Raw genomic sequence first — 57,671 nt, 5'->3', positions numbered from 1 at the left:
ATTTGTTAAATATTTCAATAGTAGGGTAAATGTTATCTTCAAATATCACTTCACCCTCGCCGATGAGTATCAAGCCAAGGTGGGCTAATTGCACCAGATCGCCGCTGGCGCCTACGCCACCATGCTCATATATACACGGACAAATATCTAAATTGATCAATTCTTTCAGCAGCTCAACAACCTCATTATGTACACCGGAGTATGCTTGCATAAAGCTATTCAGGCGGGCAATCATCAATGCTTTTGATAATTGTGCCGGCATTAGTTTACCACTGCCGGATGAATGGCTGCGGATTAAGTTATATTGAAGCTGTAATATATTCTCTTCGGTTACCTTGTATTGCGCCATTGGCCCAAAACCGGTATTGATACCGTAAATTAATTTATTGGACGAGAACTGTTTAAGAAATTCAAAGTTGGTGTTAACCTTTTGTAAGGCAGCTTCATCTAAAGCCACCTTCTTTTGTTTAAATATTAGTTCCGAGAAATCGTGTAGGGAAAGTGTATTTTGTCCAACAAGTATCATGGGCAGATCAGAAGTTCTATCAAAGGTGAATATTAATCAGCTAAAGTATAAAATATATACAAAAACAGACTAATGTAAACAGTAATATCCGCCGGTTTAAGCTCTTTTATCTATAAATTTAATTGGCTTACGGCTTGCCTCGCTGAATTGTATTTTTTGGATCTCCTCAACCGTAACATATTTAATGTGCGGACTTACCCTAAGCCTTGCTTGCAGATAGGCCCTTATCCGGTGGTCGCACTCTTCATTATCTTCTGCCGGTACCAAATAAAGCAATACCTGGTCAAGCCCAATTTCATTTGAGTATACCTCAATCACAAAATCAAGAATTTCTTCGCGCTCATTTAGCAGATCAAATAATGCAGGCGGATAAAGTGTGGTGCCTTTAAATTTAATCATTTGTTTTTTACGGCCTATGATAGATGATAAGCGCAAACTTGTTCGGCCACATTCGCAGGGCTCGTCAAAAAACATACAGATATCGCCGGTTTTATAGCGGAGAAGCGGCATCCCCTCAACACCCAATGTGGTAATGGTAACCTCGCCGGGGGTGTATGGCGCAACGGGCTGGTTGTTTTCATCAAGCAGTTCAACTATCAGTAATTCCGGTTGATAATGCCCGCCTTTACCTTGCGCGCACTCTGTAAACGCGGTTTGCATTTCGGTACTGGCATAGGTGGAGAACAGTTGAATATCCCACGCCTCTGTGATCTTTTTACCTAAAATATTCAAGCTAAAATCTGTATTGCGGATATTCTCGCCTATACAAATAGCTTTTTTAACAGATGTTTGGTTGATATCTATACCGGTTTCTTTTGCAAATTGTATCAGCTTTAATATAAAAGACGGAACAGCAACAATTGCGGTGGGCTTTAGCCGCTTTATAGTTTCCCATTGCAAGGCAGGTACCCCGGGGCCTAAACGTACCATACCGGCCCCCAGCTTACGTATACCCGAGTAATAGGCAATACCAGCCATAAACTGCCTGTCGAGGGTGAGCATCAACTGGTAAATATCATGTTTGGTACCTTCGGCACATAAAAAGGAATTATACTCATTGTAGGCAAGTCGGTTCAGGTCATTTTCAGTCAGTGCAATAGTTACCGGGCTGCCTAATGTACCCGAGGTTGACATGTATTCAATAACATCTACAGCAGGTATACATAAAAAATCATCATTTTGCCGCTGCAGGTCGTCTTTAGTAGTAACAGGTATCAGGGAAAGATCAGCAACGGACTTTATCTCGTTAATATTTACCTGGTGTTTGCTGAAAAGTTCTTTATAAAAAGGAGAATGTTTGGAAAGGTAAACCAGCAGTTCTTTTAATTTTTTCTCCTGTATCACCTCTATATCGCCTGCTTTATCTCTAATAAACTCCATTATTTTTCAATTATTACTACTGCCGACGCTACTGATTTTAGATGTGTTAAAGAAACTAAAATATTGCCGAAATGCATAGCACCGATGATGTTCGCCGTCTCGCCGGAAAATGATAATCCGGGCTTGCCGTTTTCAGTATGTGTTACTTCAACCTCATTAAAAGATGTCCCTTCCAGCCACCCGGTCCCCAGTGCCTTAAAAAAAGCTTCTTTGGCAGCAAACCGGGCAGCGTAATATTCAAATTTGTTTTTCTTTTGCTCACAATAAGCAATTTCGTTATTTGAAAATATCAACTCCCTGAAACCGCCGTCCTTACCAATTTTTTCCGCGATCCGCTCAACCTCTATCATATCAATACCAAGCCCTATAACCATAATGTAAGCTTATTGTTTAGCTTTAACCCACTCCCAAATTTAACAAAAAAGCCATGCGGGGCATTATAAATGTATTACTTGTTTGAGGGTGAGCTATATTCAAAACATCCTAATGGCTCAATTGTAACGTATATCAGTTATTATGGTTAAACAGCAATTATTCTTAGTCGCGTTTTTGAGTATTACATTTACCGCTATGGCACAATCGGTTAAACCTGTAAAGTTTAAAGATCTTGTGTTTGACAACATCACCAAGACAAAAGATCTGAGCTATAGCGACAATTCGGCAAATAAAGAAAAATCACATTTGTTTGATCTATATCAACCGGCGGGCGACAGTTCTACAGGCAGGCCCATGATCATTTGGATGCACGGCGGCGGTTTTAAATTCGGTTCAAAAAACGCAACAGGCATTGAACTATGGAGCGAAACTTTTGCTAAACGCGGATATGTATGCGCAGCTATTAACTATAGTTTAAGCAAGAATAACCCCATTTTCCATTTTGATGAACTATTAAAAAGCACCTATTACGCCGTACAGGATGCACGGGCAGCGGTAACTTATTTTCAAAAGAATTACAAGTTGTATAATATTGATCCTGATAAGATCATTCTGGCGGGTAACTCTGCAGGTGGCATGATTGCTTTACAGGCAGCTTATAGCAGTAATGCCGAACTCTCAAAACTGGCTGGTTTGCCTGATACCGTAACCGGAGCCAAATCAACCCAGATCCTTAAAGTAGCGGGCGTTATAAATTATTGGGGAGGTATATTCGATTTAAACTGGTTAAAGAACAGCCATGTACCCATAGTTACTATACATGGCGGCAGTGATGGTATAGTACCACTAACCCATAAAGATGCACCATTGTACGGGAGCCTGTCAATTCATGAAAGGGCTGATGAGCTGAAGATCCCTAACGGCTTCAAGATATTTGACGGTTACTCACACGAATTGCAGAAGCACTTTAACCCCATATTTGGAGTAAGCGGTAAAACAAAAGAACGCTGGTTACAGGCAGGCCAATACACGGCTAACTTTTTGTACGCCACTGTACTTAAGTAATGTTTAAAGTTATTTAAGATAGGTCATGATATCTTTAAGCTCAAACTCGGGACTCGCTGCAAATAGCTGTTTGAGCATGTACATATGCGTAGCACCGTATATGACCAATATCCGGTCGTTTTTACTGGTAACTATGCGTTGCACATTTGAATAAATGCGAACATTCCGGTTAAAATAACGGGTAATAAAACCATCGGCTCCTATAGGTTCGGCATTGGTACCCCGCTTGGTAGTAACAAGCCAGCGGCCTATTGATTTAGCCTGCTTTGGGGGCGAATTTAAATATTCCAGATATTTATTCAGGGGAAGAAAGAAGGCCAGTGAATCCTGATGGCTTTTTTCTGCATCGTATGCTTTATCCCAATATGTAAATGACGAATCGGCCTGGTCTTTGTATTTTTCAAAAGTAAGTATAGAATCTGCTTTACTTAGTTTAAAGCGGAAAGCCTGCGCATTTACCGCATATAGTTTTTCAAGTTGCAGCATCTTTGCCAGGCGAAAACCCAGTTGAATGGTTTCATCTGCAGGTTTAAAATATTTACCGGTAAGCGGTTTACCAGCACAATATTCATGATATAAAGAATCATAATATTGCTGCAGGTTGGGCGAAACTTCAATGGCAATTTTGGTAGGTTTAAATGCCGCCAGTTTTTTAGTCAGGTTTTTTATTTGCTGTTGCCTCCCGGCAGATAACATATCTAAGCTCAAGTTAGCAGGTGTAGTGTTTGCATCAACCTGTTCACCTGCAAAATGAAATATGCCTAATAGTAGTACCTGTGGCTTAGGTTTATCTTGTTCAAAAATTTCTTGTTGCCGCTTGTCCGCCCTCCCAATTGACATTTTTTGAGCTAAGGCCACATCTGAAATAAATACAATAAGCAAAAAAAGGGAAAGGTTCTTTATAAGCATATAGGCGTTAATTAAACAAAACACAGTTAGCAGGCTTAAACCGAAAAGCCCAATATGCCCTATAAGACACTCCACGAATTAAGATGTGACACTTTAGTAAGTGAATTTCAACTTTATAGAAGAGGTTTACAGTTAATACCCTCCCTATTTGGTTAATAAGAGAGAACATACTTAAACATTATCTAACTTTTTGAGTTATAGTAACACATAACTAAATAATAACTAACTTACCAATATGAAAGCGATACGAATTTACGTGATTGCGGCATGTATAATAGCCAGCACCACATTTGCGGATGCAACACTGGTAATTGCCGAACCTGTTGCAGCACCTTTTCAAAGCCTGCCAAAACCGCCGCCACCGCCACCCGATCCTTTACATTTATTTAGTAAAAAACGCACCACACACCGGCGTGTAACCAAGCGTAAACGCAGTACTTTGCGCATAAAACTACCGCCGCATCCGCCTGCTCCACCGCGCCCAAAACTTCCTTAATATAATATAACAAAGGCCTGCAATATTGATTTGCAGGCCTTTGTTTATGCTCCCTTCCTGTGAAGCCTTACTTAAATTAATGTTTCTAAAATGCGTACACCGCGGCGATCAAAAATTGAGATGCCTGTTTAGTGGCACCGCCATTATTTTTGATGAACTGGCTGGTTGAACCATTATCCAACCTTGCTTCAGGTATTAGCGTCAATGGACCAGCCTTTACGTTTGCTGTTAAAGTAAATGCTGTAATAGATTCGCCCGCAGGTGGGCCGGCAGTGGTGAAACCGCCATTTTTTGTTTTGAAATACTCGCCTCTTAAACCTAACACTACATCTTTTGAAACGGCTAGTTGCGGATATAACGCCATGCCTTCGAACCCGCCTTTTATTGCGTCAGGAGCTGAGAATGTTGCACCGTTTAAGCCTAGTTTAAAGGCATCGGTAATTTGATAAGCAGTTGTCAGGTCTACAATAGTGCCGGATGTTTTGCCGCTTAACAAGTTTATATAAGCTGTCCAGCCTTTTATTGGGTTTACAAATAGTTGCGCGCCGAATGTGGATACGTCCCTTGCAGACTGATAATTGTTCCAGGTGTCATTAAAAATACCCGCCATCAGGCTTACCTTACCCGTAAATGCATAGGTGGCTTTTAAACCCGCATTTTGGAACGGCCCATTTGTGAACAGGTACGAGGTTGAATAGTTAAAATTACCAACCGGAGATATAACTTCATAACCCACAAAGGTGGCCATGTAACCGGCAGTCAGGTTTAACTTATCTGTGACATCATACCCCATGTACAAGATTTGAATATGGAACGACTGACCGTTGGTGCCATTATTAGGAATTGACTGCCCTTCGCCACGCGGACCAAAAGAGAGTTCGCCCACAAATGAGGCTTTGCTTACCTTCTTTTTCATAGCCAGATCTATCATGCCTATAGAAAATGAGTTTTGATCTGTAGCAAAACTGGTAGGTATGTTTGAGCCGCCTGCAGCATTCCTGAATTTTGAAAAATCGTATTTGTAATAAGCATCTACCGACCCGGATATAATTAAAGGGTTTTCGGTGGATTTGGTAGTATCCTGCGCTTTGGCAGATATTGCAGCTAAAAATATTGCTGATGATATAAGGAGTTTTTTCATTTTTTGGGTTGATTATATACTGATAAGGTCATCCCGAATTTATTTCGGGATCTCATGCAATGCTTTCTACCTTGCTTGAGGGATGCTGAAACAAGTTCAGCATGACACTTTTTTTGTTAACCACAGAAAACACAAAGCCTTTGAGTTTTAATTCTCTGTGGTTTTCTCTCTGTGTTCTCTGTGGTTTATCTATTATTTTTTTAATGCGTCTAAGGCTACATTCAATTTTAATACGTTCACTTTTGCCGGTCCAAACATGCTTAAAAGCGGTGCTTCGGTATGTGCTGTAACTAAGTCGGTAACTTGCTGTACAGGTAGTTTGCGGTTATCGGCAATACGTTTGATCTGCATTTTGGCCGCAGACGGTGAAATATCCGGATCGAGGCCACTGCCTGATGCGGTTACCATTTCGGCAGGGATATCGGCACGTTTCAGATAGGGATGGTATTTAAGAAGGGTATCAATACGGCTGCTTACATCTTTCAGGTAATCCGGATTGCTTGGACCTTTGTTTGAGCCTGCAGACCCAGCCGCATTGTAGCCAACAGCCGATGGCCTGCCCCAAAAGTATTTTGGCTGGGTAAAGCTTTGGCCTATGTTGGCATAACCAACCACCTTGCCATTTACCACAATGGTTTCGCCATTGCCATGGCCTTTTGATAGTTTACCAGCAAGGGATATGGCTACCGGGTATATTACGCACAGTATTACGGTTAATACCAATGTAATACGTATGGATTTTATGATGTTAGATTTCATGATTATTATTAATTAGAAGAATAGGGAAATAAGAAGGTCAATTAATTTGATGCCTATAAATGGCGCGATAACACCGCCCAAACCATATATGAGCAGGTTGCGCCTTAGCAACGCGCTTGCACCAATTGGCTTGTATTCCACACCTTTTAGTGCCAGTGGTATCAGCATCGGAATAATGATCGCGTTAAATATCACTGCTGATAGAATAGCGCTTTCCGGGCTATGCAAACGCATTATATTAATACTCTGCAAGGCCGGAATAGAGGCTATAAACAGTGCCGGTACTATGGCAAAGTATTTAGCCACGTCGTTCGCTATAGAGAAGGTTGTAAGTGTACCCCGGGTAATCAATAATTGTTTACCTATCTCCACTATCTCAATCAGCTTGGTTGGGTCGTTATCCAAATCAACCATGTTACCGGCTTCTTTGGCAGCCTGGGTGCCGCTGTTCATGGCTACACCAACATCTGCCTGGGCAAGGGCCGGGGCATCGTTTGTTCCATCGCCCATCATGGCTACCAGGCGACCGTTTTGCTGCTCATGTTTAATGTAGTTCATTTTATCCTCGGGCTTAGCCTCGGCAATAAAATCATCAACACCAGCCTTTTCGGCAATAAACTTTGCGGTAAGGGGGTTATCTCCGGTTACCATTACGGTTTTGATACCCATTTTGCGCAGGCGCTCAAACCGTTCGGCAATGCCGGGTTTAATAATGTCCTGCAATTCAATCGTACCTAAAACCACTTCATTTTGTGAAACTACAAGCGGCGTCCCCCCGTTTGATGCAATGATCTTTACACGCTCTTCTACATCGGCAGAGAACTTATTGCCCGCGTTTACTGATAGGTTACGTATAGCATCAAAAGCACCCTTACGGATCCGTAAACCATCGGTAGTATTAATACCACTTGAGCGGGTTTCGGCCGTAAACTTGATGAACTCAGGTGCCTCACCCAAACCCTCTCCAAAGGAGAGGGCTTTATTTTTTTCAATCAGCTTGTGAAGTTCCCTGTCAACCCCCTCTCCTCTGGAGAGGGTCGGGGTGAGGCTAAGTTCAATAATTGATTTGCCTTCGGGTGTTTCATCGGAGAGTGAAGACAATACCGCGGCTTTTATCAAATCTTCGGGCAATACGCCGGGTGCCGGCCAAAACTGAGTGGCCTTACGGTTACCAATGGTAATGGTACCGGTTTTATCTAAAAGCAATACATCAATATCGCCTGCGGTTTCAACTGCTTTACCAGATTTGGTTATTACGTTGGCACGTAATGCCCTGTCCATCCCAGCAATACCAATGGCCGATAAAAGGCCACCGATAGTTGTGGGAATTAAACAAACGAAAAGTGATATTAACGCGGCTATGGTTATAGGTGTATTAGCGTAATCTGCAAAAGGTTTCAGTGTAACACAAACAATAATAAAGATCAGCGTAAAACTGGCCAGCAGGATAGTCAGTGCTATTTCGTTAGGTGTTTTCTGGCGTGATGCACCTTCCACCAATGCTATCATCTTATCCAGAAAGCTTTCGCCCGGCTCGGTAGTTACTTTAACTTTTATTTTGTCTGATAATACTTTTGTACCACCTGTAACGGATGATTTATCGCCGCCTGCTTCCCGGATAACCGGGGCCGATTCGCCTGTTATGGCAGATTCGTCAATGGTGGCCAAACCTTCAATGATCTCACCATCGGTAGGGATAGTATCGCCCGCCTCACAAACAAATACATCACCTTTTCTTAGCTCATTAGATGATTTGCTGACGATGGTTCCATCGCTTTGCAGAACGTTGGCGGGTGTTTCTTCACGGGTTTTACGCAAGCTATCGGCCTGTGCTTTACCACGTGCTTCGGCAATGGCCTCGGCAAAATTGGCAAACAACAGGGTTAGCAGCAGTACAATAAATATGATAAAGTTATATGCGAATGAACCCTGGCCGCTATGCAAAAAGCTGTAAACGCTCATGTAAAGCATAATGGCGGTACCTACTTCCACGGTAAACATTACCGGGTTACGCATCATTACTTTGGGGTTTAGTTTTGTGAACGACTCCTTCAGCGCGGTTTGCACCAAAGCAGGTTCGAATAATTTATTTGATTTTTTTGTCATGATATAGATTACTTAGGCATTGAAAAGAACTCTGCAATAGGGCCCAAAGCCAAAGCAGGGAAATAGGATAATGCATTCAAAACAAGTATTACAGCGAACGTCATCAGCCCAAAGGTTACGGTATCGGTCTTGAGCGTTCCGGCTGATTCAGGGATGTATTTCTTTTGAGCCAGCAAACCTGCAATAGCCACCGGGCCAATAATTGGCAGGAACCTGCCCAGTATCATTACAATACCTGTGCTTACATTCCAAAAGATATTATTATCGCCCAACCCTTCAAAGCCGGAGCCGTTGTTGGCGTTAGAGGAGGTCATTTCATACAGCATTTCTGAAAAGCCATGAAAACCGGGATTATTCAGCCATGCAGATGGTTTAACAGCCCAGTCGGCATTACCATGATTGGTAAATACATAGGCGGCTATTGCTGTACCCGCCATAATCAGAAACGGGCTTAACAGGGTAATTAAAGCGGCTATTTTTACTTCGCGGGCCTCTACCTTGTGACCTAAAAACTCCGGGGTCCGGCCAACCATTAAACCTGATATAAATACGGCGATGATGAGGTAGATAAAGTAATTTAATACACCTACACCGCAGCCACCGAAGAAACCGTTGATCATCATGCCCAACAGCTGCCATAAGCCGGTAAGGGCCATGGTACTGTCGTGCATGCCGTTAACCGAGCCGGTTGATACGATGGTGGTGAAGGTACTCCAAAAGGCTGTCGCGGTTGGCCCAATGCGTGCTTCTTTACCTTCCATAGCCCCGGTTGGCTGGGCTATGCCCATTTTAGCAATGGCAGAGTTACCGCCCGTTTCGCTGCCAATGCTTGGGATGAGTAATAGCAAAGCGCCAATCATCATTACCCCAAAAATTACCCAGCCCAGTTTTTTTCTGCGGATAAAATATCCGAAGCATAATACCATAGCTATTGGGATGATCATTTGAGAAACGATCTCAGTAATGTTAGTAAGGTAGTTGGGGTTTTCCAGCGGGTGTGCCGAGTTGGCACCAAACCAGCCGCCACCGTTTGTACCCAGGTGCTTAATAGCGATCATCTGTGCAGCGGGGCCGCGTGATACGTTTACGGTATCGCCTTGCAGGGAAATGAACTGATCTTTACCGGCGTAGCTGCTTGGTGTACCGTTAAAGGTTAATATTAAGGCAACTACTATAGATAAAGGCAACAATAAACGTGTTATAGCCTTCAAAAAGTAGTTCCAGAAGTTACCAATATCGTTTGTGGTTTTATCGCGGAAGGCTTTGAATAAACCTACAGCGCAGGCGATACCGGTTGCTGCACTCACAAAATGCAAAAACATGAATATGAAATGCTGTATCAAGTAGCTGGCACCGCTTTCGCCGCTGTAATGCTGCAGGTTACAGTTCACCACAAAGCTGATGATGGTGTTGAAAGCCAGATCGGCCGTCATGCCGGGGTTACCGTCGGGGTTTAGGGGCAGCTTATCCTGGTTCATCAGCACAAAAAAGCCGTAAACCAGCCAAAGCAGGTTAATGCACATCATGGCTTTTAAAAATTGTTTCCAATTCATCGGCTCGTTAGGATTGATGCCGGACAGCTTATAAATGCCGTTTTCCAAAGGCTTCATAAAATCTGTCCAAACCTTTTCGCCGGCAAACATCTTTGCCAGGTACTTGCCCAGCGGTATGCCAATTACGAGCATTAAGGCAAACGAGGCAATGATTCCAAATAGTTCTGTGTTCATTGTGTTAGATTAAAAATTTTCGGGTTTAAGCAGTACGTATACCATGTATAGGAAAACTGCAATGGAAATAATAAATAGTGCGATCATGATGATTAGATTTTTTCGAACCAGTCGATTGATTTAAAAATGAACCACCAGCTAATAAGCATGGCCAAAAAAAGAAGTAGTGTGATCATTGTGTTTGTATTTTGACCAGGAATAGCCAAAGGGCTGCCAACAAAACAGCTTTCTTTTTAACACACTGATAATGAGAGAAATCCTTTTAATCATAAATAATTACAAAAGCCCGCTAAACAAAAAACCCTACCAAAATGGAAGGGTCTTTTTATCAGTATGGAAAGGATAATGCTATATTATATTTTTAATAGCTGAAGCCTGGTGGGGCTTTAATTTATGATAATATCACCAAGTCGGTTTCTGTTGCTGCAATTTTGTTGAGCAGCTCTTTAAATATGGCCGTTTTGAGTATCACCTGCCATAAATTTAAATGAGGCTTACCAATACAAATGGTAGTTACCTCTTTTTCTTCGGCCACCTTCATAATGGTTTGGGTAATGGCGTCGCTTTTAAGCCTTACCACTTCGGCACCAAGTTCTGTTGCCAATTTTAAATTATTAATGAGGTGGCGTTGTTTATCAAGTTTGATACGATCAAGGCTTTCGCTGCTGCTTTGCACATATAACACAATCCATGGCGACCGGTAATAAGAGGCGAGCCGGGCAGTTTTACGGATCACTATCCGCGCTGTTTCGGCATTGGAGGATATGCAGGCCAGAAATTTTTCGGGCCTGAGTTTAATCTGTTTCGGTACCTCTATATCAATCTTACGCTCTACATGATGGGCCACTTCTTTTAGTGCCAGCTCCCGCAGCTGCAGGATTTTATCACTTTGGAAAAAGTTTTGCAGGGCGCGTTCTATCTTAGCCTTCTCGTAAATTTTTCCCTCCCTTAACCGGTCTACAAGTTCATCGGCAGTAAGGTCAATGTTTACCACTTCATCTGCAAGGTCAAGGATCTTATCGGGGATGCGCTCTGTAATGGCAATGCCGGTTATTTGTTCTACATCTTCATTAAGGCTTTCCAGGTGCTGTATGTTAACCGCGGTAATTACACTTATGCCGGCTTCCAAAATGTCCAGCACATCCTGCCAGCGTTTACTGTTTTTACTGCCCTCTATGTTGGTGTGGGCCAACTCATCAACTATAACCACTTCCGGATGTCGGTTTAATATGGCTTGCAGATCCATTTCCTCCAGTTCTTTGCCTTTGTAAAATGTTTTACGCCGGGCAATAACAGGTAGGCCATCAACCAGGGCGTGAGTTTCTGAACGGTTATGGGTTTCTATATAGCCAACCTGGATGCCGATACCATTACGTTGCAATGCATGTGCTTCTTGCAGCATACGGTATGTTTTACCCACCCCGGCGCTCATGCCAATATAGATCTTCAGCTTGCCCCGCCTGGATTTTTTAACCAGCTCTATGAAGTTTTTTACGGAATTATCTTTATGCTGTTCTTCCTCTGCCATAATTTACTCGCCGGCATGTTTATGCCATTAATAACTTAAAGGTAATTGATTAATAAACTATTCTAATGCTATACGAGGCATTGCCCCTGATTTGCTTAATCGGGATATGCCAAAAGAGTGCCACAACCACACCACCCAATGCAATTACCTGATAATCAAAAGAATATATATTATCTTATAAAGGAAAATTCTTTACGCCCTTTCATTTTGGTAGGGTTAAATTTTCATAATTTTAGAATCAGGCCGCAGGGTGACCAAAATATTTGCATTTAAACACGGGCAACCCTTTGTATCCGGAATTTTTCCAGACGAAAAGATTTCCGGCTAATGACTGTTGCGCCAATTCTTCTTCAGTGAGCCCCTTTTTAGCGGTTGTTATATAAAGGTCTTGAAAATTGTCACCTCCAAAAGTACATGAAGTTACATTAGCTACCGGTAATGGAATTGAAAACAACTTCTCACTTGTTAATGGATCCCATCGGGTAAGCTGCCAACCTCCCCAGTGGGCTATCCAGAGCATGCCCTCTGCGTCAATAGTCATCCCATCAGGGTAACCGTCCTTCTCATCAATTGTTATTACTGTTCTTGGATTTGTGATGATTCCGCTGCTTTTTTCATAATCGTAAGCCACTACTTTTAAAGTTGGCGTATCAATGTAATAAAACGTTTGATGGTCAAGGCTCCAGGCCATTCCGTTTGATATAGTAGTATGCTCTATCTTTTTTGCGACCTGATTGTTCATATCTAAAACATACAGGCTACCGGCATCAGGTAATTCATCAATAGACATGCTTCCAACCCAAAACCGTCCTTCCGGATCACACTTACCATCATTAAAACGATTACCCGGTAAATGAGATTCGGGATTTGAAAAGAGATTCAATTCACCTGTTTCCCGTTTTACAATTGCCAGGCCTTCTTTTATGGCAGCCAAAAAATCGCCATTTGTGCAGATTGCAATGGCGCCTACCATACTGTTAACGTTTATTGTTTTAAAGAAACCAGTTGCCGGGTTAAGCTCATGAATATCTCCATTAATAATATCAACCCAGCAAATAGTGTTAGTTTTCTCATCCCATACAGGGCCTTCACCTAATAAACATGAATGTTTATTAGCAACTTCTACCATTGTTCTATGTGTTTAATTTTATAAAACCACCATCTATAGGGTAATCGCAACCTGTTATGAAAGCAGCCTCGTCAGAGCATAGATAGAGCATTAAAGCCGCTATTTCATCTGGTTGGCCCATACGACCGATGGGCTGGGTTTTGGATAGCTTATCAAACATTTCCTTTTCCTGGCCGGGGTACGTTTTGGCTAAAAAACCATCTACAAAAGGGGTATGTACCCTTGCCGGCGAAATACAGTTACACCTGATGTTATCTGCTAAATAATCTTTTGCAACGGATAAGGTCATGCCTACTACAGCGCCCTTTGAAGTTGAGTAGGCAAACCTATCTGCTAAACCAACAGACGATGCAATAGATGCCAGGTTGCATATTACCCCGCCACCTTGTTTCATTACGGGTAAAACCGCATGCAGGCAATTGTAAACGCCTTTAACGTTTACCGAAAGCACCCTGTCAAAATCCTCTTCGCTGGTGGTATCGGCCTTACCTATATGCGCAATACCGGCATTATTTATCAGAATATTAATTTGACCGAATTGCGCTTTTATAGCATCTACTACCTCATTTACATTATCCTGCTTTGCTACATTACATTTAAAGAACCAGGCTTCGTGCCCGGCAGCTTTTATTTCATCTGTAACTGCATTACCACCGGTTTCGTCAAAATCAACAATACATACTTTAGCACCTTGTTTTGCGAAAAGCATAGAAACAGCCCTTCCAATTCCGCTTCCGCCACCCGTTACTAATGCCACTTTATTTTTTAAACTAAACATATATTCAATTTTATTTAAGTCCTTCGGGTAAAACACTAACAGAGGTCCATCCCCCATCAACAATTAAGCTTTGACCGGTTATCTGCTTAGCCTCGTCTGATACCAGGAACAGCGCGGTATTCGCTATATCAGTAACGTAAGCCGGGCGGCCCATTGGGGTTATGTTTGACCAAATCCGTTCGTAATCGGCCTCTTCCATAGTGCGTTCAGTTAGCGTTGCACCGGGTGCAACCGTATTTACATTGATTTTGTAGGAAGAAAGCTCTATCACCAGATTTTTAGCCAGCATTTCTAAAGCGGCTTTTGTCATGGCATAGGCGGCCAGGCTTTTTAAAGCCTGGTGGCCAACGGCCGAGGAGGTAAACAAAATTGAACCACCCTTACCTTGCTGCTTCATTTGCTTTGCAGCAGCCTGCGCTAAAAAGAAAGAACCGCCAAGGTTAACATCCATTACCTTTGAAAATGATTCTTTACTGTAAGTTAAAAAATCGCCATATAAAGTGATCCCCGCGTTAGCAATCACAATATCTAACTGGCCGTACAGATCAACAGCCGTATCAACCATTTTATTTATAAAGGCCAGATCGCTGGAGTCGCCAACCATGGCTAAACAATTACCACCATGGTTTTCATTGATAAAGGTCTCCGCTTTGGTAGCCAAATCAGCATCAATATCATTTAAAATAACTGTGGCCCCCTTTTCTGAAAGCATTTTGCATATCTCAAAGCCAATACCCTGACCAGCCCCCGTAACTATTGCTATTTTACTCTTAAAATTCATTCCTGTTTTATTAATGTGAATCTCTGATCACTTTACTACCCGAGCTACCCTTTAAAAAGTCAAGGTCTGCACCCAAATGTGCCTGATCTACATGTGTTTGATACAAGTGTACATATCCCCGTTGCGCAATATGAGTATTGTTAACAAATTTTTCCTTACGGGCTGCAATTTCTTCATCACTTAATTGAACATTTAGCTGCCCTGCCTTGTAATCAAGTACAATAACATCACCGTTTTGTACTATGGCAAGCGTACCGCCAACAGCAGCCTCCGGCGAAACATGTAATATTACAGTGCCAAAGCCGGTGCCGCTCATTCGCCCGTCTGATATGCGGACCATATCAGTCACCCCTATATCCATCAGCTTTTTGGGGATAAGCATGTTGCCTACCTCGGGCATACCCGGATATCCACGGGGGCCTACATTTTTTAATACTAATACGGAACTCTCTTCAACATCAAGTTCCGGATCATTTATCCGTTTGTTAAAATCTTCAATATTTTCAAAAACCACGGCCTTACCTGTATGCTGCAATAAATGGCTGCTTGCTGCCGATGGTTTTAAAACCGCTCCATTCTCACATAAATTACCCCTCAGTACAGCTATCCCCGCCACCGGGTTAAAGGGTTCATCAAGCGTGGCAATCAGGTCACGGTTATAACATTCGCTGTTTTCATAGTTTCGCAACATTGGCTGCCCGCTTACGGTGATGGTATCACTATGCAATTTGCCATGTAGTTCTTTCATTAGCGCAGGCAAACCACCGGCATAAAAGAAATCTTCCATAAAATATTTGCCTGATGGCTGCAGGTTGGCCAATAAAGAAATTTGCCTCGCTGTTGTATTAAAGTCATCCATAGTTAAATCAACTCCAATACGGGCCGCAATAGCCAGCAGGTGTATGATAAAATTGGTTGAACCACCTATAGCGGCATTAACAATAATAGCATTTTCAAATGCCTCTTTGGTAAGAATGTCCGTTAATTTAAGGTCTTCCCTAACCATATCTACAATTCGGTTACCCGAAAGATGGGCTAAAACTTTCCGGCGGGAATCGGCAGCAGGGATAGCCGCATTTTGAGGTAATGACAGACCAAGCGATTCTACCATACAAGCCATAGAAGACGCCGTGCCCATTACGGCGCAATGCCCCTGACTGCGGGCCAGGCAGGCTTCAGCAGTATACATGTCTTCATCATTCATTTGCCCTGTTTGATGGTCGGCAAAAAAACGCCATATATCAGATGTGCCAATATCTTTTCCCCGAAACTTTCCGGTAAGCATTGACCCGCCGGAAACCACTATGGTTGGAATATTTACACTACATGCACCCATTATTAAAGCGGGTGTTGTTTTATCACATCCGCAAAGTAAAACCACGCCATCAAGCGGATTAGCCCTTATAGATTCTTCCACATCCATGCTTACCAGGTTACGGTAAAGCATAGCAGTAGGTTTCATCAAGGTTTCGCCCAATGACATCACAGGGAATTCAACCGGGAAGCCGCCCGCCTCAAATATTCCATTCTTTACAGATTGGGCTAATTCTTTAAAGTGTGCATTACAGGGTGTTAGTTCGCTCCACGTATTACAAATACCTATAATAGGTTTGCCTTTAAACTCATGCTCGGGTATACCCTGGTTTTTCATCCAGGCACGATAAATAAATCCGTCTTTCCCTTTACGGCCAAACCAACCGCTGCTCCTTAATTCTTTCTCCTGCATTTTACAAATTCATAATTTAACACCAACAGCAGTGTTACCGTTGCAGGCGATTCTATTTATTCACAATTCCCCGGGCACAAATACCGCCCAATATTAATTGCTTTTTTGGTTACTTAGGTTTATTTCTTTAAGCAGAAAGCGTAGCACTTTTAGCTATTACTGTTATGCTTACAATTGGCAAGTTATCAGGTTTATCTTACATACCCCAGTCAATTGTAAAATCCATCGAATTTAAAAAATGATAATCAAATCTAAGAACTGTACCGACAATTAAAGCCTGCTGTAATAAAAAAGCCGGACTTGAATAAGCCCGGCTTCGTTTTAAGATAGAAGTCTTATAATCGCATTATCTTTATGTTTTTGAGCCATATTTTTTGCCCATGATGCTGAAACATAATGTGCCCGCTTGCAGATTTTGCAAAGTTGGGGTTATCCTTATACTTACTATGATTGATTAAATCATTTAGCTTTTCTGATCCCAGATCATATTCCACAACTTTTACACCATTAAGCCATTGCTCAACGTGGCCTTTGTTAACCAACAGCCTTGAGGTATTAAATTCGCCAACAGGCTTAAGATGTTTATTTTGCGGAGCGATAAGGTCATATAACGAACCAGCAGAACGCCTGGGTTCATGGTCATTAAAATCAATATCATCCAATAGTTGCATTTCAAAATTATCAAGCCAGTTGGGGCTATTGCCATTACCAGATTCATGACTTGAATTTTCCTGCACATTATAAAAAACCCCACCATTACCGGCTTTAGATACGGCCCATTCCAACGTCAAATCAAAATTAGTGTAGGTCTCCTTCGTTAAAAAATCAACATTAGGGACACCTGTTTGGGCAACCAATGCACCGTCCTCTATCTTCCATGCTCCAAAAGGAAAAGAGTCCATCTTATAACCCCTTAACTCTTTTACAGATTTCCCTGTAAATAAGTCCTGCCACTTATTGGCTTGCTGTGCAAAGACCATATTGCCCAGGCAAAATACAGTTATCAGTAAAAAAAATAGTTTTTTCATGGCTGCTGTTAAATGTTAACCAGGTTCTTTTTTATGTAATTAACACTTTGGGCAATACTATCGTAAGGATCACCGGGGCATTTATCCTCTTCTACAAAGAAATATTTTAAGCCGGATTTATTGGCGTGTTTAAATATTGTCTTAAAATCAATAACGCCATTCCCCACCTCTGTAAACATACGCTGAGGGGTTTTATCCATATCCTTTATATGCCATAAAGGGAACCTGCCGGGGTTTTCATTTATCAAAGCAATAGGATCCTGGTTGGCTTTGCTAACCCAATACATATCCATTTCCATTTTCACCAGCTCTTTATCTGTATTGGCCAATAATATCTCATAAGGGAACTTTCCGTCCTGTTTTTCAAACTCAAAATCGTGGTTATGATAACAAAATTGCACACCTGCCTTTTTACAGGTTTCGGCTGCTTTGTTAAAATCATCGGCCACCTTTTTATAATGGTCAAGAGAACCCCGTTCCGGTACAGAAAGGAATGCACAAACCATATATTTCACACCCGTTGCAGCCGCATCATCAACCGCTTTATCCCAGCCATTTAATATAGTCCCGCTCTGTGCCACCCCGTTTATTTTTTCTTCGCCAAGGCGATAATGGCAACTTGGCATTATCAATCCGTTTTGCTTTAATAACGCCATGAAGTCTTTTGCCTCAACATTATTAAATTTTCCGGCACCAGAATAGGTTCCTTCTACCGAAGTATAGCCGGTTTGCGCGACTTTGGCCAACGTAGCAGCCGGATCTTTTTGCATGTAATCTCTAACTGTATACAGCTGCAGGCCTATGTATCTTTGTTTATAAGCAAATAAATCAGGAGCCACTAAAACCCCAGCAGAAAGCAATGCGGAAGTTTTAAGAAACGATCTTCTTGAAGTCATAATATTAAAGGTTAAGAATTGGTTTAATGTTTCAGTACTGCAGGTTAAAACTTATCATCATTAACCTCTATCCAAATGTTATCCGGGTCTTGCAAATAAACTTGTTTAACACCATCGGGCCTTAGCTGCGGAGATTTAGAATCGCCTTTCCAGTTGCCGTATTTAACATGTAACTGATCCAGGTGTTTTGAAAAATCCTGAAGGTTGTTTACCGAGTAAGAAAAATGCGAATTAATATCATGCTGGGTTACTTCGGCCGCGCCCTCTATTAAATGAAGCTGGCTATGCTCGCCTGTTCTCAACCATACATGCTTGCCATCATGAAATGGCTCAGGGATCTCCTTAAGCTGCATTACATTCTTATAAAAATCCGCGCTTTTTTTAAGGTCTTTTACATATAATGCAACGTGGTTGGCCTTAACGCCGTTTTGTGCAAGCGCACTTATTGCACTACCTGCTATTAAAAACAATAATAAGAAACTAACGATAATTGGTTTTTTGATCATGATATTAATATTTGATTGAATATCCCTTAGTATTAAAGGAGTTTGGAAACATAATTGTAATCGTATTCGACACTTGACAGCGGTGTACCGCTATATTCTTCCTGCTCTACAAAAAAGTGCTTTAAGCCCGATTTTTTTGCGCTACCTAAAAGCTCTTTAATATTAACGCCTCCCTTGCCAAATTCCGTACTTTGTTTCAGCTTCAGGTCCATATCTTTTAGATGCCACAGCGGGAAACGGCCCGGATATTTATTAAAATAATACTGAGGATCGGCGCCTGTAGCAATTACCCAACCCAGATCAAGCTCCATTTTAACCAGATTTGGATCAGTATGGTCTAATAAAACATCATACAATGTTTGCTCGCCCTCTTTTTCAAATTCATACTCATGGTTATGGTATCCAAAAGTAATCCCGGCCTTTTTACAATCTTCTGCAGCTTTCTGGAATACCTCTGCACTGCGCTGATAATTTGCTACAGTTTGTCCATTGGTTGGCAGTACAGAACAAATGAGGTAAGACTGACCGGCTTCGGCTGCCTGATCTACTGATTTTTGCCAGTCGTTATCAATTTGCACATGCCCGCTTACCAGGCTAATCCCTAAATCGCCGGTTATGCTTTTGATCTCTTTTGGTGTTAAACCATAGTAATTGCCCTTTTGGCTCTTTGCAGATTCTATTTCGTTATACCCGATTTTTGCTAACTGCTTTAACGTTCCGGCAGCGTCTGCAAGCATATCTTTTCTAACTGAATAAAGCTGTAGTCCTATTTTTTTGCCTTTCTTACTATCCGCCTTTAAAAGTTCAGGAACAAGAACCGCGCTCGCGGCTAAAGTACCCCAGGTTTTCAGGAAGTTCCGCCTGGTATTTTTATTTGATATCATATTGGTTATTTAGTTGATTCGCCGGTGTTGGTATTACTGATAAAAGCTATATGCTTACTATCCGGAGACCATGAAGGGGTATTCATAGATCCCTGACCACCATAAAAGTAAGCAAGTACTTTGGGTTTACCCCCGCCAATTGGCAATAAGCGAATATATACGTGTTTATACGGAGGGTGAATACCCGGCTCAACTTCTTCTTTAAGGAAAGTTAAATACACCATCCATTTGCCATCCGGAGATATATGGGCAAACCAATTATTGAAGTCATCATTGGTTACCTGCTCCTGGTCGCTGCCATCAGGTTTCATCCTCCATATCTGCATTAAACCGGACCTTACCGAATTAAAATAAATATATTTTCCATCGGGTGTATACTCCGGGCCGTCATCCAATCCTTTTGTGTTTGTTAAACGCACTTCGGGGCCGCCTGCAGCAGGCACTTTATAAACATCATACTCTCCTCCTCTTTCGCCGCAAAACACCAGGTCTTTCCCATCCGGGGACCAGCCGTGCATATAAGAAGGGCCTTTAGGGGTAATTTGCTTAGGCGTACCGCCGGTTACAGGCACTGTGTAAATAATAGAGCCGCCCAATTCCTTTACCCCGCTGCTTAGCGCGATCATTTTGCCATCAAAAGATAGCACGTGGTCGTTATTATTATTCTTGACATTACCTGTATTTAACAACGCTGCTTTACGGGTAGCTAAATCAAACTTGTATAAAACGCCTTTGCTGCTGTTAAATATGAGGCTCTTGTTATCGGTTGTCCAGTTGGGGGCTTGTATAGAATAAGGCACGGTATAAATAACTTCCCTGTTACCTGTAGCCACTTCCATCACTTCCAGATTACTGCCCAGGGTCATTTGCGTTCTTTGATCTGCAATGCCGGGGTAAGGTACCGTAATGCTCACGTCACGGAATACACCTGTTTCTGTCACATCGGCATTATGAGAGCCTACAAATAAACCCACATACACTTCATCACCAAGGTCCAGATCAGCCACTTGTTCGGTTACAAATGGTTCGCCAATTTTGGCAACACGCATGGTATAAGTATTACCCTTCCTTTCCAGCTGGATAATGTTGGCATGGGTTATTTTTGATTTAATCTCTTCTGTTGTTGCCCCGGCAGTTCTCCTGTATTGCAATGAGGTAAGTCCGTCGCCATGCTCAACAGCGTTGATATGTGCAGATTTGTCGTCTAATGACTTACGAACCATCCAGCCCACTTTACGGTGATCTTCAACACCGTTCCAGCCCACAAATTCGGCACGGGTATACAGGATAAAATCACCCTTCATTTTTCTATATACATAATGGAATTCATCCCGATCAAACCAAACATTGTAGCCTGCGCCGGATATTAAATATTGTTGTGTTTGAGGCACGTAAATTCCGGACCCTGGTTTCGTTTTGGCGCCAACATCTACCTGGCCATCAAAAATGCCTATCTTTTTTTGCTGCGCCGAAGAAGACAAGCTTGCTAACACTATTAAAAAAACAACACAGGAACTAAGCACTTTAATTTTTCTCATTTTTTTAAAAGATTTATTTGCCCCGCCACTATTTAATTACAAAGCCCGCCATTTTATGGCATGCCCAATTCTGAATACTTATATTGCGGGTATTATAATTTGGTTATAAGCATCAAATTTAATTTTCGCCCTGAATGATAGGTAATTTCGCATTACATCATTACTACATCATGCCTGGGATTAGATATTTAAGGAGCAGACAGCCAATTAGATTAAATGAAACTGTTGGAAATAAAATGAGAATAAGGTGGTTGTTGATCTTTATATTGATTAACTGTAGCAGCATCTATGGTCAAAACCCAATTGGCCTTACCAATATTACTTCGTACCTGAGGCGTGATTATAATGGAGGGTTACAAAACAGAACTATAGTTCAGGGTAAAGACGGCATCTTATACTTTGCCAACAGTGAAGGCCTGCTGAGTTTTGACGGCACCTACTGGAAATTATATCCGCTGCCCAACAGAACAATAGTAAGGTCTGTAGCGATAGGAATTGATCAGAAAATATATGTGGGTGGCCAGAGTGAATTTGGCTATTTTTCGCCGGATAAAAATGGAAATTTAGCCTATACTTCACTAAAGAAGCTGCTAAAAGGAAATGCTGATGGATTTAAAGACATCTGGAACATTGTACCTTACGGCGATCAACTCTTTTTTAGGTCGCAAAGCCATATTTTTAGCCTTGAAGGTCAGTCTTTAACAGATTATCAGCCCGGTTCACAATGGCAGTTTTTGGGATCATGCAACGGTGAGCTCATAGCGCAGGATGCCGGCAAAGGGTTGTTGAAGTTTTCATCAGGAAAATGGGTGCCTTTATCCATTATAAATTCCATGCCTGCAGGCTATACAGTCACCTCCCTGCTGGCTATCGGTAAAGACAGCATTTTGGTAACCACATTAAAAAATGGCCTGTTTATTTTATCACATCAAAAGTTAAGTGCTTTTCATTTTAAAGCTGCCAATCCATTCTTAAATCAATTGATATTAAGCGCCATTTTAATTGATGATAACCATATTGCTATAGGTACACAAATGGCAGGGGTATACATTATTGATAAACAAGGCCAGGTCACACAATCGCTTACCCGAAAAGAAGGCCTTCAAAATAATACCATACTTGGGTTATTTTTAGATAAGGACCATAACTTATGGATGGGGCTTGACGATGGAATTGATTTTAACGCGTACAACAGCGCTATCAAACATATTTATCCCGAAAGATTAAATGAAGGGACGGGATACAGTGCCATTCTTCACAATCAAACATTATACATTGGCACATCCAACGGGTTATACCAGCTTCCAGTAGGCAAGAATACCGACTTAAGTAAAGCTACCGGGCAATTTAGGATGGTAGAAAATACAAAAGGCCCTTGCTGGGGACTCTATGAGATTAATCATGATCTATTAATGGCCCATCACGAAGGAGCATTTCAAATAAAAAATGATAATGCTATTCCTATTGATACCCGCTTTGGCTATTGGAATTTCACCGCTTTTGATAAAAACCCGCCGGCTTCAGTGCTTATAGCGGGTAATTACAACGGGCTTGATCTTATTAACTTCGACAATAACACTTACAGATCAAAACAGAATATTAGTTTTTCCGAATCAGCACGATCAGTAATACTTGAAAATAAAATTGCCTGGGTTGCCCACAACTACAAGGGCATATTTAAAATAGATTTGAGTTTGCCGGAGCATCCGGTTACCAAATTATACACTGATAAAAACGGCTTGCCTTCTAAATTAAAAAACCGCTTGTTCAGGATAAAAAATCGGACCGTAGTAGCAACAGAAAAAGGTATTTATGAATATAACAACAGCACCGACAGGTTTGAGCCATCGGCTTATTTCAAAAAGATCTTCAAACAAAATGATGTAAGATATTTAAAGGAAGACTCACAAGGTAATGTCTGGTTTATTGAAGAAAAGAAACTTGGTGTCGTTGACTTTTCAGGCCAAAAACCGCAGACAACCTATTTCCCGGAGCTTAATGGTAACCTGGTGAGTGACTTTGAAAACATTTACCCATTAAATGAAGAAAACATTTTAGTAGGTGCGGAAAAAGGATTTTATCATATCAATTACAAGCGATATAAGGGCAACAAAGAACACATTACCGTTCTCTTAAGAACAGTTAAGGCCTCGGGAAGTACAGATAGTATTTTAAATGGGGGATATCTGGTTATCGACACAAAAAAAGCATTAACGGAGCTCAGCAGCAAACAAAACAATCTCCACTTTGAGTTCAGCTCACCATCGTTTCAAAACCAGTTGAATATTGAATACAGCTACTATTTAGAAAAATTTGATGCGCAATGGTCTAATTGGTCAAAAAAGACGGAAAGGGATTTCACCAATTTACCTGCAGGCAATTACAAGTTTCAAATTAAAGCCCGGAGTAACCTGGGCAATGAATCACAGATAGTAAGTTATTCATTTATAATTCTTCCGCCCTGGTACCTTACAAAATGGGCTTATGCTGTATATGCCCTGCTGTTTATAACTTTTAATTATCTGTTTTACCGCGGACTTAAAAAGAAATTCATTCGTCAAAAAATCAAATTCAAGGAAGAGCAAAAGCGGTTAAATTATCTTCACCAGCTGGAACTGGAAAAATCCGAAAAAGAGATCATCGCTTTAAAAAACGAAAAGCTGGAATCTGAAATAATTGGTAAAAATTCTGAATTAGCCTCTGTAGCTATGCATATGCTGCAAAAGAGTGAGCTGCTATCAAAAATAAAAGAAGAGCTGGTTCATTTACGGAATGCGGACAACGACATGCCTTCAGAGGAATTAAAAAGGCTGATCAGGATAATAAACCAGGAAAGTAAAATGGATAAAGACTGGGAGCAGTTTGCTGTTTACTTTGACAATACGCAAAGCGACTTTTTGAAAGCCGTAAGAGAAACACACCCGCTGTTAAGTAATCATGAGCTTAAATTATGCGCCTATTTAAGAATGAACTTATCAAGTAAAGAAATTGCCCAGCTTTTAAATATCTCTGTAAGAGGGGTGGAGATAGGCCGTTATAGGTTAAGGAAAAAGCTTGCACTCCCCAAGGAAATGAACCTTAATAATTACTTTGCCAATTTTTATACATAACACAAACATTGCTGCTTCCCTTGTTAGGGGAAGCAGCAATGTGGTAGTATTACTTTTTGTTAGCAGCCCGCACAGGGGTTACTTCGGCAAGTTTAATGGCGCTGGCTTTATTGCCAAAACTATTACGCACATAGGTTAGCACGTCGGCAATTTCCTGATCCTTTAAAAAATCATGTGCGGGCATTGTGTTTGAATAGTATTCACCGTTTATCTCTACATCTTCGCTAAATCCTTTAAGGACTATATTGATGAGCCTGTTTTTATCGCCCAATACATATTGAGTTTTTATAAGCGGTGGGTTTAAGCGCTGCACTCCTCCACCATCAGCCTGGTGGCAGGTTAAACAATATTGCACATACACTTTCTGGCCTGCCAGTACTGATGCATTCATACTACTGTTTTTAACCGGCTTGGCAGCAGTTTTTGATTTGGGCTTAGTTTGCGCGGTGCCAATTAAAAATATGCACATTAAACTGGCAAACACTGGTATTGATAATTTAAACTTCATTTTATTTTTTATAGCTTATTTTGTAAACACTTCCTTTAGCATCGTCAGTTACATATAACGAACCATCCGGCCCTTGTGCCAATCCGCAAGGGCGGTGTTCTGCATGGCCACTTGCCGTATTTTCTGGAGAGCCTGAAAATCCATTGGCAAAAACTTCCCACTGGCCGTCGGGCTTGCCATTTTTAAACGGCTGAAAAACCACAAAATAACCTGCCTGTGGCTCGGGTGCGCGGTTCCATGAACCATGGAAAGCAATAAAAGCACCATTTTTATATTTTTCAGGAAACTGATTGCCGGTATAAAACAGTAAACCATTGGGGGCAAGGTGGCCCGGATAAGCAGCAACCGGATCAATATATTTAGGATCAGCCTCTTTTTTGCCGTCACCGCCATATTCAGGGCCTAATATTTTTTTATGCTGCTCGTGGTCGTAATACATATATGGCCAGCCTGCATTATCTCCTTTTTTTAAGGCATACATGCATTCCGCAGGGAAAATAGCCGATTGTTTTTCGCTGTAATACTGCGGAAATAATCCGTGTAGCTGGTCGCGGCCATGCTGCATTACAAATAGTTGATTATCCTGCTGGTTCCAGTCAAGTCCAACCACATTTCTTAAACCGGTAGCATATCTAACACCATCGGCATAGGTTTGGTTCAGTTTATTGGCTTTAAATTGCCATATACCACCTGCCGAGTCAAGGATGGGGCAGCCTTTTTTATCCTTATCAAACTCGCTGCAAATATTTGAGTAAGCACCCACATTCACATAGATGTTACCATCGTTATCAAGCGTAATAGATTTTGAATTATGGGCACGGCGATTAAGCAGTTTGGTAACTATTGTTTCTGGCTGATCCGGGTTGATCACCTCGTTATCTGCATTTAGTTTATAACGGTAAACATCTGTATTTGACGAAGCATACAGGTAGCCGTTTTTTATAGCGATGCCTGTGCCTCCGTAATTGCCAAAGCTGGTTTTCACTTCGGCCTTACCTGCATTTTCACGCAGCATCAATATGCCTTTACCATTCTTTGGCCTGTCAAGCTTTACATATATATCGCCTTTCGGGCTTACGGTTATGTGGCGTGCACCACCCATATTTTCGGCAATAACAGCTGCGTTAAAACCCGCCGGCAGTGTTAAGCCGGCATTAGCCAACTCCGGGCTGCCCTTTTCATGAACTCCCTTTATCATTTTAAATGAGAGCAGCCCGATCATTAAAAAGCCCGATACAAGGCCAATAATGCCTATTCTTTTATTCATAATGTTTAATTTAAACGTGTAAATAATATGCAATTATAATAGCAAAAAGTTAGCGATAATGGTTTTTGCCAAAACTCAAATTTAGATGTTGATCTTATACCTCTGTAATGCAACATTACTTCATTACTACTTCATGCTGAAATATAATCATCTTACTGATAGTTAAAGCTCCAGTTTTAAATTATTAAGATGATTAGAAATTATTGCTATTTCATCCGGGGTAAGAGCGGTATTTAATGCTTTGGCATTATCAACGGCCTGCTCTTTATTCCTTGCACCAACAAGCGCAATGGTAATACCGGGCTGTTCCAACGTCCATAATATAACAAGCTGACTAAGTGTTATGCCTTTTTCATCTGCTATTGGCTTTATCAAATTTAAAAATTCATTGGTCTTCCTTAAATTTTCATCTTTAAAAAATGGCACATCCTTACGATGGTCTCCGGCTGCAAACTGATAGCCAGGCTTCATTTTACCAGATAAAAGGCCACGCTCTAAAGGGCTGTAAGCTAGTATTGATTTTTGGTGATTAAGACAGTATGGTATTAATTCATTTTCAATAGAACGTTTTACCATGCTATACGGAACCTGGTTTGATGCAAGGCCGACGTACTTTTCTGCTTCGGCCATTTGAGCGGCATTATAATTACATACCCCGGCATAGCGCACTTTACCTTGTTCTATGAGCCTTGAAACAGCTTCCATCGTTTCTGAAATAGGGGTCGTAGAATCGGGCCAGTGAATTTGATATAAATCAATATAATCTGTTCCCAACCTTTTTAAACTGTCTTCGCATTCTTTAATGACACTTTCTTTTCCGGCATATTTATAAATGTCAATTTCTTCTCCGTTATTCTTTTTACTGTGGAAACCAAAATCTCCCTTTTTAAGATCCCAGCGCATACCATACTTCGTTAAAATTTGGAAACTGTCACGCGGCAGGCCTTTAATCGCCTCTCCAACTATCTCTTCGCTTGTACCTTGCCCGTATATTGGCGCTGTATCTATAGAAGTAACCCCAAGGGAGTAAGATGCCCTGATAGCATCAATAGCCTCCTGCCGCTCAGTGCCTCCCCACATCCATCCACCGGCAGCCCAGGCACCAAAAGTGACTTCTGAAAGCCATAAATCTGTGTTTTCTAATTTGCGATATTTCATTTTATACTTTCTTTTGAATAGATTTTGTAGTAAATTTATTACAGATATAACACGGATAAGTAAATCCTACCTGCTACTTTAGCCACAAAAGAACAGTTATTGGTCATTCAGACCAAGTATTAAACAAGTAATTAGTCCCTCATTAAAAAGTTAGTATGGCAGAAAGAAAACTAAGTTCCAGCAATTTTCATAATCAATCATTCCTGGAAGAAAAATGTGCGCTCACTGAATTAATTAATATATTGAGTAAAAGATGGATGACTGAAGTGCTTTTCAGCATAGAAGAAGGGCATTCACGTTTTACCAGCCTAAAAGAAGATCTTGAATTTATAAGCGATCATATCCTTGCCGACCGGCTGAAATTTTTAGAACAGCATGAGCTTATCAGTAAAAGCTATATTCCGGGTAATCCCCCAAGAACAGAGTACGCCCTTACCGATAAAGGAACGGAGCTTAGCGACCTGATGGATGGTTTATGCAAGTTCGCAGAGAATAAAATGAATTTTTAATAGGTTGTAAACCGTATCATACAATCCATATTTACGAGCTAACTAATTTATTAGCCGCCGGGCTTTCTTTTTTTATGGCTTAATAAATATACTTTTACCGGCATATACTTGCCTTTATAGTAAGTATATGTACCCAATTATTATTCACCCGAAAATTATTTTATGAGAGTTTCATTAGTTCGTATTGCCCTATCTTGCTGCTTATTTATACTTGTGCTTGTTAATAATACAGCCACATTTGCAAGTGCAGTTGCTCCAAATTATTATCAGATTAAAATATATCATTTTAAAACGCAGGCACAGGAAGATAAAATTGAACAATATCTACAGCAGGCTTATGTACCGGCAATGCATAGGGCAGGTGTTAAAAACGTAGGTGTTTTTAAACCGGTTGTACAGCAGGATACAAACAGAATGATCTATGTTTTTACGCCTTTTTCTTCTCTGCAAAAGTTATCAGGTAATGCCAATAAACTACAAGCCGATTCAAAATATTTAGCGGATGGTAAAGAATATATTGATGCAGATTATAAAGATGCACCTTATACCCGTATTGAGACAATTATATTAGAAGCTTTCCCGGGCATGCCCGGCACATCGGTGCCTAATCTTACAGCAAATAAATCAGAAAGAGTTTATGAGTTACGCAGTTATGAAAGCGCTACAGAAAAATATAACATCAATAAGGTAAAGATGTTCAATATCGGCGATGAGATCAATCTTTTTAAAAGATTAGGGTTCAACGCTGTTTTTTATGGTGAAGTAATTGCCGGAAGCCATATGCCTAATTTAATGTATATGACCACATTTAACAGTAAGGAAGACAGGGACAAACATTGGGATGCATTTGGTAAGGATGCTTATTGGAAAGAATTAGTAGCAAAGCCAGAATATCAGCACAATGTTTCACACGCCGATATAATCTTCATTCGCCCGGTCGCTTATTCCGATTTTTAACATTAACACATATGACCGATTATAAGATAGAAGCCGCAAAAGCAGCACTAAGTTTAATAAAAACCGGTCAAACAATTGGTTTGGGAGCAGGGTCAACAGTTGCTCATTTAATTAACCTCATCAGCCAAAAAACTGATCTGGCTGATTCGTTAATTTTCACTTCGTCATCCTTTAAAACCACATCCAATTTATTAGAACATGGGTTAAGGGTACAATCACCCGCCCAGCTAAAGCACCTGGATGTATATTTTGATGGATGCGACCAGTTTGACAAGGAGCTTAATGCCCTAAAAAGCGGCGGCGGAATCCATACTACCGAAAAGATCCTGGCCTCAATGGCCAATGAGTTTATCTTAATGGGTGATGAAGGGAAGTTTGCAGAGCAACTTGATACAACTTACCCCCTGGTAATTGAGGTTCTGCCCCAGGCAATACAGGTGGTACTTCTCAGGCTGGCCACAGATCATCCGCAAGCTAAGGTAAACTTACGGATGAGTACTCAAAAAGATGGCGCGGTTATCTCCGAAAACGGCAACTTGCTGGCCGATATACATTTTGATAAAACCATAGCGCCCGACATATTAAACATCCAAATAAAAATGATCCCGGGCATTGTTGACCACTCCTTATTTTACCGGATGGCTACCAAGGCAGTTATTGCCGGCGATAAGGGTATTCGTACTATTTACCCGAATTATAATACTTAAGCATTGCATGGTTACCGCTCAGATCCTATAAAACGGAATTAGCCAACAATAATTGAATGTTCTACATTGGTTTGTTTTAGAAAATATTCATCATGAGATACAACTAAGAGCGTTCCCTTGTATTCATTAATGGCAGCGGTTAAAATTTCTATGTTCTGAATATCCAGGTTATTTGTCGGTTCATCTAATACAATCATGTCCGGGGCCTTATTGCTTATTGTTAAAGAACAAAGCATCAGTCGCATTTTCTCTCCACCACTAAGCGCCCTGCAAGGTTTGTCCCAATATTCTTTTGTAAACAAAAACCGGTTTAAGCGAATTTTGATATCATGCTCTTGCAATACCCCCGAATTAAATTGTTGCGCCTGTTCGTAAACGGTAAGGCTGTTATCAATTAACGAATAGTCCTGGTCAATATAAATGGCCCTGACATCTGCCCTGTAAATGGTTCCTGACAGTGGTTCAAGCTCTCCTAAGATCATTTTTATTAGGGTTGTTTTGCCGGATCCGTTTGGCCCCTTAACCACAATCCGTTCGCCACTTGTTATTTGAAAACTTAAGGCTGGTTTCCAAAGCAATTGATCGCCATATCCAAAATTAACGTCTTTTGCAGTAATCAATATCTTTCCTTTATGAAGTGCGGAATTATCGAAATCCATCTTCATTTTATCAATGCCAGGCAATTCTTTACGCAACTCGGTTAGTTCCTGAGAGATCGCACCCACTTTTTCGGCATGGACACCCTTCATCCGCGAAGTACTTTTCTCCGCATTGTTTCTGAATGTGTTCATTGAGATGGTAGGAAGCCCGGCCTTTTCCTGTTTCTTCTTTCCACGGGCATCAAGCTTTTGTTGCCGTTCCAAAGACTCCTTTTCTGTTTCTTTCGCTTTACGGAACGCTTTTTCTTTGCTCCTTAAATCCTGATTTAAAGCATCACTTTCAATCATTTTCTGTTCCGCGTAAAAATCATAATTACCGCCATAGATAGTTATACCGCGTTTGCTGAGCTCATATACGGCATCAAGGAGGTTTAACAATGTCCTGTCATGGCTTACCACCACTAAAGTGTTGGCAGTGAGCTTTATATAATCATAAAGAATACTCCTGCTCAGTGTATCTAAATGGTTGCTTGGTTCATCCAATAAAACTATCTGAGGACGGTGAATAATTATTCCCGCCAAAAAAACCTTAGTTTTTTGCCCGCCACTGAGGGTTTCCATTTTTTGGGAAAGGTTCAATCCATCAAGCTTCCAGTGCGCAAAAGCTTCTTTGCACTGTTCCTCAATCGCCCAGTCATCGTCAAGCAATGTCAAATTTTCATCTGTTACATTGCCATCAAGAATTTCTTTTAATGCGGTTAGCTTGCCCTCAATCTGAAGAGCCTGAGCAATACTATAATCATTAAACTGGCCAAAAATCTGCGGCACATAATAAGGCTTCGAATCAGCTTTTACAAGTCCGTTCGTAGGGTATAAGTTTCCGGCTAAAATTTTTAAAAGGGTAGATTTCCCTGTACCGTTGTTGCCTATCAGGGCAATTTTATCTTGTTTGTTGATGGTGAGATTTATATCAGCAAACAATAAATCTCTGTTGGGATGTATGTAAGTAACACCTTGAAGAATAAGCATAATTTCCTTCTTTAAAGAGTGAATAATTGCAGGAGCCTACGCTATGCGGGTCCTGTTTATTTTTCCTGAAAGAAATTATTTATTACATAAATGTGCCTTTTTGATTACCTGGGCAATGATAAGGAAAAAATTACAAACAGCAAATTTCAGCTTATGGCAGATGCTATCATCATACAAACCACCATCCGAAAAATCTCTAAAAACCTCTAAAAATCTCTATATATTTCTTAAAATTAATTGTCTGCTCTATTAAATATTGAAAACCACTAGCAGACAATTATCGGGTTAACCTACTAATGACATTTGCAAAAAAAATACCGATATCCCTACCACAAAACCGACTAAAGCTAACCACCCAATTTTTTTCAGGTACCACATAAAATCAATTTGCTCAATCCCCATCACGGCAACACCAGCCGCCGTGCCAATGATAACAGCACTGCCACCGGTGCCGGTAGTTAACGCCAGAAATTCCCAAAACGGATGGTCGGTTGGGTAGGTGGATAAATCATACATCCCCTGTGATGCTGCAACAAGGGGCACATTATCAACTATTGCAGAAAGTAAACCCAATGCAATGCCAATTAAGTAATCATCTTTTAAAGTGTTACTGAGAAAACCAGCCAGCTCTTTGAGTAATCCAAATGACTGTAAGGCAGATACGGCTAATAATATCCCCAGAAAAAATAAAATGCTCGGCGTATCAACCTTCTGCAATGCCCTGGCAACAGTAAATCGTTCTGCCTCTTCCTCGTCTTTGGTTTTATGGATGATAGTAATAATTACCCACATTAAACCCAAAGCAAGTAACATGCCCATAAACGGTGGTAAATGAGTTACCGTTTTAAATACCGGAACAAATAATAAAAAGCCAACGCCCGCAAAAAGAATTATTTTACCATTCTTTTTTTCCATTGGTGTACAAACAGATACCGGCATGGCTGCAATTGTCTTTCCTCTGAAGCGATAAGCAACAATTAAAGCAGGAATAACGCTGGCAGCAAGGCTTGGCAATATCAATTGTTTCATGATATTCAATGCGGTGATCTGGCCTCCAATCCAAAGCATGGTAGTGGTTACATCGCCTAATGGCGACCAGGCACCGCCCGCATTAGCAGCAATCACAATCATACCTGCAAACCAAAGCCTGTCTTCCTTCGCACTTAATATTTTTGAGCACAGGGATGTCATGACTATTGCTGTTGTTAAATTATCAAGTAGTGCAGAAAGGAAAAAAGCAAGTGCGGTAATGATCAGCAGCAATTTTGCTTTACTGGTAGTTTTTACCTTTTGTGTGATGATGTCGAACCCATCGTGAGAGTCAATTAGCTCCACAATTGTCATAGCGCCCAGTAAAAAAAACAGGATCGAAGCTATCTCTCCCAAATGATGCAGGAGCTCTTCACTTACCGAATGTGTGGACTCGCTTTGCAGAATGTAGATTGTCCAGCAAAGTACCCCTGTGATTAAAGCTGAAGCAGCCTTATTTAATTTTAACGGATGCTCAAAGGCTATACCTATATAGCCAAGAATAAAAATTACAATAAGGAGTATACTCATAATTAGCTATTACCGAAATACTTAATATAAAGCTTAGTGATCAAACTTTGGGTACGCGTACTTTTAAATAGATTGTTTTCAAATTTATCATTTTAAAATTGGCAACATATCTGTTTTGATCGTTTACTTACACTTTATATTTCCAATATTCCTATGGGGTCGTATCATAAGTAAAAAGCAAAACCTGGTAAAAAAAGAAAATTTGGTGTCAATCTCCCTTTGTGCAAAATCTTAATGCCCTTTGTGGTTAAATTTAACTACAAAGGGCATTAAGGGTACTAAGAATACTAAGTCAAATAAATCAGTTCCAACCGGGCGTTTATTTAGGCGGGCATAGTTGCATAAATGTCACTATACTGCTTGCCTCATATGATTGGATATCTCCGGTTGGGCAATGAATTGCATAATTCCTGAATGTAAGGCCTCTTTGGGTATCGCGGTTGTTCCAGCCTGTGTTGATATTGGTTCTAATCCAATCTAAATACTGGCTTTGGCCTCCATCATTTATTAGCTGCATCATGTACTGCGCAAAAATGGCTTTCAGAACGCCCTGTTCATTAAAATCGCCCTCGGCCGGCAAAATACCATTTGTGCCCATTTTATTTTTGGTGTAATCGGCGGCTAATTTGGCATCAGCAAGGTAAGCGTTATCCTTAGTCTCCTTGTACAGCATAACAGCAGCACCTATTGCTGTACCCTGATTGTAAGTATAATCTTCATATCCCGGCGGGTTGTTACCTATTTTGTGATCTGCCACGCGGCCGCTCGCAGCATCAAATAAATTGCTCTTGGACCAGGCATATATTGATTTCGCCTTCTCCAGGTAGCTTGCATCACCGGTTATTTTATACAAGCGCATAGCTGCAATAACCGTTGGATAGTTTATGCAGGCATTTTTACCACTGTGCTTAAAATCCCAAAACATACCCCCGTTAACGCTGTCATATGATCCGTTCCATACACGGTTAAACCCGGCAATAGCCTTTTGCAAGTACACGTCATTACCGGTTAGCTGATTGGCACGTGCCAGGGCAATTACCCACCACATCATATCATCATAAATAAACCAGGTTGTGGTATTATCCCAGTTATAACCATCGTATTGATTATAGTTACCCTGGTAAATATCACTGATCATTTTAAGCTGCGCCTGATCTTTTGTACGCTCATACACGTTCATGGCCATGTCCCAATAAACCGCCTGTGTCCATATGGCAGCTACGCCGTTTTGACGGGTGCTGCTATAATATAACTTAGCAGTTGGGTTATAAAAATACTTGTTAAAAGCAGTGTAGGCGGCTGTAGCATCGGCCGCGGTAAATGCAGGGTCGCCCGGCTGTGTATTATCCGGTGGCTTGGTAACCGGCTTTGTACCGTCAGTACCTTTACTGCAACCCGCCGCCGTTATAAAAAGGCTTGCTAAAAGGACGTAAAATGTTTTTCTCATAGGTAGATGTGTTTATTTTTCGTTAGATAAAGAGTACGGAGCATTTGACGGAGCAATACCCTTTTGCAGATTTGGCCGGGCCGACATATTGAAATTAAGCGTAGCTCCTTTCAATAAAGCGGAATGGCTAAGCCAGTTTTGTGTATATGGCTTACCGTTTACATTTAAACTATTTACGTACCTGTTTTGGGCGCTGTTATTGGCCGCGCTGATATTTATAGTTTTACCATTCTCCAGCTTAACGGTTATCTTCTTAAAAAGCGGCGCACCTATTACATACTGATCGCTGGCGGGAGTTACGGGATAAAAACCCATTGATGAGAAAACGTACCAGGCAGATGTTTGGCCATTATCCTCATCGCCGCAGTAGCCATCAGGTGTGGGCTTGTACATTTTGTCCATTACATCGCGCACGTGCTGCTGCGTTTTCCATGGCTGGCCGGCATAATTGTACAGATACGTCATATGTTGTATTGGCTGGTTACCGTGCGCATACTGGCCCATACCGGCTATCTGCATCTCGCGGATCTCGTGGATAACAGAATGGTAGTAGCTATCATCAAACACCGGCGGAAGTATAAACACCGAATCGAGCTTGGCAACAAATTTTTTGTTACCGCCCATCAAATCAATAAGTCCCTGTACATCATGAAACACACTCCAGGTATAATGCCAGCTATTGCCTTCGGTAAAAGCATCGCCCCACTTAAAGGGGTTAAACGGACTTTGAAATTTACCGTCCTTGTTTTTGCCGCGCATTAAACCGGTAGTTGGGTCAAAAAGGTTCTTATAGTTCATACTCCGTTTGCGGTAAACATCTGTTTCGGCTGCCGGGCGGTTTAAAGCCTTGCCTAACTTGTAAATGGCAAAATCGTCATAAGCATATTCCAGCGTACGGGCTGCATTTTCATTTATCTTAACATCGTACGGCACGTAACCTAATGTGTTATAAAATTCAACCCCTCGCCTGCCTGCAGCCTTTGGGCCTGTATTATTGGCCCCGTGCAGTAAGGCCTGGTAAAGTGTATTGATATCATACCCACGGCCACCTTTAAGGTAGGCTTCGGCCACAACGGATGCCGAGTTATTGCCCACCATTACATCGGCGTATCCGGGGCTGCTCCATTCGGGCAGCCAGCCGCCTTCTTTATAATCGTTAACCAGGCCTGCCTGCATCTCTTTGCTGATAGACGGATATACGAGGTTAAGGAATGGGTAAAGCGCCCTGAAGGTGTCCCAAAAGCCGGTGCCCGCAAACATATAGCCCGGCAGCACCTTGCCATTGTACGGACTGTAATGAACTATCTGATTTTTTCCATCCAACTCATACATTTTATTCGGGAAGAAAAGCATACGATAAAGGCAGGAATAAAAAGTGCGGATTTGATCTACCGTACCGCCTTCAACAGCCATACGGCTTAACGTTTTATTCCAGGTTGCTCTGGCATTTTCTTTAATCGCATCAAAGCTTTGTTTACCTAACTCACGCTGCAGGTTAAGCTCCGCCTGTTCAATGCTGATGAATGACGATGCTACACGCAGGTTCACCACTTCGCCTTTTTTGGTTTTAAAGCTGATGACCGCGCCGGCATGGTTGCCTGTGTATTCTAATTTACCGTCATCAACATCTTTATCATGCCATGCCGAAGCCTTTTGAAAAGGTTTATCAATATAAATAACAAAGTAATTTTTAAAATTACCCGGTACTGCGCCGCTATTGCGGGTGCTGTAACCTACTATCTTATTTTCGCCGGGAATCACTTTAATATATGATCCTTTGTCAAAGGCATCTATCACAATGTGTGAGCTATCACTTTTAGGGAAGGTGAACCTAAAGCTTGCTGCCCTTTCGGTTGGTGCTATTTCGGTTGTAACATCATAATCTGCCAGGTAAACGCTGTAGTAATAAGGTTTAGCAACTTCTGTTTTGTGAGAGAACCAGCTGCCCCGCTCTGCTTCATCAACCCTTATCTTACCCGTTTCCGGGAAGATGGAGAACTGGCCATAATCATTCATCCATGGAGATGGCTGGTGGGTTTGTTTAAAGCCTACTATTTTGTCGGCATTGTAAGTATACTGCCAGCCGCTGCCCATTTTACCGGTTTGCGGCGTCCAAAAGTTCATGCCCCAGGGCAAGGCTATAGCAGGGTAGGTGTTCCCGTTACTAAGTGAGGGTTTTGAATCGGTCCCCATCAACGGGTTAGCCAGGTCTGCAAGGTTGGTGGTATTAATTTGTGCCGATGCAAGCACCGGTAAAAAAGCAAGTAACGCTAAGAATTTTTTCATTAAAATATTTGTTATAAATGAGCCATGACTTTATCCAGCTTTACTACGCATACACGGGAACCACCCATGTATGGTAGCAATAGCTATCTTAAACCAACTCAATTCTCACCAACTTAAGTTAACCTTAACACCTTCGGGGTTATTTGCAAACCCAAGGTATACTGTTTTTGAAGAGGCATCCCATGATGTTTTAACATCTGTAAGCGCTTGCCCGTTAGCGTCTGTAACCTTCGTTACTTTAGGCTGGGCAGGCAGCAAAACACGCATGCTATTCAGCGTTTTAATTGGGCTCTTTACAATAAACGAATAAGTTTTTCCTTCTATTTTTTCGTCAGATGCCCTTGCAGCTGCTGCTAAAACCTGCGGCTTTGTTTTATCGGGCACCCTGTTTACATTATATAAAAGTGCCTGTTCGCCGGGGTTGATGGTCTTTTCTGCAAGTACCGGCAGTTGCGGGTCAAAAAGATCTATAACAGGGCCTTTAATAACATATGGCTTTGTTTCCGGGTTCTCGTCAAGTACAGCAATAACATCATAAGGGCCGCGCTCCAGGTAAAGGCTGTTTTTAAACATTAGCTTACCTGCTTTGGCATCGTTCTCATAGCCTTGCTTTACAATGTCAACGAATTTTGAATCGGCATTGGCATCAAGCACATATTCTTTTGGGTTTTGCCTTACCACATAAACCGTTCCTTTACCAACGTTATATTTTTCTTTGGCTGGAGATGGGTAGATATTCAATAATTTGAACAGATGCTGCGAAGGGGCAGTAAATTTGTTCCCTTTGGTATTCCACCATTCCATTACCGATTGGTAAGGATCATCATCGCGGCCACAATAAATAAGTACACCGCCCTGTTTAACCCACTTTGCCAGTGCAGCATGCACCTCTGGTGTTACCGGTTTCATATTGGAGTAACTTACTACCAAAACCTTTATATTTTTTAACGAAGTTGCGTACGACAGGTTTTCCATGTGCACTGTTTGCACCGGTACACCACGTTTCAGCAACGGCAGTGTTTGGCCATAAAAGTTTGAGAATTGCGGATCTTCAAACCCGTTATGCGTAGGAAAGCGTTGGAACATTAATGAATTACTCATGAGTACACCAATACCGTTCACACCCGTAACCGCGCCTTTTGTGGCGGGCATGCTGTTTAGGGCATTTACCATTATTTGCATCTGGGTGGAGTAGTACTGAGGTATCAGCACCTTCTCGTTACTATTGGCCACCTTGTATGGGTGCGTATAGATCCGTTCGGGCCACGGCATTACTTCGTAATCTGCAACCATCGGGTATAAAAGCTTGGCTGTAAATGTTGCCTGGTAATTCTTTTTGTAGTCGCTCCAGTCGCGCGGCCAGTCTTCTATCGGGTCGGTCAGGAAAAACATTTTACGGCCTGTTGGAGCTGTCATGGATACCATGGAGCCATATTCAAGAAACGCGTTCTCAAATACGCGTTCTTTTTCTTTGCCATTAAAGTATGTTGGTTCGCGCGAGGTACCCGTCCATACCTGGGCAATGTAACCGTCAATACCCGGCAGGGATGCAAGGCTTGCTTCGGGACTAACAATTTTCCATGACGAATAATTTACCAGCGAATGTGTGGCAATAAACACCTTAATATTCATGCCTTTGCTTTTACCGTAAGCTTTGGCATAATTTGATGTCTCTTTAATAGCTTCGTAATACAGGTGATATTTTAACTTGCTGGACAGGTACGTGTTCTCTGCCGATTCGTGCTGTGGTTTCCAGGGGAAGCCGTAATATTTCTGCCATTCTTCTTTGAAGGGGGCGCTGTACCCTGCCCTTGCCCAAAACTCGGGCTCTTCTAAAAATATATTGGTTATCCCGGCATCTATTACCCGCTTAATTACAGCGGTTTTCATGTACTCGATAAATGATTTTACCGGCACTACATAAGGCATATCCTTACCATGAAAAATGGTATCACCCTTTTGAGTAACCTGCCCCACACCCAGATGGTTTATGCCATCCCATTTGCCTAAAAAGTAGTCTTTATAATCGCCCCAGGCAATCCCTGTCATAAAATGTGTTTGGTAACCGTGATCGCGCCATGATTTTACACGCTGCTCAAAGGTCATCCCTTTACGGTCATTAACGCCATATACTATGGCAATGTCAGATCGTACATCAATTTCGGGCATCCAGGGACTACTGGTTTGAAACGCGGTTTTCTCTTTGCTTTTTGCAGCCGGTGTACTCTGTGCATAAACGCCTAAAGAAAGCGCTGACAAGCAGCAGGATAGTAAAATGTTTTTCATAGGTATTTGTAGATAAACCTGCTTAAGCACCTTTTAAAACAGATACTTAAGCAGGTTGGTATAGTGTATTAAGGAACGGTTACCGTTTTAACATCGGTATAATTATAATATTTAAGTCCGTAATTAGTACGGGCGCCTACCCTTATAAAATATTCTCTTTGTGTTGGCAGCGGCCCGCCTTTTGTAGTAAGGGTAATAGTTTGGCCTAATTGAGCGTTAGCGGCTGATCCGTTATAGTCTATCTGAGGCGAATAACGGTTATCAAAGTTATTATTGCCAACAAACTTATTTGAGTTTATAAACAAATGCACATCCGTAATATCCTGCTGAAATGCCGGGTCGGTAGTGCCGCGGGTCATTTTAAAGCTGGCCGTTACCGTACCATCTGCATTTTTAACAGGCTCGCCCACCCACTCAATCCTCAGGAATGGCTCAACCGAAAAGTTAACGGTTGTTGTTCCTTTAATTTCAACGGTCTGGCTCTTGTCAACAATGGTGGCGCCGGTTGCATCTGTTTGTACCAGCGGTACAAAGGCACCTTCGGCACTTATTTTATTGGTACCCTTAAATAGTTTGGTATAATTAAAAGTACCATCCTGCATTGAAGCAATATAAAATGGTGTTGGGTTATCGCTCCAGCTGGTTTCAAGCAGTTTAATCCGGGTACCACCGCCGCCATTTTCAGTTTGCAGTGTTTTACTTGTACCGGCATCAATTACGCTGCCATTAAGAGTTTCATTGGGCTGTTCGTAATTATCTAACTTTTTGCATGAGCTGCCGGCAACAGCAACCAGGCAAACAGCAATTACATATATTATCTTTTTCATTGTTGTATAATTAATAACCTGGGTTTTGAATTAACTTTTGACTTTTTTGGATCTCTCCGTTTGGTATTTCTTCGTAATACCAGCGTACATCAAATGTGTAACGGATGTTTCTTTCGTCGGTACGGGCATCAAAGAAGTACTTTTTATCGTTTGCAGAATAGAAAGGCATCAACACCCTGTAAATGGTTGAATTTTGCTCGCGGTCTGCAGTTCTCCATCTGCGCATATCCCACCATATTTTGTTTTCAAAGCCAAGTTCTTTCCTTCTTTCGTTGCGGATAACATCAACGCTACCTATGGCCGCGGCGCTGGTTAACATATCGGCACCTGCTCTTTCGCGGATCTGGTTTATCGCGGTAAAAGCTTCCTGCAGATAGCTCTTATCATTCTGGCCTAAAGCATTTAACTCATAAGCTGCTTCGGCGCGGTTTAATAATACTTCGGCGTAACGTATTTCTATCCAGGTTTGGTCTGAACGGTTTTCAAGTACTTCAGAGGTTGGCTTATCAGGCACCAGGTATTTGCGCACCGAGAAACCTGAGATTGCGCACGTGCCATCGCCTGTAAAAATACCGCTTAAGCCTGCCGGGTTCATTGTTGTACCGTCTGGCAATTTATACGGTGACTGATTAGCATTAGATGACTGTACGATATTAGTAGTAGGATAATTTGCTGCTGAGCCTGCCGGTAAAAGCGGACTTATTCCGCCAGCCGACGCGCCTGTATAAATACCACGACGGATCTCTATACTCTGGCCCTTGAACTGATCACCAGGCAGGATAACTGTTGCCCGTAAACGTGGTTCGGCATTGGCAAACAAATCCATAGTAGTATTGTACAGATCATATTTGCCGCCTGTCATGGTTTTAATGGTACCATCAGCGTTTTTAGGCAGGCCATCAAACAGTTCAACAAAGTTAAGCGTAGGGTTAACTTCTGATGAATAGCCATTGGCGCCCATTAGCTGGCGCGGCACATTATATGAATCATATCCATGAACTGATTCAGGGTAGTGATACTCGCGTACAAAAATATTTTCGGTGCTTGCAGCATCAAAAAACATGTTAACAAAGTTTTGATACTGGGCATCTTTATCGCCGGCTGCCCACACTTTTTTGTAAAGGGTATATTTACCATCTAACAATACGGCAGCATCATAAGCCGCTTTAAAGTAAGTAACAGCTTTTGTAGATGGGATACCACACACTCTGTTTCCTGCTCCATCAACAAGGTTTATCTGGTTATACTTAGCTATTGAACCCGCATACAGCATTGCCCTTGATTTAAAGGCTGCCGCTACATACTTGTTTGCACGGCCTGCCTGGTTTGTTTCAGACATGTTTGCATATGCAAAATCAAGGTCCTGCGCTATGTAGTCATATACCGCATCTTCTGAGGAACGGGCAATATTCAGGTCGTCTACATTAGAGGTTGGAAACTCCAGCACCTTGTCAACAATTGGCACACCGCCATAACGTTTCACGAGGGCAAAATAAGTAGCGGCGCGTATAAAGCGGGCCTCACCTAACCAGGAATTAACTTGTGCCGGGGTGTAGGTAGCTGCGTATTTAGGCATGTTATCTAAAAAGTAGTTAACATCCCTTATCAGCTTGTAACAATCGCTCCATGGCGACTCATTCACATTCTCCTGCATAGCGCCCCGTTGGTCGCGGCTTAATGCCTCGCCGGTGACGGCAGGGAACGGACTGATGATCCAAAAGAAGTTCAAACCCCTTTCAGGAGAATACCTAAAATCTTCTATTGGTAATTCGGCATATATACGGGCCATATAAGCTTGTATACCACCGGTGCTTGTAAAAACGTCTTTATCCTGTATAATATTTATAGGAGGTACGTCGAGCTTTTTACAGGCTGTTGTCCAGCATGTTAAAAGGCAGATGAATATATATATGATCTTTTTCATGATGTTGATTTTATAGCTTAACATTTACGCCTAATGAATACGTTTTATTAAGTGGATACAGGTAACCATAGGTGCTTGACGGGTGTTCGGGATCAAGGTATTTTACCCCGGTAAAGGTTAGGAGGTTATACCCATTCATAAATATCCTTACGCCTTTTATGCCTAATTTTTTGGCAACGTTTGCTGATATGCTGTACCCGATCTCGGCAGATTTTAGCCTTACATATGATGCATCCTGGATGTTAAACTTAGAGTTTACATCGGCAGTGGTGCCGGTTAAAGCATATTTGCCGGGTACCCAAACGGTATTTGGATTGTATGGGTCGGCATTCGGATCAGCCGGGTGATACCTGTCTAAAAACATCTCGAGTGCACTGCCACCACCCCATAGTGGTATGTTCAGCTGCTCTATGTAGGATACAGTTACGCCTGTTGCGCCTTGCCATACCGTGTTAAAATCAAAGCCTTTGTATGAAGCGCCAATGGTTAAGCCAAAGTTTGTTAGCGGTGCACTGTTATATGCTATTGGATGCACATCGTCACCGTTTATCTGGCCATCGCCATTCCAATCCTCATAAATGTAATCACCTACCACAGCGTTGCGCGATACAAATTGCGAGCTGTTCAGGATGTCCTGATAGCTGCCGTACTGGCCGGCTGCACCGGTTCCCCAATAAATGTTGTTCCAGCGGTTATTTTGATTGTTGTGGTAGTTTAGCTGCGAGTTACCAAATTGCGATTGCACCACAGTACGGTTTTGCGTACGGGCGAAAGCAACATTTCCTTTCAAATAATAATTAAAAGCCCCAATATGGCTGCGGTGGCTTAACTCAACCTCGAAACCCTGTGTGCGGTCGCTGTTAAGGTTTTCCTGTGGCAGATCTGCACCTACAACGCTTGGCAAACTTAATGCCTGGGTAGCCAACAAGCCATTTCTATCTCTCCTGAAAACGTTTACAGTTGCACCCAACAGGCCGTTCCATGCTTCCAGATCCACCCCGATGTTATAGGTTTCTGCATTAAACCAGGTAAGATTGGAATTGGCAATACCCAGGCTTTGTACGCCGTTTACAAACGAACCATCAAATACAGAACCCGGAGGCATTTGGTTGTTTGACCCATTTGACGGATAGCGGTAGCCTGTAAGAAATTGGTAAGCCAATGCGGAATCATCACCCACTTTACCGTAAGAAGCTCTCAACTTCAGATCGTTAATAAATGATAGTGCCGATGAATTTTTCCAGAAACCTTCCTGAGATATCCTCCAGCCCAAAGACCCTGCCGGAAAGAAACCCCAGCGTTTTAGCGGAGAAAATCTTGATGAACCATCATCCCTGAAGCTAAACTCAGCAAGATATTTTGATTTATAGTTGTAGTTGATACGGCCAATAATTGATTTATTTACATAGTTGTAAATATCTCCTGAGTTAGATGACCCTAACTGATTCTCGCTGCTACCTGAGAATAGCTGATCGACAGCTAAGGCAAGTTCACGCTGCGCGTAAAAATTATCCTGCTGGCGGTTATTTTCTTCATATAACAATAAACCGGTAAAGCTGTGGTTACCAAAGCTACGGTCATAGTTTAACGAAAGCTGCATTAAAGTACCCGGCCGTTCAAAAAACTCCCTGCGGAATGTTGCCGGTGTTTGATTAGGTACAGCCAAATACATATCAGTATTTGCATCGTAATTATATTGGTTATATGATTTTTGATATATCCTGTTGCTTGAGCTATAATAGTCATAACTGAACAGGCCTTTAGCACTTAAGCCCTGTACAAACGGCACAGTGTATGTGGCAGATACCTGCGACTGAAACCATTTGTTATTATATACCCTGTAACCGTTAACATCTGCATCAGCAAGCGCAACCGGGTTACTACCATCTACTTCGCCTACATTTAAGTAATCGGGATTATTATTGGCATAAATAGACTGGGTTGGCACCTGCCTCCAGAAAGACCTGATGATCCACCAGGCATCCTGATAGGGCTGGTTTTTCTGATCCATAGTACCGTTAAGGTTCAGATCAACAGTTAGGTTCTTATTTATCCTGGTAGAAAGGTTTGACCGCAGGTTGTATCGTTTGTAATTCAAATCATCACTTCGCAGAAAACCATCCTGTTTAGTAATACCCATACTAATAAAATAGTTGGTGTTCTCGTTACCACCCGTTGCATTTAGGTTATGCTGCGATTGTGGCACGCTCCCTTTAATAACCGGCGTATACCAATCTGTGCTGGTTCGGGTACCGTTGTTAAATGCATCAAAATCAGCCTGCGAGAATTTTACCTGCCCACCGTTTACGTTATGCAGCAATTGCTCGTTTACAAGGGTCATAAAATCGGTTGCACCTACTGCTTTAGGCAAGCCCGATGGTACCTGAAAGCCATAATTACCGGAGTAATTTAGCTCCAGCGATCCTTTTTTGCCTTTTTTGGTTGTAACTAATATTACACCGTTTGCCGCACGCACACCGTAAATAGCGGCAGAGGCATCTTTCAAAACAGATACGCTTTCAATATCATTTGGATCAAGACGGGTAATATTGTCCCGTGGAACGCCATCAATTACCACCAGTGGGTTACCAAAACCCCGGATACTGAATGAGTTATCAAACGAACCGGGTTCTGCAGAGTTTTGTGTAACACGTAAGCCTGCAACTTTACCGGTAAGTGAGTTTAAAACGTTCTCGTTTTTTGTGGTTACAATCTCGCTGTTGTTAACTGTAGCCACTGAGCCGGTAACGGTAACTTTCTTTTGTGTACCATAACCCACCACAACAACTTCATTTAAATTAGAAGAGCTTTGCAATAAGGTTACGTTCACAGTTGGCTGCGTTGTTACGGCAATCTCCTGCGGGGTGTACCCTAAAAAGGAAAATTGGAGGGTTTGGCCGGAATTTACGTTGATGGAATACCTTCCGTTTACGTCCGTTATAGAAACGGCGCCGGTCTCTTTGATTTTTACGGTAACACCCGGAAGCGGCCCGGCGTTGTCTGAAACTCTCCCTGTAAGAGTTTTGCTTTGTGCGAAAGAGGAGCTGTAAATTAGTACAAACAGCAAGGATAGCATACAGCACTGTAAAGCTTTCCTCAATTTCGCACCATAATGAATGCCATGGCATTCACCATAATTAGTAAAATTTTCATCCATAGGTTAATTGGTTAAACTGGTTTATAAATTGCCGGCAGTGATCAAAGCAGGTCAGGCTCTGAGTTAACCGGTGAACAAGTATAGATGAGGGTGTATTAAAAGAAGGGTTAAAAAAAGGGTTAATACAGCTATAAATTTCATTAACCGCAATAAATTAACCCAATTATTAAGCGATGGAGCTTAAAAACGGCACAGGAAGTACAAAACGTTCTATTTACAAATTTTATCGAAATGTACGGGGTACTCGCTATCTAGTGACTTTTTGTAGTCGGCGGTAAACTCTTCGTATACCTTTTTAGCAAAATCGACACCTTTAAACCGTCTGAGAGATTTTAACTTATACTTTAAAGCAATATCATTAAAAGGGTCAATTGCCAGCGCTACCCGCGACAGCTCAAGCGCCCTTCTATATTCGCCGGCTTCGTAAATTTTCTTTATCCCGGGTTGCAATAGCTCCAGGAGGATCTCCTCAAACTCAACCTTTACTTCGTCAAGCCAGGGTTCGGGTACATCATGAAGCAAACCACCGCGCGCGAATAGGTCAAACTGATCTGTAAGAAATTGTTCCGGTATTAATTGATGTTCACGGATACAATGGATAGCACCGGTTATTTCAAAATAATCACAAAAGAAATTGTCGTTTATTATGAACCGGTAAGTATCGTTTGTAAAAGCAAGCTCTAATCCATCAATATCTGAAACGATGTTCCTCAGGTGGTTTATAGTAACCCCCCTTATGTTTTTTGTTTTGATGATATCTTTTTCGGGCCATAATGTGGTAGATATCTTTTTAGATACCACGCCATGCCCGTCTTTGCTGTTCAATAATATAAGAATGAACAGTTGTTTGATCTTAGGACTGAACAGATAGGTAATGTTCTTACCTGCTTTATTATATGCGGTAAATTCGCCCAGCAAATAAACAGCGTTAGGTTTACTATCGGGTTCTTTCTTTTGATTATAAAACCCGGGTTGCAAATCATCATCTGAAATAACTTCAGGAACCTGTTTTTTTCTCCGCCGGATAATGTACCATAAAGCAAGGGCGGTTATTACAAGGACAATCGCAATAATAAGATATACATACAGCCTGTTTAAACCAGCTTCGGCAGGCCGCTGCGAACTCAGATAAACCTGTTCGCTTACCGGCGGGGAGACCAGCGTATAGATGCGGATGGTTGATCGTTCCGGCGATACAAACTCTTGCGCCGTACAAATAAATTCACCCTGGCCGGTATTGTAAAACAGGTTAAAATCGCTTTCTATACGTTCGGAAGTGACGGGGATTGTACCACTCACTACCTGGTATGACCCGTCCTGCATAGAAAACTTATACAGCCTTAAATTTGTTTTTGGCTTTTCATGCGGGTAACATAACGCATAAAAATATTTCTTATCCGCAGAGATGATCAGGTTATTGGCAGATACAAAAGGTTCCTCACCCGGTTTAATTTCCCAAAGCTTTTTAATGGTGTGTGTAGTGAGATTAACCCGGTATAGATCATAAAAATGCCTTCCGCCTACAATTTGATTGCCCGATTCGTTACCGTATCCTCCAAATATATATACATTGTTTTGCTCATCTGCCTGGCTGCTGCCCGAGAAGAAACGGGGTAAAATTGTGTCGCCCTTAAACGGGATTTTTACCCATCGGTCATTCAGTTGCTCATACTTAAAAAAGTCGTTATGATAGGAGAATGAGCCATAGCCTCCAAACAGATAAAAATTGCCCTGCGCTTTATCATGAAAAATATTGTGATGATGCCTTTGCTCCTTTAAAGGCCCCTTGCCAATGTACTCCCACGTAAGGGTATTAAGGTCGAGCGAAGCGATACTGTGCATTGTATCCGGTGGCAATACTTCATATACATAGCACTTATTTTGTATTGTATTGACGATGCTTTTTCCCAGTAAGAGCTTTACGGGCAACTTGTTTTGATAAGGCTTACCGCTTACATTGTCTGTTTGCATATTGTAACGGATTACAGAATCCGTTTTAAATACAAATAGTGATTGCTGATTGACGTCGAAATTTAAACCTGCTACTTCATTAAACGTCCGTTGGAATTTTGGCGTCCAAAAATACGAGTCGTTGATGAGCCAGGAAGGATGATCTACAAAACCCTGTATCTTGCCATCGCTGTCATGTACAGCAGTTCCCTTCCATTCGTCAAGCGGGAAAAAGTGTTTTTCGCTGTCGTCACTTATAGCAAGATTCTTGATAGCCATGTTAGGTACGTCAGAATAGTGCGGATTTTTGCCAAAAGTTATCCTGGGTGTTATCTGATCCTGAAAGGCGAAACCTTTTGCCCTGTACCATTTCCCGTTCACCAAAACACTTACAGTGTTCGCCGTTAAATTAATGTCGGCTTTTACCTTGAACCATTTACGTTTTTTTAGTTGAGCGGCTTCAAGAGGGATCTCTATCTTATTACTCTTACTGTCAATGTTAAAATTTAACGTAGGTGAGCCGTTGTGATTAAAGATATAAGTAAGGCTATACGAGTTATTGCGGTTATCAATAATATTGAAAACGTAACCAAGATGGTCATTATCCCACAGGGAAAGGTCAAAGCTTATTATTAAATGATTATGAAAGGTTGGCTGTTCCCGGGCAAAAACTACGTAGGACGTACGTTTGCTCATTAAACTGTCGTTGGAGTTAAACTGCAAGCCCTGTGCTTTGCCCTGTAAACCAGGCAGTAAGAAAATTAACAGACAAACGGCTTTACATACTGTTTTAGGCAGTAACAAATACCTTTTAAGCACTTCCATTATGGCCAGCGGACAATAGTTTATAACATGAATCAGCTTGTAAAGTTAGTTTATTTTGATGGTGCAAAAAAGCAGAGTTTATATGCTACCTTCTTTAACTATTCATCCATATGGTTACGCTTTAAACACACCGTTGATGTTTTTATGGTTTCTGTATTATCCATAACTGTTTAAGTTTAAAAAAAATAAAAAAATTCATCTTCCTTATGGAAATGGGATATGATGTGCATCATATAAATATTAAACGCATTAATAATCAATTATATTAATTTTATAACCGCCTCTCATATCCTTAACCTTATGCCTTTACAACTTCTTCCCATCCAGAAATACTTCCTGATCATTTGTCTCTCTCTTATCATTCAACCGGCATTTGCCCAGGACTACCAGGGTATTATTTACAAAATAGATTCATTGGCGGCTGTAGGTTTACCAAAGTCGGCCATAAAAGAAGTTGATAAGCTGGATGCTTTCGCCCGGAAAAACAACAATGTGCCGCAGCAGGTAAGGGCTGCCATTTATCGCATGACTTTTCAATCGTACACCGAAGAGAGTGCCCTGGCCGCTATAATTACGCGTTTGCAACAGGATATTGAACAGGCTAAGTTCCCGGTAAAACCAGTGCTGCAATCGCTGCTGGCCGATACCTACTGGAAATATTACCAGCAACACCGCTATAATTTTGTTAATCGTACCCGTTTAACCAAACCAGATGCCGACTTTACCAAGTGGGACCTGCAAACTATTGTCACCGAGACCAGTCGTTTGTATCGGCTATCCTTATCAGAATATAAAATGGAGCAAAATACACCCATTAGCCTGCTTGATGGGGTACTATTGGGCGATAAAACCACCCGTTATCTGCGCCCAACTTTATACGATATGCTGGTACAGCGCGCCCTTGACTTTTACCTGTCAGAAGAACCCGCCCTGTTAAAACCCAGGTCGCCGTTTATTTTGAATGATGCAGCTCTTTTTGGTGATAGTAAGACATTTGCCGGGTTAACCATTACTACAACCGATACCGCATCTACCTGGTATACGGGCATTAAATATCTGCAACAGGCTACAGCATTCCATCTTCAAAATAATGAGCAGGAAGCCGCGGCGGATCTTGATTTGCAACGCCTGCAGTTTTTATTCAGTAAAGCCAGTGTCCAAAATCAAGACTCGCTATACCTTTCTGCGTTGCGACAAATCGCTGTAAATTATTCGGCGAAGCCCATTAGCAGCGAAGCCGTAATGTTGCAGGGAGTGTACTACCAAACCAGGGATAGCTTAAATACCGCCCGGTTGTACTATAAAAAAGCAGCCCTGGCGTACCCAGAAAGCTTAGGCGGCAAAAATGCTAATGCTTTTATAGGGCAGATAGAATCGAAGTCCCTCTCAGCAACTGTTGAGAAAACAAATGTGCCCGGCAAGCCCTTGCTGGCATTGATCAGCTATAAAAATATTACTGCGGCCAGTATCATTTTGTACCGGTTATCAATAGCACAGTCTATTAAATATACAAACGGTAAAGACGCAACGCGGGCCGATATCCTTAAAAAGTTAACGCCGGTACAAAGCCACCAATATCAATTACCACAAGTTAGCGATTACCGTAACCACACTACCGAAGTTAAGCTGGATGCTTTACCTCCCGGAAATTACATCCTAAAGATTAAGGATGCGGCATCTGATGCGAAAACACTGACCGGTGTAAACGAGTTCAGGCTAAGCAATCTGGCTTATAGTGCACGCACTACTCCGGATAACAAAACTGAATTGCTGGTAATGAACAGGGAAACCGGTGCCCATTTAAGTGGCGTGCAGGTGATCTTAGCCGGAAAGTATTTTGGATATAAAGATTCTGCAAGGGTAAAATCATGGATAGATATTGTGGAAAAAAGCACGACCGGAAAAGAAGGCATTTTTGCCACCAACAGGCCTGTTTCCAACAATGTTTCGATCACCTTACGGATAAAGGGCGATACTTTGATTGACGAATCTAAATACATTGTTGGTGCGAGTGGCTCGTCTGCAGATGACAACGACACTACGGACAAAACCGTTTTATTTACCGACAGGCAGATCTATCGTCCCGGGCAGATCATATATTTTAAAGGGCTTCAATTACAAACCTTCGGTAGTAAAAGCAGGATAATGCCGGGTATGGATGCCGAGATTAAATTCAATGATGTTAATGGTAAAGAAGTAAGCAAACTGAAGCTGAAAACCAATGAGTATGGCACATTTGCGGGCAGTTTTGTTATCCCGCAAACTATGCTGGGTGGTGCTGTGGAACTGGAAACCGACGATGGGTCGGTATCGGTACAGGTAGAAGAATATAAACGCCCAACGTTCCAGGCGGAGTTTTTGCCTGTTAAGGATAGCTACAAGCCAAATGATTCGGTAACTGTAAAAGGTGCTGTAACCGCTTTCTCCGGTTATGGTTTATCGCAGGCCAGGGTGGCTTATCGCATTGTGCGCACAGAAAATTTAGTGTATGCTGATCAAACAGGCGAGCAAATGTACAGGTACATACAGCCGGTGATTACCGAAATTAAATCGGATACCATAATAACAGATGATCAGGGCAAGTTTAATGTAAAATTCAGAGCTGTTACCGGGGCAAAAACTACGGGTGTAAACAGCTATAACTATGCTATTACGGCTGATATTACTGACGCCAGCGGCGAAACCAGGTCTGCACAAACATCGATAACTATTGGCAAAAACAACATCGTGATCAATGCAGATGTGCCTAACCGGCTTTTCGCCAAGGATACCATGAGATCAGCAATAAGAGTAAATAATTTGAATGGCCAATCACAAAAGGCAGACGTGAAAGTGGCCATTTATGCTTTACAAAACCCCGACAAAGTATTCAAGGCCAGGCTTTGGCCGATACCTGATCAATTCAGCATCAGCAAAGAAGAATTTAAAAAGGATTTCACGGAGTATGCTCACGCGAAAGAAGACATGTTTGCAACGTGGGTAACAATTAAACAGGTCATCAACTTAAACCTGAGTGTAGATGAAGAAAAACCGGGCATAGTAGACCTGAAAAATTTACGGAACCAGTTGCCAGGTGTGTATCGGATGGTAATTAGCGCACGCAATGCCATGGGAGATACCACTTCAATTACCCGTTATGTTGATCTGATAGCGCAACCGGGTAAACCGTCATCCATTAACAATTGGGTGGTGCCGGTAATAAACAATGTTAAACCGGGCCAAAGCGCTGAGTTTTTAGTGGGTATAGACCAAAATGTAGCCGTATTGATGGAGCACTATAACGGCACAAAGCTTATATCATCTAAATGGGTTACAATTGAAAAGGGGCAGCAAAGCATTAAAGTTCCGGTAGCTGCGGGGGACAAACATCCCGCTGTTCAGTTTTTGATGATGTACCAAAACAGGCTTTATAACAGCTATCAGAAGATCAACGTTATTAATCCTGATAAAAGCCTGAAACTGAAATTCCTTACCTTCCGCGATAAGCTGCAGCCTGGTGAAAAAGAACAGTGGAAACTGCAGATAAGCGACTATAAGAACGAAAAGCAATCGGCAGAGCTGCTGGCGGGCTTATATGATGCGTCATTAAATGACCTTGCCCCGGCTGCAAACTGGGAACAGGCAATCGGCGGGAATGCTGTATATCAGCCTAATTATTTCATGTGGAACTATTTTGATTTTAACCAGGCATCAATTACCAATCCGCTGGCATACAATAATTTGTATTATACCAGGCAAACACGCGATTACGAAAAGCTAAACCTGTTTGGCTATGATTATTATGGCGGGTACAATGTTGGGTATCACAATTATTTAGCCAAGGCCAAACAAAACCTGCTGTATGCAGAGAATGATAAACTGATAGAAGCTAATTATCAAAAAAATGCTGCCCTTATTAAAACCGGCTATGATGTTACCGGCAAAGTACTGGGTGCAGAGGATGCAATAGCGCTTCCGGGTGTAATGGTAACCATTAAAGGTAGGGGTATTGGCACCATGACAAATTCCAAAGGTTTCTTTAAGATAAAAGTACCGGTAAACGGTGTGCTTATATTTACCTATTTAGGCTATAATGCTAAGGAGTATGCAACATCAAAAAGAGAGAATATTGCCATTCGTTTAACAGCTAACAATCAAATGCTGAATGAGGTGGTGGTTGTAAGCTATGTAGCACAACAAAAAAAAGCTTTAGGTTTTGCATCAACAAGTATGGTTTTGCGGGAAATCCGAACAAAAAGCAGCGTAAGAGTAAATGGTAAAGACTTTGAGAGCTCAGCTGCAGATATGTCGTTCGTTTCAGGTAGAGTACCCGGCGTGCAGATTCATTTAAGGGGCCAAAGTACACTCTCAGAACGGAAAGGCAGCGTACACTCGCCTAAACCAATCTCAATCCGTACCAACTTTAACGAGACAGCATTTTTTTACCCACAGCTCCACACCGATAGCAAGGGGCAGATCCTGATAGAATTTACCATTCCGGAAGCTTTGACTAAATGGAAATTCAGGGCATTGGCACACACTAAAGAATTGCAAACCGGTTATACCGAAGAAGATGTAGTAACACAAAAACAGCTGAGCATAAGCGCCAATACGCCCCGTTTTTTACGCGAAGGCGATACCCTAACCATATCTGCAAGGTTAGCAAATTTAACCGCCGGCCAGCTAAAAGGAAAGGTAAATATGCAACTGTTTAACGCGCTGAACATGCAACCGGTTACCTTGCTGCAACACCCCGCGGATGCCATGCAGAACTTTGAGATTGCCGAGTCTACCAATAAGGCCGTATCGTTTAAGATCATTATTCCACAGGGCTTGGACGCTTTAACGTACCGCCTTACTGCCGAAGCCGGCCAATACAGCGATGGAGAGGAGAACACCATACCCGTATTGCCAAACCGGATGCTGGTTACTGAGGCTATGCCAATGATGGTCCGCGCCGGGCAAACACGTGCTTTTACTTTTGATAAACTGCTGAATAATAAAAGCACAACTTTAAAGAGCAAGACCCTCACACTGGAATATACCCAAAACCCCGCCTGGTATGCCGTGCAGGCTATTCCTTATATGATGGAGTTTCCATATGAATGTTCCGAGCAAATATTTAGCCGCTATTATGCCAACACTATGGCCACCAAACTGGTAAACAGCATGCCGGTGATTAAACAAGTGTTTGACCAGTGGAAGATGGGCAACAGCCAAAGCCTGTTATCAAATCTTGAAAAAAACCAGGAGCTTAAGGCCACCTTATTAGAAGAAACCCCCTGGCTGCGCGATGCTGTAAATGAGACTGATCAAAAAAAACGCATTGCCCTGCTGTTCGATCTGAATAAAATGAGTAACGAATTACAGCTAAACTTAGATAAGTTGCAAACGCGCCAATTGCCAGATGGTGGCTTCCCCTGGTTTGCCGGCGACAGATCCGACCGCTATATTACCCAGCATATTTTAGCTGGGATAGGTCAGCTTTACCATTCAGGCACGGCCGATGATAAGAGTGCTGTGCTAAAAAGCATTTCTACGAGTGCCATAAAATATCTTGATGCCCAAATCATTAAAGACGAGGAGAGCGCAAAAAAAGCAAAGAATTATGAGACCCGGGATAATACCGCTACAGAGATACATGCCTGGTATACCCGCAGTTATTTTACAAATAAGCCTATGAGTCCTGCATTAAAAGCGGTATTCAATAATTATTTAAAACGTGCCGAAAAGCAATGGCTGTTTCAAGGCGTTTATGAGCAGGGCATGATAGCCCTTACCATGCAACGAAGCGGCAAAGCGGCAATTGCTAAAGCCATCATTAAATCTCTGATGGAAACCGCGCAGCAAAACGATGAAATGGGCATGTATTGGGCAAAAAACCAAAGGGGCTATTACTGGTACCAATCGCCGGTGGAGACGCAATCACTGCTGATAGAGTTAATGACCGAAGCTGGCAACAATAACAAGGCGGTTGAAGATATGAAAATATGGCTGCTGCGCAACAAACAAACCAATAACTGGAAAACCACTAAGGCAACCGCTGCCGCCTGCTATGCGCTGCTGTTAAAACAAGGCGACTGGCTATCGGCATCTAATACATCAGAAATTAAATTAGATGGTACCCTGCTTACCCAATTAAAGCCAGACATTACAGCCGATGCGGGCACCGGCTATTTAAAAACCAGTTGGGTGGATGACCAGATCAAGCCCGCATTGAGCAAGGTGGCTATCACCAATAATGGCAAATCTATTAGTTGGGGGGCAATGTACTGGCAGTATCTTGAGCAACTCGACAAGATCACCCCATCGCAAACCGATATTCATTTGGAGCGCAAATATTTTATCATGAAACAAACAAATGCCGGCCCGGTGGCCACAGCGGTAGATGCCACCCATCAGCCCAAAACTGGTGACCTCCTTAAAGTGATAGTTTACCTGAAAGCAGGCCGCGATTTTGAATATGTGCAGCTGAAAGATATGCGCCCGGCAGGTACCGAGCCGGTAACCGCCCTGTCCGAATATAAATACCAGGATGGGTTATATTATTACCAGGTCACTAAAGATGCAGCTACTAACTTTTTCATCAGCAATTTAAATAAGGGTAACTATGTGTTTGAGTATCAGCTAAGGGTAGCACAACCGGGTAATTTCTCTACCGGCGTAGCCACTGTTCAATGCATGTATGCCCCGGAATTTAATGCCCATAGTGATGGGTTAAGAATAGATTTTAAACCTTAATATAAGTCTTTATAAAAACAAAAAGTTGTCGCTTTGTGAATCACCTATTTATCAGTAGCCAAATAAAAGTTAAAGGGTTTGTCACGGTCGCAAACCAATGTGCCGCTACTAAACTCCAATTCGGCAGCGTGGATAGATGTCCTTTTTGACGAGTAAGTAAATGTGCCATCCTTGTCTAACCCGCCTTCATCCTGATGCGTTTTACGGCCCGGATGGGTAAAGTAAATAATATAGGCATGCCCGCCGCTTATAACCACATCGGCATGGGCGCCGGTTGGGGTATCCTCATTACGATGGCCAGGCTTATCAAGTATCAGCCCCTGGCGTTCCCATTCTTTGGCATCTTTTGACCGGTAAACACGCTGCCCCTGCCACTCGTCGGTTATCATCCAGTAATAATTTTTAAACCAAAAAACCTTTGGCCCCTCGTGCGCCTTTCCGCCAATTGCAGGCTTAGCAGCAACTTTCCAGTTAACCAGATCGCTGCTTACAGCCGTCATAGTAATACTCCCCAGCTTTTGATCTTTATACCACATGTGCCATTTGCCATCGTTAAGCTTAATCAAAGTAGGATCTATAATGTCGTGAGCAGGCAATTTAACAGGGCCAAGATATTTCCAGTCCCACAGGTTTTGGCTGGTGTAATGAACCAGTTGCGTTTTGCCGCCCCATTGGCTATATACACCGCGTATATAAACAACAAACATGTGGTAAGCCCCCTTGTGGTATATAACATCGGGGGCCCAAAAGGTATTCATCCCCCTTTCAAAGTCGAGGTTGAGCGTGCCTCTGTAAACCCAGCTATGGCCATTATCTTTTGAGGTGGCTACGCCTATTGCTGTGCCATAGCAAAATGCCACACCAGGCGATTGCACATTTGCCCTGCGCTGGGTGTAAAGCATGCTCCATTCTTTTTGCCCTTTATTATAAACCAAAACCGGGTCGGCAGCGCCGTCAAATATCGGGTCGCGGTACAAGGGTGATGGCGGCTGATATTTTATGCTGTCGGCTTTAGACTGTGCAATAGCAGCCGGACCTGCCATCATTAAAAGCAGCAAATAACCAAGCAATTTAATTGTCTTCATTATCGCTTATTTATTTCATTCTGCTACCGGGAATGACGAGATCCTTAACCTTGCACCACCCATAGGCACCAAAGTTAGCTGCGTTACAGGCTGGCCGTTTTTGATAGGGCTTTGCGGCAATACACTACATAAACCGTATTGATCTACCGTCCAACCGGGGATTTGTTTCCCTTTGGCCATAAGCTGTATTGGGGCACCGGTATTGGTAAACGGGTTATTGTCTTTAGGCCATGCACGGTGTATGACCTTAAAAGAGTTTTCGGGATGTTTTTCGTCAATTAACAATCCATAATTCCATGCCGAGGCAGGATGGATCTCGTACGATGGCCATTTTTCCGGATCGGCACCAGCCTGCCAGCGCGAATCGCCAATAGCCGTTTTCTTGCTATCTTCCTTAATGTATTTTTCATCGATCTTTAAAGAATAAGTTAGCGGGCCATAATTTACGCTCACACTATTTTTATTTTGCTCCCACTGGCGAACCTTTAATTGCATAGGCAGATGCAGTGTCACTTTGTCTCCATTTTTCCAGGTTTTAACCAGCCGGATATAATCGCCGGTTGAACTGTTTACCTTTACCGGAACACCGTTTATCTTAACCGATGCCCCATTACACCATGCCGGTACCCGCAGATACAATGGAAAGGAAATTGCTTTAGCAGCATTCACCGTAAAGTTTATCTGATCTTCAAAAGGGTACTTAGTGGTTTCGGTTATGCTAACTACAGTACCATTACCCACTTTAGCGCTAACTTGCCCCCCGGTGTAAAGTTGGGCTGCCAAACCATTATCAGGCGTAGCCATCCAGCTGTTCTCGGCATAGTAAACCCAACCGGCAGCATGGTTATGCTGGCAGCAGCGGCTGCTAAAAGGGTTCATCATCAAAAACGGCCCGCTATTATCAATACCCGGATTATGGTTTTTCCCGTCGCTGATAACCATGTTGGGTGCCGTTAAATACCGCAGCGATCTATAATCTGGCATAAAGGCCGCAGAAAAAGTGTTAAAGGCCACATCCTCGCAATTTTCAGCCCAAAAGCGGTCGCCGGTAATACTTAACAACATTTGGTCGGATGTCATTTGTTCTACCATGCCGCATGTTTCTACTGCCTGGCGCGGATCGTCATACCCCTTGCGGGCATTTTCGTCAGCTCCAAACATCCCACCTGGCACCTGCCCGTAAATAGTATGGATCAGTTTAAAGTCATTATAGGTTGCTGCCAGATCCTGAGCTTTATGGCTTTGCAGGGAAAAGATAGCCGGCTCCCTAAAGCATTGTGCAACGTTTACATTATGCCAGTTGGGAAGGTTACTGGCCTGGCGCCAGTCGGCGGTATTTTTATCCAGCTTGGTGGCCAGATCGAGTAAAAATTTATCACCGGTGCGGTTGTAAAGCCAGTACACACTCGTAATGTTATCGCCACCGCGGCTGTTCTCCCAGTAATCTTCCAATAACTTATCATCAGGCAGGGATAACTGATACTTAAAGTATTTGGTCATGAAGGGAATAACACGCGGATCTTTACTGTACTCATAATACGACTGCAGGCACCAAAGCATCGGCATATTGGTCCACAGATCGCGATTGCCTTTACGCTCAACTGCGGGACCAAAGTCGCCGTTATCCCGCTGATTATTTAGTACGGCATCAATCCAGAACTTTGCTTCGGCAATCATCTTTTTATCACCAAGCATATAGCCAATGTTGGCATATCCTTTAAGCCAGTAAGGCAGTTCTTCCCAGCCGTACTCGCCTTTGCCCTCTTTATTAAGCCATGCATTATTAGTTTTTGACAGCCAGATACTTATTTCTCCAAGGTTGCCGGTAAGCCCGTCGCGCTGTAGTTCCAATGCTTTTTTAAGCCAGCCACTCGCTTTAATACTTCCTACCGGCAGCTTAACAAAGTAGGCCTTTTGCAATGGTGCACGGTTACTTACATAATTGGCATTTATTTGGCCATTATCTATCTTTTTAAGCGCAATGGCCTTAATAGCCTGAGCCGATGATATTTCCATACCGGCCCAGTTGAATATCATTGATAAACAAACCAGCTTACCAATCTTGTTTAAATAGTTCATTCAGTAGTGTTTATTTTACTAACGCCGGATCATATAGTTTTACATGTTCCTGATGCAATTTTTCAACCGGCATTTTTATAAATTTCCGGTCGTAAGTTATAAAACCATTTACCTCACCCTCCACATCTGTAGTTTGTGTATACACAGCAGCCGAAAGGCCTTGCCTGATCAGTTCCTGCAACCTGTTGGTAAAGGTGATGTATTTTTTTAGGACATCATCGCCGTTCTTAAAATTCTGGTAACCCCAGTTTTTATTGGCCTGCCATATGTGGCCTTCAACCGGCCAGCCTAAACCGCCAAATTCGCCCAGCACTACCGCCATGTTTTTTCCAAAAATATCTGGCCGGGGCATAGCAGGGTTTGGATAATTGTGCAGGTCAACAATATGACCTGTTGTATAAAA

The 57,671-nt window shown here is 42.1% G+C and carries 41 protein-coding genes and 1 pseudogene (1 of these 42 running past the window's edge); 8 read left to right on the top strand and 34 right to left on the bottom strand.

Annotated elements, in window-relative coordinates; all coding sequences use genetic code 11:
• From hutH to acpS, 3 genes are all read right to left on the bottom strand, one after another.
• Window positions 1-526: the 5' end (the start) of a histidine ammonia-lyase gene (hutH, locus tag WC743_RS11745; protein WP_373012180.1), read on the bottom strand. The gene continues 1,025 nt to the left of window position 1, outside the view; only the first 526 of its 1,551 coding nucleotides appear in the window; the start codon lies at window positions 524-526; the stop codon falls past the left edge of the window.
• Between the two features lie 96 nt (window positions 527-622).
• Window positions 623-1,906: a phenylacetate--CoA ligase family protein gene (locus tag WC743_RS11740; RefSeq protein WP_373012179.1), complete on the bottom strand. Its 1,284-nt coding sequence runs from the start codon at window positions 1,904-1,906 to the stop codon at window positions 623-625.
• Entirely contained in the window at window positions 1,906-2,280 is a 375-nt protein-coding gene (acpS, locus tag WC743_RS11735) for a holo-ACP synthase (protein WP_373012178.1), read from the bottom strand. The genes WC743_RS11740 and acpS overlap by 1 nt, the downstream gene beginning before the upstream one ends.
• 142 nt (window positions 2,281-2,422) lie before the next feature.
• On the opposite strand from acpS, the gene WC743_RS11730 reads away from it, so the two are divergent.
• Entirely contained in the window at window positions 2,423-3,346 is a 924-nt protein-coding gene (locus tag WC743_RS11730; protein ID WP_373012177.1) for an alpha/beta hydrolase, read from the top strand.
• A gap of 9 nt (window positions 3,347-3,355) precedes the next feature.
• On the opposite strand, the gene WC743_RS11725 is transcribed toward WC743_RS11730, so the two are convergent.
• On the bottom strand, window positions 3,356-4,255 hold the full coding sequence (locus WC743_RS11725) for a DUF5694 domain-containing protein (protein WP_373012176.1): 900 nt from the start codon (window positions 4,253-4,255) through the stop codon (window positions 3,356-3,358).
• Between the two features lie 235 nt (window positions 4,256-4,490).
• Here WC743_RS11725 and WC743_RS11720 point away from each other — a divergent pair, with 235 nt between their 5' ends.
• On the top strand, window positions 4,491-4,751 hold the full coding sequence (locus tag WC743_RS11720; RefSeq protein ID WP_373012175.1) for a hypothetical protein: 261 nt from the start codon (window positions 4,491-4,493) through the stop codon (window positions 4,749-4,751).
• Between the two features lie 85 nt (window positions 4,752-4,836).
• On the opposite strand, the gene WC743_RS11715 is transcribed toward WC743_RS11720, so the two are convergent.
• The 15 genes from WC743_RS11715 to WC743_RS11645 all read right to left on the bottom strand — a co-directional run bounded on the left by WC743_RS11715 (window position 4,837) and on the right by WC743_RS11645 (window position 21,278).
• Window positions 4,837-5,892, bottom strand: a complete 1,056-nt coding sequence (locus WC743_RS11715) for a porin (RefSeq protein ID WP_373012174.1) — start codon at window positions 5,890-5,892, stop codon at window positions 4,837-4,839.
• Window positions 5,893-6,084: 192 nt separating this feature from the next.
• Window positions 6,085-6,651, bottom strand: a complete 567-nt coding sequence (locus tag WC743_RS11710; RefSeq protein ID WP_373012173.1) for a K(+)-transporting ATPase subunit C — start codon at window positions 6,649-6,651, stop codon at window positions 6,085-6,087.
• Window positions 6,652-6,663: 12 nt separating this feature from the next.
• Complete coding sequence (gene kdpB / locus WC743_RS11705; protein ID WP_373012172.1) at window positions 6,664-8,757, bottom strand: potassium-transporting ATPase subunit KdpB; 2,094 nt, start codon at window positions 8,755-8,757, stop codon at window positions 6,664-6,666.
• A gap of 8 nt (window positions 8,758-8,765) precedes the next feature.
• A complete protein-coding gene (gene kdpA, locus WC743_RS11700) occupies window positions 8,766-10,484 on the bottom strand; it encodes a potassium-transporting ATPase subunit KdpA (RefSeq protein WP_373012171.1) in 1,719 nt (572 codons plus the stop codon).
• 9 nt (window positions 10,485-10,493) lie between these two features.
• Complete coding sequence (locus WC743_RS11695) at window positions 10,494-10,571, bottom strand: potassium-transporting ATPase subunit F (protein ID WP_078346467.1); 78 nt, start codon at window positions 10,569-10,571, stop codon at window positions 10,494-10,496.
• Window positions 10,572-10,875: 304 nt separating this feature from the next.
• Window positions 10,876-12,012: a sensor protein KdpD gene (locus WC743_RS11690; protein ID WP_373012170.1), complete on the bottom strand. Its 1,137-nt coding sequence runs from the start codon at window positions 12,010-12,012 to the stop codon at window positions 10,876-10,878.
• Between the two features lie 238 nt (window positions 12,013-12,250).
• Window positions 12,251-13,141, bottom strand: coding sequence for an SMP-30/gluconolactonase/LRE family protein (locus WC743_RS11685; RefSeq protein WP_373012169.1), 891 nt, complete (start codon window positions 13,139-13,141; stop codon window positions 12,251-12,253).
• 4 nt (window positions 13,142-13,145) lie between these two features.
• Window positions 13,146-13,919, bottom strand: a complete 774-nt coding sequence (locus tag WC743_RS11680) for an SDR family NAD(P)-dependent oxidoreductase (RefSeq protein WP_373012168.1) — start codon at window positions 13,917-13,919, stop codon at window positions 13,146-13,148.
• Window positions 13,920-13,929: 10 nt separating this feature from the next.
• The gene (locus WC743_RS11675) at window positions 13,930-14,700 is read right to left on the bottom strand and encodes an SDR family NAD(P)-dependent oxidoreductase (RefSeq protein ID WP_373012167.1); all 771 of its coding nucleotides are present in this window, start codon (window positions 14,698-14,700) and stop codon (window positions 13,930-13,932) included.
• 10 nt (window positions 14,701-14,710) lie between these two features.
• Window positions 14,711-16,426 carry an IlvD/Edd family dehydratase gene (locus WC743_RS11670; protein WP_373012166.1) on the bottom strand — a complete coding sequence of 572 codons (1,716 nt, stop codon included), beginning with the start codon at window positions 16,424-16,426 and terminating at the stop codon, window positions 14,711-14,713.
• A gap of 335 nt (window positions 16,427-16,761) precedes the next feature.
• Window positions 16,762-17,454: a DUF1080 domain-containing protein gene (locus WC743_RS11665; RefSeq protein WP_373012165.1), complete on the bottom strand. Its 693-nt coding sequence runs from the start codon at window positions 17,452-17,454 to the stop codon at window positions 16,762-16,764.
• An 8-nt stretch (window positions 17,455-17,462) separates the two neighbouring features.
• On the bottom strand, window positions 17,463-18,350 hold the full coding sequence (locus tag WC743_RS11660) for a TIM barrel protein (RefSeq protein WP_373012164.1): 888 nt from the start codon (window positions 18,348-18,350) through the stop codon (window positions 17,463-17,465).
• Window positions 18,351-18,394: 44 nt separating this feature from the next.
• Window positions 18,395-18,856 (bottom strand): VOC family protein, encoded by a 462-nt coding sequence (locus WC743_RS11655; protein WP_373012163.1) that lies wholly within the window; start codon window positions 18,854-18,856, stop codon window positions 18,395-18,397.
• A gap of 32 nt (window positions 18,857-18,888) precedes the next feature.
• Window positions 18,889-19,740, bottom strand: coding sequence for a sugar phosphate isomerase/epimerase family protein (locus WC743_RS11650; protein ID WP_373012162.1), 852 nt, complete (start codon window positions 19,738-19,740; stop codon window positions 18,889-18,891).
• Window positions 19,741-19,745: 5 nt separating this feature from the next.
• Window positions 19,746-21,278, bottom strand: coding sequence for a TolB family protein (locus WC743_RS11645; RefSeq protein ID WP_373012161.1), 1,533 nt, complete (start codon window positions 21,276-21,278; stop codon window positions 19,746-19,748).
• Window positions 21,279-21,514: 236 nt separating this feature from the next.
• On the opposite strand from WC743_RS11645, the gene WC743_RS11640 reads away from it, so the two are divergent.
• Window positions 21,515-24,388, top strand: a complete 2,874-nt coding sequence (locus WC743_RS11640) for a triple tyrosine motif-containing protein (protein ID WP_373012160.1) — start codon at window positions 21,515-21,517, stop codon at window positions 24,386-24,388.
• 49 nt (window positions 24,389-24,437) lie between these two features.
• On the opposite strand, the gene WC743_RS11635 is transcribed toward WC743_RS11640, so the two are convergent.
• From WC743_RS11635 to WC743_RS11625, 3 genes are all read right to left on the bottom strand, one after another.
• Window positions 24,438-24,896: a cytochrome c gene (locus tag WC743_RS11635; protein WP_373012159.1), complete on the bottom strand. Its 459-nt coding sequence runs from the start codon at window positions 24,894-24,896 to the stop codon at window positions 24,438-24,440.
• A gap of 1 nt (window position 24,897) precedes the next feature.
• Window positions 24,898-26,163 carry a sorbosone dehydrogenase family protein gene (locus WC743_RS11630; protein ID WP_373012158.1) on the bottom strand — a complete coding sequence of 422 codons (1,266 nt, stop codon included), beginning with the start codon at window positions 26,161-26,163 and terminating at the stop codon, window positions 24,898-24,900.
• Window positions 26,164-26,325: 162 nt separating this feature from the next.
• Window positions 26,326-27,321 carry an aldo/keto reductase gene (locus WC743_RS11625; RefSeq protein ID WP_373012157.1) on the bottom strand — a complete coding sequence of 332 codons (996 nt, stop codon included), beginning with the start codon at window positions 27,319-27,321 and terminating at the stop codon, window positions 26,326-26,328.
• A gap of 155 nt (window positions 27,322-27,476) precedes the next feature.
• Here WC743_RS11625 and WC743_RS11620 point away from each other — a divergent pair, with 155 nt between their 5' ends.
• The 3 genes from WC743_RS11620 (at window position 27,477) to rpiA (ending at window position 29,494) form a co-directional block, all read left to right on the top strand.
• On the top strand, window positions 27,477-27,830 hold the full coding sequence (locus tag WC743_RS11620) for a winged helix-turn-helix transcriptional regulator (protein ID WP_373012156.1): 354 nt from the start codon (window positions 27,477-27,479) through the stop codon (window positions 27,828-27,830).
• A 162-nt stretch (window positions 27,831-27,992) separates the two neighbouring features.
• Entirely contained in the window at window positions 27,993-28,787 is a 795-nt protein-coding gene (locus tag WC743_RS11615; RefSeq protein ID WP_373012155.1) for an NIPSNAP family protein, read from the top strand.
• Between the two features lie 11 nt (window positions 28,788-28,798).
• Window positions 28,799-29,494 carry a ribose 5-phosphate isomerase A gene (gene rpiA, locus WC743_RS11610; RefSeq protein WP_373012154.1) on the top strand — a complete coding sequence of 232 codons (696 nt, stop codon included), beginning with the start codon at window positions 28,799-28,801 and terminating at the stop codon, window positions 29,492-29,494.
• A gap of 38 nt (window positions 29,495-29,532) precedes the next feature.
• On the opposite strand, the gene abc-f is transcribed toward rpiA, so the two are convergent.
• From abc-f to WC743_RS11565, 9 genes are all read right to left on the bottom strand, one after another.
• On the bottom strand, window positions 29,533-31,122 hold the full coding sequence (abc-f, locus tag WC743_RS11605; protein WP_373012153.1) for a ribosomal protection-like ABC-F family protein: 1,590 nt from the start codon (window positions 31,120-31,122) through the stop codon (window positions 29,533-29,535).
• A 285-nt stretch (window positions 31,123-31,407) separates the two neighbouring features.
• Window positions 31,408-32,682, bottom strand: coding sequence for a sodium:proton antiporter NhaD (gene nhaD, locus WC743_RS11600; RefSeq protein WP_373012152.1), 1,275 nt, complete (start codon window positions 32,680-32,682; stop codon window positions 31,408-31,410).
• Window positions 32,683-33,001: 319 nt separating this feature from the next.
• Window positions 33,002-34,129: a glycoside hydrolase family 76 protein gene (locus WC743_RS11595; RefSeq protein WP_373012151.1), complete on the bottom strand. Its 1,128-nt coding sequence runs from the start codon at window positions 34,127-34,129 to the stop codon at window positions 33,002-33,004.
• Between the two features lie 12 nt (window positions 34,130-34,141).
• A complete protein-coding gene (locus tag WC743_RS11590; RefSeq protein WP_373012150.1) occupies window positions 34,142-36,415 on the bottom strand; it encodes a GH92 family glycosyl hydrolase in 2,274 nt (757 codons plus the stop codon).
• Window positions 36,416-36,520: 105 nt separating this feature from the next.
• Window positions 36,521-38,701 (bottom strand): hypothetical protein, encoded by a 2,181-nt coding sequence (locus WC743_RS11585; protein WP_373012149.1) that lies wholly within the window; start codon window positions 38,699-38,701, stop codon window positions 36,521-36,523.
• 68 nt (window positions 38,702-38,769) lie between these two features.
• Entirely contained in the window at window positions 38,770-39,528 is a 759-nt protein-coding gene (locus WC743_RS11580; protein ID WP_373012147.1) for a DUF3823 domain-containing protein, read from the bottom strand.
• Between the two features lie 10 nt (window positions 39,529-39,538).
• Complete coding sequence (locus tag WC743_RS11575) at window positions 39,539-41,452, bottom strand: RagB/SusD family nutrient uptake outer membrane protein (RefSeq protein WP_373012146.1); 1,914 nt, start codon at window positions 41,450-41,452, stop codon at window positions 39,539-39,541.
• 10 nt (window positions 41,453-41,462) lie between these two features.
• Entirely contained in the window at window positions 41,463-44,609 is a 3,147-nt protein-coding gene (locus WC743_RS11570; RefSeq protein ID WP_373012145.1) for a SusC/RagA family TonB-linked outer membrane protein, read from the bottom strand.
• Between the two features lie 210 nt (window positions 44,610-44,819).
• Complete coding sequence (locus WC743_RS11565; RefSeq protein WP_373012144.1) at window positions 44,820-47,384, bottom strand: hypothetical protein; 2,565 nt, start codon at window positions 47,382-47,384, stop codon at window positions 44,820-44,822.
• Window positions 47,385-47,411: 27 nt separating this feature from the next.
• On the opposite strand from WC743_RS11565, the gene WC743_RS11560 reads away from it, so the two are divergent.
• Entirely contained in the window at window positions 47,412-47,558 is a 147-nt protein-coding gene (locus WC743_RS11560) for a hypothetical protein (RefSeq protein WP_373012143.1), read from the top strand.
• A 126-nt stretch (window positions 47,559-47,684) separates the two neighbouring features.
• On the top strand, window positions 47,685-54,104 hold the full coding sequence (locus tag WC743_RS11555) for an alpha-2-macroglobulin family protein (RefSeq protein WP_373012142.1): 6,420 nt from the start codon (window positions 47,685-47,687) through the stop codon (window positions 54,102-54,104).
• Between the two features lie 44 nt (window positions 54,105-54,148).
• Here the strand turns inward: WC743_RS11555 and WC743_RS11550 are convergent, their stop codons facing one another.
• The 3 genes and pseudogenes from WC743_RS11550 to WC743_RS11540 all read right to left on the bottom strand — a co-directional run.
• Complete coding sequence (locus tag WC743_RS11550; RefSeq protein ID WP_373012141.1) at window positions 54,149-55,189, bottom strand: family 43 glycosylhydrolase; 1,041 nt, start codon at window positions 55,187-55,189, stop codon at window positions 54,149-54,151.
• A gap of 15 nt (window positions 55,190-55,204) precedes the next feature.
• Entirely contained in the window at window positions 55,205-57,268 is a 2,064-nt protein-coding gene (locus WC743_RS11545; RefSeq protein ID WP_373012140.1) for a beta-L-arabinofuranosidase domain-containing protein, read from the bottom strand.
• A 10-nt stretch (window positions 57,269-57,278) separates the two neighbouring features.
• A pseudogene (locus WC743_RS11540) lies at window positions 57,279-57,671 on the bottom strand (beta-galactosidase); the annotation flags it as partial.

This window comes from Mucilaginibacter sp. (genome assembly GCF_041660805.1).
Taxonomy (GTDB): domain Bacteria; phylum Bacteroidota; class Bacteroidia; order Sphingobacteriales; family Sphingobacteriaceae; genus Mucilaginibacter.
The sequence above is the reverse complement of the archived record's forward strand: the minus strand, read 5'-3'. Positions and strand labels throughout refer to the sequence as shown.

Coding starts and splice junctions, on each gene's coding strand:
- WC743_RS11615 (WP_373012155.1), top strand. CDS start 27,993: ATGAGAGTTTCATTAGTTCGTATTGCCCTATCTTGCTGCTTATTTATA.
- rpiA (WP_373012154.1), top strand. CDS start 28,799: ATGACCGATTATAAGATAGAAGCCGCAAAAGCAGCACTAAGTTTAATA.
- WC743_RS11550 (WP_373012141.1), bottom strand. CDS start 55,189: ATGAAGACAATTAAATTGCTTGGTTATTTGCTGCTTTTAATGATGGCA.
- WC743_RS11570 (WP_373012145.1), bottom strand. CDS start 44,609: ATGGATGAAAATTTTACTAATTATGGTGAATGCCATGGCATTCATTAT.
- WC743_RS11730 (WP_373012177.1), top strand. CDS start 2,423: ATGGTTAAACAGCAATTATTCTTAGTCGCGTTTTTGAGTATTACATTT.
- WC743_RS11660 (WP_373012164.1), bottom strand. CDS start 18,350: ATGACTTCAAGAAGATCGTTTCTTAAAACTTCCGCATTGCTTTCTGCT.
- nhaD (WP_373012152.1), bottom strand. CDS start 32,682: ATGAGTATACTCCTTATTGTAATTTTTATTCTTGGCTATATAGGTATA.
- kdpA (WP_373012171.1), bottom strand. CDS start 10,484: ATGAACACAGAACTATTTGGAATCATTGCCTCGTTTGCCTTAATGCTC.
- WC743_RS11670 (WP_373012166.1), bottom strand. CDS start 16,426: ATGCAGGAGAAAGAATTAAGGAGCAGCGGTTGGTTTGGCCGTAAAGGG.
- WC743_RS11620 (WP_373012156.1), top strand. CDS start 27,477: ATGGCAGAAAGAAAACTAAGTTCCAGCAATTTTCATAATCAATCATTC.
- WC743_RS11565 (WP_373012144.1), bottom strand. CDS start 47,384: ATGGAAGTGCTTAAAAGGTATTTGTTACTGCCTAAAACAGTATGTAAA.
- WC743_RS11690 (WP_373012170.1), bottom strand. CDS start 12,012: ATGGCAGAGGAAGAACAGCATAAAGATAATTCCGTAAAAAACTTCATA.
- WC743_RS11645 (WP_373012161.1), bottom strand. CDS start 21,278: ATGAGAAAAATTAAAGTGCTTAGTTCCTGTGTTGTTTTTTTAATAGTG.
- WC743_RS11720 (WP_373012175.1), top strand. CDS start 4,491: ATGAAAGCGATACGAATTTACGTGATTGCGGCATGTATAATAGCCAGC.
- WC743_RS11695 (WP_078346467.1), bottom strand. CDS start 10,571: ATGATCGCACTATTTATTATTTCCATTGCAGTTTTCCTATACATGGTA.
- WC743_RS11710 (WP_373012173.1), bottom strand. CDS start 6,651: ATGAAATCTAACATCATAAAATCCATACGTATTACATTGGTATTAACC.
- WC743_RS11675 (WP_373012167.1), bottom strand. CDS start 14,700: ATGAATTTTAAGAGTAAAATAGCAATAGTTACGGGGGCTGGTCAGGGT.
- abc-f (WP_373012153.1), bottom strand. CDS start 31,122: ATGCTTATTCTTCAAGGTGTTACTTACATACATCCCAACAGAGATTTA.
- WC743_RS11650 (WP_373012162.1), bottom strand. CDS start 19,740: ATGATATCAAATAAAAATACCAGGCGGAACTTCCTGAAAACCTGGGGT.
- WC743_RS11665 (WP_373012165.1), bottom strand. CDS start 17,454: ATGAAAAAACTATTTTTTTTACTGATAACTGTATTTTGCCTGGGCAAT.
- WC743_RS11640 (WP_373012160.1), top strand. CDS start 21,515: ATGAGAATAAGGTGGTTGTTGATCTTTATATTGATTAACTGTAGCAGC.
- WC743_RS11545 (WP_373012140.1), bottom strand. CDS start 57,268: ATGAACTATTTAAACAAGATTGGTAAGCTGGTTTGTTTATCAATGATA.
- WC743_RS11580 (WP_373012147.1), bottom strand. CDS start 39,528: ATGAAAAAGATAATATATGTAATTGCTGTTTGCCTGGTTGCTGTTGCC.
- acpS (WP_373012178.1), bottom strand. CDS start 2,280: ATGGTTATAGGGCTTGGTATTGATATGATAGAGGTTGAGCGGATCGCG.
- WC743_RS11635 (WP_373012159.1), bottom strand. CDS start 24,896: ATGAAGTTTAAATTATCAATACCAGTGTTTGCCAGTTTAATGTGCATA.
- WC743_RS11585 (WP_373012149.1), bottom strand. CDS start 38,701: ATGAAAAACATTTTACTATCCTGCTGCTTGTCAGCGCTTTCTTTAGGC.
- WC743_RS11680 (WP_373012168.1), bottom strand. CDS start 13,919: ATGTTTAGTTTAAAAAATAAAGTGGCATTAGTAACGGGTGGCGGAAGC.
- WC743_RS11590 (WP_373012150.1), bottom strand. CDS start 36,415: ATGAAAAAATTCTTAGCGTTACTTGCTTTTTTACCGGTGCTTGCATCG.
- WC743_RS11685 (WP_373012169.1), bottom strand. CDS start 13,141: ATGGTAGAAGTTGCTAATAAACATTCATGTTTATTAGGTGAAGGCCCT.
- WC743_RS11625 (WP_373012157.1), bottom strand. CDS start 27,321: ATGAAATATCGCAAATTAGAAAACACAGATTTATGGCTTTCAGAAGTC.
- WC743_RS11575 (WP_373012146.1), bottom strand. CDS start 41,452: ATGAAAAAGATCATATATATATTCATCTGCCTTTTAACATGCTGGACA.
- WC743_RS11555 (WP_373012142.1), top strand. CDS start 47,685: ATGCCTTTACAACTTCTTCCCATCCAGAAATACTTCCTGATCATTTGT.
- WC743_RS11630 (WP_373012158.1), bottom strand. CDS start 26,163: ATGAATAAAAGAATAGGCATTATTGGCCTTGTATCGGGCTTTTTAATG.
- kdpB (WP_373012172.1), bottom strand. CDS start 8,757: ATGACAAAAAAATCAAATAAATTATTCGAACCTGCTTTGGTGCAAACC.
- WC743_RS11560 (WP_373012143.1), top strand. CDS start 47,412: ATGAATCAGCTTGTAAAGTTAGTTTATTTTGATGGTGCAAAAAAGCAG.
- WC743_RS11595 (WP_373012151.1), bottom strand. CDS start 34,129: ATGAGAAAAACATTTTACGTCCTTTTAGCAAGCCTTTTTATAACGGCG.
- WC743_RS11715 (WP_373012174.1), bottom strand. CDS start 5,892: ATGAAAAAACTCCTTATATCATCAGCAATATTTTTAGCTGCAATATCT.
- WC743_RS11740 (WP_373012179.1), bottom strand. CDS start 1,906: ATGGAGTTTATTAGAGATAAAGCAGGCGATATAGAGGTGATACAGGAG.
- WC743_RS11655 (WP_373012163.1), bottom strand. CDS start 18,856: ATGATCAAAAAACCAATTATCGTTAGTTTCTTATTATTGTTTTTAATA.
- WC743_RS11725 (WP_373012176.1), bottom strand. CDS start 4,255: ATGCTTATAAAGAACCTTTCCCTTTTTTTGCTTATTGTATTTATTTCA.